The sequence below is a fragment of the Candidatus Dormiibacterota bacterium genome (assembly GCA_035532035.1).
Lineage (GTDB): Bacteria > Vulcanimicrobiota > Vulcanimicrobiia > Vulcanimicrobiales > Vulcanimicrobiaceae > Tyrphobacter.
The window spans coordinates 1-51,121 of record DATKRS010000021.1 but is presented as its reverse complement, the minus strand read 5'-3'; the positions used below and the strand labels follow the sequence as shown (position 1 = coordinate 51,121).

Below are 51,121 nucleotides of genomic sequence, written 5' to 3'. Positions count from 1 at the left end.
GTGTGTGCGCGAGCGCTGTTGCGTCTAACGGTACGGCGCTAGCTCGTGTTTGTCAATAGGCCACTAACGCTATGGCTTTTGCCTAACAGCCGATACGTTGTGCGTCACGCCAAGAAACGAAGAACGCCCGCGCTAAGACGGACGTTCTTCGTTGCGCGCGGCGAATCGCCGCCTAGACCTGTTGGCGATCGAGGATTGGTTTGACCAGCGGCTTCACTAAATCCGGCAACCTGCTGTAGATCGCGCTGTCGACGCGTTGATTCTGCTGCGCCAGCATCGCGACGAGATGCGACTTGTGAAGATCGGATCGCACCTGCGTCGAGAGTGGAAAGAGCAGCGCGACGAAGAGCACCACCCAGAGCAGGATCGCACCCTTTGCAAAGCCGACGATGCCGCCGCCGACCGCGTTGCCCGCGCCGAGGATGGGAAGGCTCGTATAACGCGAGACGATCCCAAGCAAGACGATGATCACGCCGTAGACTATTAGTCCGCTGACGACCATGCCGGTGATGTGCGCCGATCCGGCATTCATCTTGAGCGTCTGCTCGAAAATCGCATCGAGCATGCCGTTGTAGTACAGCGGGACGGCAAGTGCGAGGAGAACGGCCACCACGCCGCCGAGTTCGGAGAGCAAACCGCGCGCGAAACCTTTGATGGCCGCAATCGCCAGCACGGCGACGATGACGACGTCTGGCCAGCCGACATATCCATTCATACTCGTACCGTTGCCCCCAATCGCTTGTGGAGCGCTTCTATGGCCCGGGCGACGGCGGCGTCCGCCTCCTCGTCCGTGATCGTGCCGTCGAAGCGGCGCATCGTCGCCCGCACAGCCAAACTCTTCCGGCCTCGTTCAACCTGCGGGCCGCGATACTCATCAAAAACACGCACGGCCGTACAGATATCTCCTATGGCCTGCGCAGTGATTGCTTCGACGCCCTCGGCGCTTACCTCTGCCCCGAGCGAGAGGGCGAGATCCCGGTAGGTCGAGGGGAATCGTGAGGGAGCCCGGTATCGCGGCAGGAGGCGTTCCGGCAGGCGATCCAGGCGCACCGACCCCGCGTAGAGCGCGAAGGGGGCGGCGTACGCGCGTTCGTCGCGGGGGTCGACCCGTCCGAAGACCGCCACGGCAACGTCGTCGACGAGCAGCGCCGCGCACTTTCCGGGGTGCAGTCCGCGGCGCTCGGCCGGTTCGACGCGCGGCCGGCGTCCGGTAAGGGCGCGCACCAGCGCCTCGACGTCGCCCTTGCAGCGCAGGAACTCCGCGTCGCGCCACGGCGGATCTTCACCGCGCTCTGCGGCGACCGCGAAAGCGAGGACGGGCGTCTCTGCGACGAGACCGCCCTCGTCGGCGAAGACGTGACCGATCTCGAAGAGCCGGTAGGGGTGCGTGTTGCACGCGAGCTGCGCGAGGAGCGCTGGAGCGATCTCGGTGCGAAGGTAGCGGTGCTCTTCAGAGAGCGGGTTGCGCAGCTCGACCGCGCCGTCGCTGCGCCGGCCGAGCAACGAGTAGGTGATCGTTTCGTGGTATCCGAGCGCGCACATCGTACGCGCCGCGTCTGCCTCGAGCTCGTACTCGCGGCTCGAAATCTCGTGCGACGCAACCGCCGGCATCGCGGCCTCGATCGCGTCGTAGCCTTCCATGCGCGCGATCTCTTCGACGAAGTCCGCAGCGATGGCAAGATCGTTGCGCCACGGCGGAGCGGCGACCTCGAGGTGCCCGTCATGCGTTGCGACATTGCATCCGAGCGCGGTCAGATCGTCGGCAATGCGCGCGTCGTCGAGCGTGATGCCGAGCAGGCGCGTGACGTCGTCCCGCCGCAACGAGACACCCGGGCGTGGCGTCGTCTGCGCGCCGGCTACGACGGGAGCGTACGCACGGGCGCCTATATCGACGAGCATCTGCGCCGCACGCGAAGCGGCGACTCGCGCAAGCGCCGGTGCGATCGATTTCTCGTGCCGCGTCGACGCTTCGGTGCGCAAACCGAAGAGTTGCGCCGTGCGGCGCACGCGAGGGCCCGCGAATGTGGCGGCTTCGAGCAGGATCGCGGTCGTCTCCGCGCCGACTTCGCTCGCCGCTCCTCCCATCACGCCCGCCAAGCCGAGAGCGTTCTGCGCATCGGCGACGACCAGCGCCGCCGCGGTCAGCCGGCGTTCGACGCCGTCGAGCGTCAGCAGCGGTTCCCCCGGCCGCGCGTCACGTACGACGAGGCGTTGCTCGCAGACGTGGGCCGCGTCGTAGAAATGCAATGGCTGGGCCGTTTCAAGCATGACGTAGTTCGAAACGTCGACGACGTTGTTGATCGGTCGCACGCCGCACAATGCGAGGCGCACGCGCGTGCGCGCTGGGCCGAGCGTCACGCGCAGTCCGTCAAAGCGCTGGAGGACGAAGCGCGAGCAGTCCGGCGTTTCGATTGCGACGCGCGCCGGCGGCTGCGGCTCACCCGTGCCCGGGTTTTCGAACGACGGCAAGCGCAGCGCAGCGCGGTACGACGCAGCGAGCTCGCGCGCCAGCCCGATTGCCGACATCGCATCGACGCGATTGCCGGTGATTTCGACGTCGAGGACGTCGTCGGCGAGTCCGAGCATCGTAACGACGTTCTCGCCCGGCGTCGACTCCGCGTCGAGTTGCATGATGCCGTCGGCTTCGAACCACTCGGGCGGCAGTGCGAGCTCGTCAGGCGAGCAGAGCATCCCCTCCGACGCGACGCCGCGCATCGTGCGCCGCTCGATCGTCAGGTGCGGCAGGCGCGCGCCGATTTGCGCAACGGGGACGACCTGCCCGGCGACGACGTTCGTTGCCGCCGTTACGATCGTCAGCGGTGCGGCGCCGCCGGTGTCGACGCGGCAAAGGTTCAGGCGGTCTGCGTTCGGATGGCGCTCGATCGATGCGATGCGGCCGACGACGACGTTCTCGATCGCGGGGCGCCGCACGATCTCTGCGACCGGAAAGCCGAGCATGGCAAGGCGTTCGGCGATCGCTTCCGAGTCCGCGGGCAAGTCGACGTACTCGCGCAGCCAGGAAATGGGGATGCGCATCTATGCCAGCTGCTCGAGGAAATCGGGATCGCCGTCGACGAATCGGCGAACGTCGTCGACGTCGTATCGCACGAGCGCGAGTCGCTCCGCCCCGAAGCCGAACGCCCAACCGGAAACGACCCCGGGATCGTACCCGACCTCGCGCAGCACGTTCGGGTGCACCATGCCTGCGCCGCCAAGCTCGATCCATCCCGAGCCGCCGCACATGCCGCATGCGTTCGCGCGGCCCGCGCACTTCGGGCACGTCGTGTCGACTTCGGCGCTCGGCTCGGTGAACGGAAAGAACGACGGCCGGAAACGCACCTGCTGGTACGGCCCGAAGAGCGTGCGGCAGAGCCCCGTCAGCATGCCCTTGAGATGCCCGAAATGCACGCCCGTCGCTACGAGCAGCCCTTCGATTTGATGAAACTGAAAGAGGTGGCGCGCGTCGACCGCGTCGCGCCGGTAACATCGCCCGGGTGCAACGATCGCCACCGGCGGCGCGTGCAACTGCATCGTGCGAATCTGCATCGGCGACGTGTGTGGTCGCAACAGCAGCGAGTCGTTGATCCAGAACGAGTCGAACCCTTCGCGCGCCGGATGCTCCGGCGGAATGTTCAGCGCGTCGAAGTTGTAGTAGTCCGGCTCGACCTCGGGACCCAGCACGACAGCGAAGCCGTGACGCTCGAAGTATCCGCATGCGTCCTCGATGACGCGGCGCACCGGATGCACGGAGCCGAGCTGCGGCATCGTCGCCGGAAACGTCACGTCGACGTGCTGCTCGAGCGATGCCTCGACGTCTCTGGCTTCCAGCTGCTCGTGCCGCTCTCGCAGAAGCGCTTCCATTACGGCAACGGCGTCGTTGATCTCCTTACCGGCTCCCGGACGCTCGTCGGGCGGCAGTTTTCCAATGCTCCGCCTGATCGTCGTGACCTCGCCGTTGCGCCCGAGATACGCGATTCGTGCTTCGTCGAGCGCTCGCTCGTCGCCGGCGGCCTGGACGGCAGTCGCAAAGCGCTCTCGCAAGGCGCCTAACAGCGTCGCTAGCTCGGTCATCCTAATCGGTCATCCGAAAATGAAAAGGCCCGGCATCATGCCGGGCGCTTTCTTGAAGGTCCTCGAGACCTCTTCGTGGGTTCAGCTCGGGCTCGGCGCGGCGTGTGTCCGTCGATATGCCAGGTAGGCGTTGATCGACCCCGTTTGAGCGAAGAGTTTCCAGAAGAAATCGCAGGTTGCCATTGGGCGTCTGGTCTCCTTCTTGCACCGATTGCTCCGGCACGACGGTCCGGAATGGGGTGAGTATACCACGCGTTTCGGAGGCCCGGTAGTCTTGACAATCCGTGAACAATTGACCTCAGCGGAGGGGGCGTCGGCTCGCTTCGTAGAGCGCGATCGAGCCCGCCACGGCGGCGTTGAGGCTCTCGGCACGCCCCTCCATGGGAATCCGCACGCTGCCCGTGCAGAGCTCGGCCCAGGCCCCGAGCCCCCGGCGCTCCTGACCCACGACGAGCACCCTCGGAGCGACCGGCAACTCCCAGACCGGCAGAGCGCCCTCGGCCGTGAGGCCGAGTACCGGGAGCGAACCTATGGCCTTTGCGACGTCGTCAGGGCCCGCAACGGCGAAGGGGACGCGAAATAGCGCCCCGGCCGCTGCCCGGACCACCTTAGGATGGTACGGATCGACGCCGCGGCGGCCGAACACGACGCCGGTCGCTCCGAATGCCTCGGCCGCTCGCAGGAGGCTGCCGGCATTGCCGGGATCGGCGAGGTCGGCGAGCAGCAGCACCGTGCCGGCGGCATCGAGAATGGCTCGCAGGGTCCCGGGCGCCCGGCGCGCGAGAACGACGATGCCGGTCGGCGACTCGACGTCCGAGAGGCGCCCTGCGGCGCGCTCGCTGACCGACCAGAGGCGAACGCCCGAACGCTCCGCCTCCTGGAGGAGCGGCGTCGCGTCGTACGCGGCGGGGGTGACGTAGATCTCGTCGATCGCGATGCCGCTGCGCAGCGCCTCTCGTAGCAGCGTCGGACCCTCAAAGAGGAAATGGCGTGCGCCGGCGCGCCCCTTGGGGGAGAGGAGCGAACGCGCAGCGGCGAGGCGTGGCGCGCGCTCTCCGAGCCGCGGCGGCATCGTCATCGCGCGCGGCTGCGGGCCGCCGCGTAGGCGCGCGTTGCGATGAAGACGAGCGCGGCGAAGATGGCGGCAAGCGTGTCAGCGATCTTATCGTTGAAGTGGCGCGGGAAGAGGGCATTGGCGACGAGGTTCGCGCCGTAGACCGCGATCACGAGAAGGACCAAGAAGTAGCCGAGCCATCCCAGCTCCCCGAGGATTGACTGCTGTCGCACCGCATGAGGATAACATGGCGCAAGACCTTCCGCAGACCCTGTCGTCGCAGATCGCTTTCTCGGGGCCCGTCTTTCGCGTGCGGATCGACGAGCTGCGCTACGACGACGCGAGCGCGCACCGCTGCGACGTCGTCGAGCATGCAGGTTCGTTCGGCATCATCGCGCTTTCCGCGCCGGGCGAAATCGTGCTGGTGCGGCAGTACCGTCACCCGGTGCGACGTTTTCTCTGGGAGATTCCGGCGGGCACGGCCGACGGCGCAGAGGAGCCGATCGACGGCGCATTGCGCGAGCTCGCCGAGGAGACGGGCTATCGCGCGGGGCGTATACGCCCGCTCTGCACGGTCTTCATGACGCCCGGCTTCTGCGACGAGATCATGTATTTCTTCGTTGCGGAGGATCTGCGCTCGGGAACGCAATCGCTCGACGACGACGAGCGCATCGAGGTAGGCCGCTTTACGCTCGAACGAGCGCGCGATCTCCTGGCGGCTGGAGATATCGCCGATGTAAAGACTCTGCTAGCTTTGCAGTGGATGACGTGCGGAGAGGGTGAACTCGGCTGTGGAACGGTCGATAGAAGAGATTGACCGCACCCACCGGGGTGCAACCGGAGGAAGAGAAATCGTGGAAATCCCGGGTGACATCGACGCCGTTCTCAAGCGTATCCTGAACGGCACGCGCCCGGTCGCGAAGAGCGACCGCTCGGTTCTCGCGGCAGAAGACGAGGCGTATCTCGCCTCCCTCATCGACGCGGTTCGCACGGGCCGCAGAGCGGTGCTCATCGTCGAAGACGCCGACGAACGGCTGCGGTACATGTTCAGCAATGCATCGCCTGCGGAAGCCGTCGCGATGCTCGGGAAAGTCACCGAAGCCACCGGCCGCCGCATCGCGGAAAGCGACATCTAACGAACGTCTCGAGAACGAAGGGTGGCATATCTCTTTGGGCGCGTTGCCCTACGGCGTAAACGCGATGAAGTCGATCTTCCCGTCGGGGGTGAGCGTCAGGCGATAGTGGCGCTCGCCGTTTGCGAAGCGTACCAAGAACTCGTACGTCGTCGTACCGTGCTGTGCCGGAGCGCTCGAGATGGGAACCAGCGATTCGACGCGGCCAAGCCGATCGATCTGCGCCCGGCGCACGACGTCGTCTGACAGGTATGCGCTGAAGCCTGACGTGAGCTGCGTGCGATCGATGCGATCGCTCGCCAGGCGCGCGAGCCATTCGCGCGCGCGCTCCACGACGCCGTTTTCGATACGCTGCCTGCTCGGCGGAACCACGATGTCGAGGATGCGCCCGGCGATGCTCTCCGGCAATAGGGCCGCCTCGTGCATGGAATCCACGTTGGTCAGCACGATGACCGCGACGTGCTCGTCGGGCAGCACCGCGTTCATGGCATGAAACCCGGGGATCTCGCCGTTCTGCCAGACGAAACGCCTGCCGCTGCGACGGTCGATTGCCCAGCCCATGCCGCGCCGCTCGTACGAGCCGGCGATTCCCGGCGTGAACATCTCGCGCACCGCATCGACGCGCAAAAGAATCGGAAACGCGATGTCCCATTTTGCAAGATCGTACACGTCGCTGACGATGCCCGCGTTGCCGTCGAGACGCGTCGCGCTCCACGGCCGGGCGCGCTCGAACCGGCCGTTCTCGCGCGTGTATCCGACGGCGCGATTGGGGGAGAGACCGGTATCGCCTTCATAGAGCGTCGCGTCCATCACGAGCGGAACGAAGATGTGCTGCTGCACGTAATCCGAGAGCGGCTCGCCGGCGACGCGCTCGACGATCTTTCCGGCGAGGATGGCGTTCAGGGGATTGGGCGCGTAGGACGCGCCGGGCGTCGCCATGGGACGTGCGGCGTTTGCCGATGCCAGCAGATGTGCCCAGTTCGTGACGTTCGGAAGTCCCGACGTCTGATCGAGGAGCTCGCGAATCGTGACGTATCGCGCGATGGTGACCTCGGGAAGATACTGCGTCACCGTGTCGTCGAGTTTGAGCTTGCCGTCCTGGGCGAGCAGGAGGATCGCTGCGGCCGTGAACTGCACGCTGATCTGCCCAATGCCGAACTGGGTGCCGGGAGAGACGACGACGCGGCGGGAGAGGCTTGCGGTTCCGAAGCCTCGCGCGTAGACCAAACGCCCCGATTCGACGACGCCGACGGCAACGCCGGGAGCGCGGTGAGCCCGTAGCTCCGCGGCGACGATCGCGTCGATGCGGTGCGCCGTTGCGGGGGTGAAGCCGATCACCGCCGCGAGCGACAGGATCGCGATCAAGAGATTACTTTCCGACCGCCTGTTTCGCCATGCTCAGCAACGTCCCGAACGCCTTCGCGTCGCTCACCGCAAGATCGGCAAGAGCCTTGCGGTTCAGGTTGACGCCGGATTTCTTCAAGCCGTGCATGAGCAGCGAATACGAGAGACCCTCGCGGCGCGCAGCCGCGTTGATGCGGCTGATCCAGAGCGATCGAAAGTCCCGCTTGCGAACGCGGCGGTCGCGAAACGCGTATGCCAGCGATTTGAGCAGCGCCTCGTTTGCGACGCGGTAGTTGCGGCGGCGAGCCGCGCGAAAGCCCTTGACCAGCTTCATCACGCGCCGGCGGTGCTTGATACCGCCGACGCCGCGCTTGACGCGTGCCATGTCGAATCCTCCTTACACCAAGTACGGGATCATCGCACGGATGCGGCGCATGTCGCCCGGAGCCGTCGGTTGATCCTTACGAAAATGGCGCTTGCGCTTCTGCGACTTCTTGCTCAAGATGTGACCGCAGCCATCGAACTGATGGCGATGCAGCACTTTTCCATTCGCCGTCACTTTGACGCGCTTGGCGGTTCCTCGGTGCGTTCGAATCTTCGGCACTGGTCCTCTCCTTCTTAACGACGGCGCTTCACACCGTCAACTCCCCTACGCGCTTCCATCCGGCTCTGCGGCTGGAGCCCCCGGTTTCTTCGGGGGCAACGAATACTTCGGCGGGCCCGTCGGTGCCGAGCGCGGCGCCAAAATCATGAACATGTTCTTTCCTTCGAGTCGCGGCTCGCGCTCGACGATCGCAAGCGGCAGCATGTCCTCTGCCATGCGATCGAGTAGACGTCGCCCGAATACTGCGTACGTGATCTCGCGGCCGCGGAACATGATCGTGACTTTGATCTTGCTCCCGTCTTGCAGCAGGCGCTCCGCCATTCGCGCTTTCGTTTCGTAATCGTGCGTCTCGATTTTCGGACGGAGCTTTACTTCCTTGAGCTCGAAATGCCGCTGCTTCTTGCGCGCGTCCTTGTCCTTTTTCGACTGCTCGTACTTGAGCCGTCCGTAATCGCCGACCTTGCAGACCGGCGGCTGGGCGTTCGGCGAGATCTCGATCAGGTCGAGTCCGGCTGCGCGGGCGCGGGCCTGCGCGTCCTCGATCGGCATGATGCCGAGCTGGTCGCCGTTCTCGTCGATGACGCGCACCGTTCGGATGCGGATCTGATCGTTGACGCGAAGCGGTCGAGCTATGGCGCTCCTCCCGTGACGATCGTGATGTGACACCTCCCGTACAATAAAAAATGGCGCTGCCGCAGCAACCCCACCGTGCGGAACCGGCCGGCGGCTCCTCGCGCGTGAACCGGATCGCCCGCAGGCATCCGGTGAGCGCCCCCACGGGGAGGGTGCTGCTTCGGCTCCGAGAGCATAGCAGGCCCCTGAAGGGGTGTCAACCGGAGACGGCCCGGGCTTCGAGGCCGCGAATCGCTTCGCCGAGCCCGTCGACGAGAAAGTCGAGACTCTCGTCGTCGATAACGAGCGGCGGCGCGACCCGCAGGACGTTTTCATGCGTGTCTTTGGCGATGATCCCGCGCTCGAGAAGAGCCTCGGAGAGCAGACGCGCCGGACGATCGAGCTCGATCCCCACCAGGAGACCACGTCCACGCACGTCGCGTACGTGCGGGGAGGTGACGGCGCGGAGGCCGGCCAGAAGGCGATCGCCCGCGCGTCTGGAGCGTTCCGCGAGTCGTTCTTCGACGATCACGTCGAGGGCAGTGCAGGCGACCGCGGCTGCGAGCGGATTGCCGCCGAAGGTGCTGCCATGGTCGCCTGCTCCGAAGAGGTCCATGAGGGCGCGGCTTGCGACCACCGCGGAGACCGGGTAATACCCGCCGCCGAGCGCCTTCCCCAAGATGAGAATGTCCGGATGCACGCGCTCGCGATCGCACGCGAAGAGATCGCCCGTTCGTCCGAGCCCCGTCTGGATCTCGTCGGCCACGAAGAGGACGTCGCGCTCGCGGCAGAGTGTCGCTGCCGCAGCCAGGTACCCGTCGGGCGGAACGACGACGCCGCCCTCGCCTTGAATAGGCTCCATCATCACCGCGCATGTCAGCGGCGTGATCGCGCGCTCCAGCGCTGCGATGTCGGCGTACGGCACGAAGATGAAACCGGGAAGGAAGGGACCGAAATCGTTGCGGTACTGCGCCGTCGAGCTCGCCGAGATGGCGGCAATCGTGCGACCGTGAAAGTTGTTTGCAAAGACGACGATCTCCGCAGCGTTCGAGGGAATGCCTTTGACCTCGTATCCCCAGCGCCGCGCGAGCTTCATCGCCGTCTCGACCGCCTCCACGCCCGCGTTCATCGGCAGCGCCGCTTCGTATCCCGTGACGGCAGCGAGCTTCTCGAGGAAGAGCGGCAGTCGGTCGTTGTACACGACGCGCGACGAGAGCGATAGACGTTGCGACTGCTCTACCAGGGTCGCGCGAATGCGCGGATGAGCGTGTCCTTGGTTGAGCGCGGAGTACGCGCTCACGCAATCGAGATAGCGCCGGCCGTTTACGTCCCAAAGCCAGACGCCTTCGGCCCGCTCGACGACGACGTCGAGGGGGCGATAGTTGTGGGCGCCGTACTTCGTTTCGAGCGCGATCAGATCGCGGGCACGATCCTTCATGCCGTCGTATGATACCATCTTCTTCATGATTCCCCGTTCCGCAGCTTTGGAGCATCTGCTCGAGCGTGACGACGAGCGCATCTCCGAGGCCGGCAGAACGATCCTTCTTTCGCACGGCGCCGAGCGCCCTCGTGCGATCGTTCTCTTTCACGGACTCACGGCCACGCCCCAACAGTTTCGGCGCTACGCATCGGACTTGTTCGCCCGCGGGCACAACGTTCTCGTACCACGCCTTCCGCGGCACGGCTACCGAGACCGTCTCACGGAGGCGCTGGCAGGAATGACCGAGGAGCACCTGCGCGAGCTGGCGCGCGAGAGTCTCGTTGCGGCGCGCGCACTCGGCACGCGCGTGACGGTCGGCGGCTTCTCTGCAGGAGGAACGCTCGCGCTTTGGCTGGCGCAGCACGACGAGTTCGATCGCGCGGTGGCGATCGCGCCGTTTCTGGGCGCGGCAGCGGTGCCGGCACCACTCATGGCCGTGGGCGCGAACGTGCTGTTACGCCTCCCGAATCGGTTCGTCTGGTGGGATCCGATTCGGCGAGAGCGCCAGATGCCCGACGACGGCTATCCGCGATACGCGACGCACGCGTTGGCGCAGCTGTACCGTCTTTCGAGCGCCGTGATGCGCGATGCGTCGAAGATTCCTGCAGCGCGCGCCGTGATCGTGGTCCTCAACGGCGGCGAAGTCTCGGTGAGCAATGGCGCTATTCGCGCGACGCTGCGCCGCTGGCGCGCCGCAGGTGCACGGATCGAGCGCGTGGATTTACGTGGGATGCCGCCGTCACACGACATCATCGAGCCGGATCGCAACCCGAGGCTTGCCGCGCGCGTCTATCCTGCGATTCTCGAAGCCGTCGATCCGGTGCGCGATGCCGCCTAGAAGCCGTTGCGCGTGGGCCACGACGCCGGAGATGATCGAGTATCACGATCGCGAGTGGGGAAAGCCCCTGCACGACGACATGCGGCTCTTCGAGTTTCTGGTGCTCGAAGGCGCACAGGCCGGCTTGAGCTGGCTAACGATTCTGCGCAAACGCGAGGGATACCGTGCGCTCTTTGCCGGTTTCGATCCGGCACGCGTCGCGCGCTTTACGCCCGCGCGCATCACCCGTCTCCTCGAGGACCCGCGCATCGTGCGCAACCGCGCCAAGGTGGAGGCGGCGGTAAAGAATGCGCGCGCCTACGTGAAGATCCAGCGCGAGTTCGGCTCGTTCGATGCGTACGTGTGGCGGTTCGTCGGCGGAAAGCCGGTGCACGGCAAACGGCGCAGCGCTGCAGACGTCCCGGCGAGCTCGGCCCAGGCCGAGGCGATGAGCAAGGATCTGCGAGCGCGAGGGTTCACGTTCGTCGGCCCGACGATCTGCTACGCGTTCATGCAGGCCGTCGGCATGGTGAACGACCACGTTGCCGCGTGTGCCGCGGCTACGCCTGGACGCCGGAAGGACTATATGTAGTCTTTCAGACGCGGCCATAGCTGCGCGAGCGGCATGCGAATGCCGCGGCAGAGCATGATCGGAATGTTCTGCTCGTACGACATGATCCACGGCGCATCGAAGGTCGCGGCGCGGAGGCTCGAGCGGTAGAGATGCTCGCGCCTGCCGCAGTCGCCGTTGACGTCGATGACGACGTTGCCGCTGTAGCCGTGCGTTCCCCACAGCCAGTAGTTGTTGTGCCCTGAGAGCGCCGGCGGCAGATGGTACGCGCTACCGAAGACGTCGATCGCGGCGGCCTCACCGTAGTTGCTCGCGACGATCGCCGCCTGTGCGCGCTCTGACGGCGGCAGCGATCGATAGACGCGAGCGACGAGCGCCGCCAACTGCGGCCAGCCGTGCATGTCGGCGAAATCCTGCCCGATCGCGACCGGCCGGTGCTTCTCCGTCGCCGCACTCGTGTGCAGCACGCGCTCGAGCGTCGTCTCGTACGACGCGGCGCGCGCCTCGGAAAGAATCGGCTCGACTAGGGGCAGCATCCACAACGAGAAGACGGCAGCCGCGGTCGCAATCGTGAAGCGCGCCCACGTGAGGTGCCGCGTCCATTGCGCGAGCGTCAGCGCGCCGCTCGCGATGAGCAGCGGGTAGACGTTGGCCGGGTAGTAGTGCTTGCCGTGCAGCGCGATCATCATCGCGATGAGCAGCACGTACGTCCATCCGACCCAGCGCAGACGCGTGTCCGCGAAGGCGCGTATAACGCCGATGATCCAGATCGGCGCGAGGAGCGGGTTCGTGATGAGCAGTTCCTGCGCGACGTACGCCGGCGGCGAAAGCACGACGTTCTTCCCGGTAAGCTGCGCGTCGCGTAACAGCTCCCACATCGGAAATCCGTGCGCGGCTTGCCAGAGGAAGTTCGGCAACGCGACGACTGCGGCGAGTGCTATTCCCGCAGCGAACCACGGCGTGAGCAGAATGCGTCGCGACGGTGAGAGCGCGATGCCGGCGACGAGCGCGAGGCCGAAGAAAATGACGCTGTATTTTGCCTCGCACGAAACGCCGAGCGCCGCACCAACGGCGAGCCACCAGCGTGGATGCGCGCCGTTGACGAGCCGGGCGACGTAGAGTGCGGCGAGGGGCCAGAGCCACAGGCCGACCATGTCGGGGCCGACCTTCTCTCCGAACGCGCAGAGTACGGGTGTGACGGCAACGAGGAGCGCCGCGAACGCTTGGGCATAGCGTCTGCCGCCCCACTCTTCTACGAGCCTGCACGTGACGAAGACGCCGGCTGCGGCAAAGAGCGCTGCGGTCGCGCGCAGCGCGACGAGCGAGAGGCCGAAGAGTTGTGATCCCGCTGCGATGAGCGGAACGAGCGGCGGCTGGTCGACGTAGCCCCACGCGGGGTGACGTCCGCAGACGATAAAGTACAGCTCGTCGCGGAAGAAGCCGTAGTGCGGATTGGCGACGAGATGCGCGAGGAAGGTCAGTCCGGCCGCGATCCACGCGATGCGCTTCATCTTACGCGAGCGTGGGCAGCGGAAGCGACGGGCGCGTCGCGAGATCCGGACGAACGGGGACCGTACGCGCAAGCGCTTCGTCCATGAGCGTAAGCGCTGCGTCCAGCTGCGGATCGCGGCCTTCGCGGTAATCGTGCGGCGCGATGTCGACTTCGAGATCGGGCTCGGTACCGTAGTTCTCCACGCCCCAGCCGACGTCGACGAACCAGAACGAATACTCCGGCTGGGTCGTCACGGTGCCGTCCACGAGATGATGGTATGGAGCGATGCCGACGACGCCTCCCCACGTGCGCTTTCCGACGAGCGGCCCGAGTTTGTACAGCTTGAAGCAGTGGCTGAAAATATCGCCATCGGATCCGGCAAACTGATTCGTAACCGCCACCATCGGGCCGTCGACCGACTCCGGCGGATACGGCATCGGCGCTCCGTAACGTGGAATGTCGTACCCGACGCGTCTGCGCGCCAACTTCTCCAAGAGTAGCGGCGAGACGTGTCCGCCGCGATTGTAGCGCACGTCGACGATCAGTCCTTGCCGATTGAACTCGGTGAGGTACCCGCGATGGAACTCGGCAAAGCCCCACGGCCCCATGTCGGGGATGTGCACGTAGCCGACCCGGCCGCCGCTGCGCTCGTGCACGTATGCGCGCTTTGCTTCGACCCAGGCGCGGTATCGCAACGGCGCCTCGTTTGCGAGCGCTTTGACCAAGACGTTGCGCTCGGCGTTTCGCCCGCGGCGCACGGTGATCGCGACGTCTTTCCCCGCGCCGTTGACGAGTAGCCGCTCAGGGCTCACGTCGCGCGAGACGGCCCGCCCGCCGATTCCGACGATCACGTCGCCCGCATCGACGTCGAGACCCGGCTCGGCGAGCGGCGAATCGCTGTCGCGATTCCACGAATCGCCGCGGTAGATGCGCTCGATGCAATAGCCGTGCTCGGCGTCGTCCCACGCGAGGTCGGCACCGAGGAAGCCGCGCTGGTACTGCGGCGGCTCGCGAAAATCTCCGCCCCACTCGTACGCGTGCGAGGTTCCGAGCTCGCCATGCATCTCCCAAATCACATCGGAGAGATCGGTGCGCGTGCGCACGCGTTCGAGAACGGCGTGGTAACGGTCGTAGACGCGATCCCAGTCGATGTCGCTCATGTCCTCAACCCAGAACTGCTCCGTCTGCAGCCGCCACGCCTCACGGAACATCTGCGACCATTCGTCGCGTGGAACGATCTCGACCGACGCGCGATCGAGGTCGATCCAACCGCTCTTGCGGCCCGGCTCGTTTGGCGGTTTCTGCTCATCGCCGTCTTCGGGCAACTCGCACTGCGCGTCGATCGCGCGCAAGCGGTGTTGCGAACGGTAGACGAGCGTGCGAGCATCCGCACCCAGGCGGATCTCGTTGACGTCGTGAGCGATCGTTGCCGAACGCAACTGGTCGAAGTCATAGGCGAGCAGCGTTCCGCCTTCGTCGTTCTCCTCACTGGATTGCACGAACGGCTTGATCCCGCGTACGGGAAAGCGCGTGAAGAGGACGCGCTCCTTCGACGCGACGATCTGCTGGTAGTCGCCCTCCTCGACGGGAAATCCCAAGATGCGGCCGGCAATGCCGTCGAAGTCGATCGTCACGTCCTTGGGGTCGCGCTTGTCGTTGCGCTCGGCTTTGGCGGGTTCGTGGTCGCGATGAATCGGTCGCGGCTTCGGCACGAACGGCGAGGACACGTCGGCCCGAAGCGTGATGACGAACGGCCGGTGCGCCTGCGGGAAGCTCAGGTCGAACTGGAGCGCGTCGTACACCGGGTTGAAATCGCGCGTCGAGATGAAATACAGGTACCGCCCCTCGGGGTCCCACGCCGGCGAACGATCGTCGCGCAGCGGCGGCGTCACGTCGTGCACGCGCCCCGATTTGATCTTTGCGACACGCAGGATCGAGGTTCCGGCGACGGGCGACCACGAGTACGCGAGGAATCGCCCGTCGGGAGAGAATGCGAGATCGGTTATCCGCTGCGCGGGGCTCTTGTCGAGCGTGCGGGTGATGCCGTCGGCAACGTCAAGTACGCACAGTTCGTAGCGGTGGTTTGCGAACGCGACGATGTCGCGTGCCGGCGACGCGGCGAGCTCGGTGATTCGCCCGACGTCACCGACGGTGACCAGCGACACCGAGGGCGTCGTTGTGCCGAGATCGTGCATCTCCAGCTGCTCATAGCCGTTGCGATCGGTTACGCAGATAAAGCGCTTGCCATCGTGCATCCATTCCGCAAGGCGATAACGCGCGCGGCTGCCGGTTCCGTGGTGGATTGCCGCGCCTTCGAAGAACGGCATCGTGAACGGCTGCCCCCGAGAAATCAACGCGATGCTCGTGCCGTCCGGATGCGGAGCGAAGTGTTCCAGCCCCTCGGAGGCGGACTCGAAGCGACGCGCGGTTTGCGGCGCTGCGGAATGCGTCTCGATGGGGATTTCGCGCGTGTCGTCGGCAATGATGTCGTAGCGCATGATGCGCCCGCCGCTCGCGTAGACGATGCGTCCGCCGTCCGACGATGGGAAGCGTGCGTAGTATTCGTTCTCGTGCGTGTGCCGTTGGATGTCGCGCCCGTCCAGAGCGCACGAGTACACGTTGCCGATGCCGTCGTGATCGGCGAGGAAGAAGATGCGATCGGCAATCCACATCGGCCACGTGGGGTTTCCGTCGGGAAGGTCCAGGCGATCGAAGGTGCCGTCGCCGGAGGCGTCGATCCATATCTCGCCCGCGGTTCCTCCGCGATAGCGCTTCCACCGCGCGGGGTCGGTCGAGTTGCGACCGATCGCCAGTGCGTTTCGTCCGCCGTACGCAATCGTCTTGGCATGGCCCAGCGGAAGCTCGCTGGGCGTACCGCCCTCACGCGGCACAAGGAAGGCGCGCGTCTCGTTCGGATACCACGCGCCGGGATTGGCGACGAAGGCGATCTCTCGTCCGTCCTCGCTCCATCCGACCGTGGACGCGATCGTGCTGCCGAGAAAGGTAAGCCGTTGCGGCTTTCCACCTTCGGACGGCATCAGGTACACCTCGGGATGTCCCTCGTCGGTCGACGTAAAGGCGATCCACGCGCCGTCTGGAGAGAAGCGTGGAAACGAACAGCTTCCGAAGCTGACCGTCAGCCGAACTGCCGTGCCGCCATCGGCGCCGACGCTCCAGAGGTCGTCCTCGCAAACAAAGGCGATCCGGTTTCCCGCGATCGTCGGATATCGGTAGTAGCCCTGACTCATTCGTGCCGGGTGAGGTTGGCGAAGAATCCCGTTCCCCCCGCTCGTAACCGCTTGCGCCGAGCTTCACTTTGTAGTACAAAGTAAAGGATGTTGCAGCCTGCCGCCGTCGCCGAAGCGCCCGAACACGTCGCCGTCATCATGGACGGCAATCGCCGTTGGGCCCGGGATCGCGGCCTGCCGATCGCCGAGGGCTACCGGCGCGGCATCGTCGCCTTGCGCGAGGCGGTGAAGGGCGCGCTCGAAACAGGCGTGCGCCGCCTTACCGTCTACGGTTTCTCGACGGAGAACTGGACGCGCGACGCGCGCGAAGTCAACGTCGTCACGCAGCTGTGCGCTGCCTGCGCTCGAAGCGAGAAGCCCCTGCTCGTGGCGCAAGGAGTGCGCGTCGAGCTCATCGGCGATCTCGAGAGGTTCGCGTTTCCCGTCCGCGCCGCACTTCGCGACCTGGTCCGCAGCACGGCGCACAATACGCGCCTCACGCTCAGCCTCGCGCTCAACTACAGCGGTCGCGCGGAAATTCTACGAGCGGTCCGCGCCATCGCCGCGGATGTCGCGGCGGGGCGGCTCGAGCCGTCGCTGGTCGATGAAAATGCGCTGCGCGAGCGCATGTACGCGCCACACGCGCCCGACCCCGACCTCCTCGTGCGAACCGGCGGCGATCAACGGATCTCTAACTTCTTGCTCTACCAGCTCGCGTACACCGAGCTGCTTACGCTGCCGCACATGTGGCCCGATTTCACGGCCGCCGATTTTACGAGCGCCATTGAGGCGTTTGGGGAGCGCCGGCGCCGTTACGGCGCCTGATGCAGCAGCCGGCGTAGTGCGGTCAGGACGATCGCTTCGTTTTCTAGCTGCGTGACGAGCGGGACGAGCGTCGGCGTCTGCGTGCGGCGTTCGAACGGAAGCATCACCTCCGGCTGGACGAACGGGGTAGCGGTGTCGCCGGCGAGCGTCCGGAAGAGCAGCTCCGCGTAGAGCGCGTTGCCTAAGCCGAAGTCCGAGCGCGTGAAGCGCCAGTACCCGCCGTCGTAAAAACTCTCGTGAATGAGGCCGTCTTCACCGTCGGTCTCCGCGAGCGTCGTGATTGCGGTTGCAACCTCGAGCGACGACGTGGCCGTAAGCGCGCGGCCGATGATTCCAATCGGCCAGACGTTATCGAGCGGCGTGTGCGCGCTGCCGAGGCCGGCGGCGTACCGCCCTTCGTAATAGTACGGGTCCGCGCGGCTCAACACAAACGCCCGCGTGGTCAAATACGTAACGTCGTAGGCCGAGCACCACCCAATGTAGGGTAGCGTCACCAGGTTGGGGACGTTGGCGTCGTCCATCAGAGCGTCGTGGCCGAGACCGTCGGTCTCGTACGCGTAGATCCACCCGCCGTGCCGCGCGTCGTAGATGCGACCGTACCGCTCGATTCCCGTCTGCACGCGCTCTCCGAGCACGGTTGCCGCGCGGGCGAGCTGCCGGTCGCCGTATCCGATCTCTGCAAGCTCCGCAAGGTCGCGCAGCGCCACGGCTGCAAGCGCATTCTGCGGAATGTTGAAACGATACCGCACCGCGTCGTCGGACGGCCGGAACGCGCCCCAGATCATGCCGGTATTCGGATTGTATGCATCCTGCGTGGAGACGCGATACGGATAGCGATACGCGCTGCAGCGCGCGTGCCGCTCCTCGCATGTATACGTCGATACGACGACGCGGAGCGCCGCGTGCAGGCCGGCGGTGAAGATCGAGCGGTCGCCCGTCGTGCGCCAGTACACCCACGCCAGCAGGACGGGCCAGCCGAGAGAGTCGACTTCCCACTTGCGCTCCCAGACGTGGTAGTCCGCGGTAAAGGCCTCGGCGTAGGGGTCGACGAGGATGTTGCGCGCGTCTCGCTGGATTACGCCTGCGGTGCGCTCGCGCAGTACCGGAAAGAACGCTTCGAAGCGAATATACGGGATCGTCTGCGCCGACGAGTCGCGCAGCCACATCGCCGGAATATCGCCCGTCTGCACGTACGTCGTGTCGTCGTCTTCCAAAAAGAAGTCGTCGAACAGCGTGTGAAAGAGCGTCTGCGCTTCGATCATGCGATGGCGCCTGCCGGTCAGCGGGACGATGAGGGTTTGCGCCGGTGCAGGACACGCCGAAGCGAGCACGGCGAGCGCGAGCGCCGGTGCCAAGAGCATTCGTAGCAGGCTCACTCCTTGGCAGACCCTCGAAGCGCGTCCTCGACGACGCTCTGCGCGAGCGGTCCGAGGTCAACCGCGTCGGCGTTGGAGAGCAGGACCACGCCCAAACGCCGTGACGGAACGATCGCGACGTACGACGAGTATCCTTCGACGTACCCGCTGTGCCAAGCGCCGCGAAGCGTACCGATATTTCCGCTGAAGAAGCCCATGCCCGAGAACATGCGCGCGAGATCCGCTGCGTCGACGACGCGCAGCGCGAAGAGATCGTCGATCCAGCGCGCCATGTCGAGCGCGCTGGATTCCAAACCGGCGGCTGCGAAGGCGAGCGACGCCGATCCCGCGGCGACGCTTCCTTGCGCGCGGTTCGGCTCGTCGAGGAACGGATTCCAGCTCGCGGTTTCGTCGAGGCGAAGCGGCGCCAGGAGATCGCGCCGCAGCCACGCTGCCAGCGGTACGTGCGTCACGTCTTGCACGATGATGCCGAGCAGAACGTAATCGGTGTTGCTATAGCGCGTGCTCGTTCCCGGCGCGAACGCGAGCGGAAGCGAGGCGACGCGACGTACGAGCGACTCCGGCGAGACCGGCTGGCGCGCGCCTCGGTCGAAATCGGGCAGCTGCGCGTAATCTGGAATGCCGCTCGTGTGCTTCAGCAGCTCCGCGACGGTAACGTTGCGAGCGGCCGCATACCAGGGAACGTACGTCGCGAGCGTGTCGTCGAGGGAAAGGCGTCCGCGTTCGGCGAGCCGTAGGACGCTTGCCGCGACGAACGACTTTTCGAGCGAGGCGATAGCGAAGACCGTATGCGGCGTCGTCCGTACGGTTCGCCTGCGATCGGCGAAGCCGTAGCCGTGCGCGTAGACGATCTGCCCGTCGCGTACGACGGCCAGCGACAGGCCTAGGACGTGATGATCGCCCATGACGTACCGCACGATGGAATCGATGCTCGCCCGCTGCGGTGCGGTCAGTGCGAGAGCGAGTGCGATGCCGTGCATGCGTGCGCGTTTCGCCGTGCGCCCGAGCAGGTCCGCCGGCGCGGAAACCGCAATGCTGGAGTGCGTTGACGAAGCAGCCGATCGAGACGCTCGTACGCGATTTCCGAGCGGGCAAGCCGCGCGCGCTCGCGCGTGCGATAACGCTGTGCGAATCGGGTGCTGGCGCGCCGGTCATCGCCGCGCTCCACGCACTGGGCGGGCGAGCGACGATGGTCGGGCTCACCGGTCCTCCCGGCGTGGGTAAGTCGACGCTGTCGGCGGCGCTCGTCCGCAAGGCGCGCGGTTTGAACAAGCGCGTCGGTGTGATTTCCGTCGATCCGAGCTCGCCGTTTTCGCGCGGTGCACTGCTCGGGGATCGCATCCGTCTCGCGGAGCACTTCACCGATCCCGACGTCTTCATTCGCTCGATGGCGAGTCGCGGGCATCTCGGCGGCCTTGCCGGCGCGACCGCCGACGCAGCATTGCTCATGGACGCGTTCGGCTTTGATTTCGTCGTCGTGGAGACGGTGGGCGCGGGCCAAAACGAGGTCGAAATAGCGGAGCTGGCCGAGACGACGATCGTCGCTCTGCAGCCGGGAAGCGGGGACGCGATTCAGGTACTCAAAGCCGGCATTATGGAGATCGCCGACGTCTTCGTCGTCAACAAGGGCGACCACCCAATGGCGAATCAGCTGCGCCGCGAGATTCGCTCGATGATTGCGATCATGGAGTACACGGGTTGGATTCCCGAGGTCGTGACGACGCAAGCGTTGCACGGGGAAGGCATCGACGAGCTATGGTCGGCGATCGAGCGCCACGCCGCGTACTTGCACGAAAGCGGCGAGATTGCAGGGCGCCGGCGCGCCCGCTTCGTCCATCAGGTGCGGGCAATCGCAGCGGGGCGGATTCGCGAGCTCGTCGAGCGGCGGATCGCCGGCGAGCTCGCCGCGGACGGCGACCCGTACGCTGCCGCGGGGCGCGCGCTGGAGGCGCTCGGCATCCAGGAATGACCTGCGGGTTCCGTGCGTGAACCCCTACAGACCGTGGCAAAGATGATCGAGCGCGCCTCCTCCGAGCAGGCATGGAAAGAAGCATCCAAAGCAGGGAAGCGCCGCACCGGCCCCGGTTCGGGAGCCGTCGACCGCACGATCTCCGACGTGCCACTGCAGACGCTCTACGGTCCGGCGGACCTCGCGAACCTCGACGTCGAGCGCGATCTCGGATATCCCGGCTTCTATCCGTACACGCGCGGTCTCCACCCGAACGGATACCGCGATCGCCTGTGGACCATGCGACAGTTCGCCGGCTTCGGCACGGCGCGCCAGACGAACGAGCGCTACAAGTTCTTGCTCGCGCAGGGGCAGACGGGACTCTCCGTCGCCTTCGACATGCCGACGCTGATGGGGTATGACTCCGACGCGCCGCAAGCGCGCGGCGAAGTGGGCCGATGCGGCGTCGCGATCGACTCGCTCGCGGACATGGAGATGCTCTTTTCCGGCATCGACATGGGTGCGGTCACGACGTCCATGACGATCAACGGGCCGGCGGCCATCGCGCTCGCGCAATACGTCGCCGCCGCGGAGAAGCAAGGCGTCTCGCGACGCGTACTCGGTGGCACCGTCCAGGCAGACATTCTCAAAGAGTATATCGCGCAGAAGGAATGGATCTTTCCCCCGCGGCCACACATGCGGCTCATCGTCGATATGATCGCATTTTGCACGGACGAGATGCCGCGCTGGAACACGATTTCGATTTCGGGCTATCACATTCGCGAGGCCGGTTCGACCGCAGCGCAGGAACTCGCCTTTACCCTGGCCGACGGCTTCGCGTACGTCGAGGCGTGCGTCGCGCGAGGAATGGACGTCGATGCGTTCGCCCCGCGACTCTCGTTCTTCTTCAACTCGCACATCGATTTTTTCGAAGAGATCGCAAAGTTTCGCGCCGCGCGGCGGATCTATTCGCGTCGCATGCGCGAGCGGTACGGGGCAAAGGATCCGCGGTCGTGGCAGTTGCGTTTCCATACGCAAACGGCGGGGTGCAGCGCGACCGCGCAACAGCCGGAGAACAACATCGTTCGCGTTGCATACGAAGCGATGGCCGCGGTCCTCGGGGGGACGCAATCGCTGCATACGAACTCGATGGATGAAGTCCACGCTCTCCCGTCCGAGAAGTCGGCCGAGATCGCGCTGCGCACTCAACAGGTGCTGGCGTACGAAACGAACGTCGCGAACGTCGTCGATCCGCTCGGTGGATCGTACTTCGTCGAAGCGCTGACCGACGAGATCGAGCGAGAAGCCGAAGCATACTTCGCGCAAATCGCCGAGTACGGCGGAGTCGTCGAAGCGATCGAGGCGGGCTTCTTCCAGAGAGAGATCGCGGAGGCCAGCTACCGGTATCAGCGGTCGATCGAAGCGAAGGACCGCGTCGTCGTCGGAGTCAACGCGTTCGAGAAAAATGAGGAGCTTGCGGACATCGAGCTGCTGCGTATCACCGAAGAGACGGAGGCCGAGCAGGCGGAAGGCGTGCGGCGCGTGCGCGAGCATCGCGACGCGCGGCTCGCGCGAGCGGCGCTCGAGCGGCTGCAGGGCGCGTGCCGGGACCCGAAGGACAACGTCATGCCGCACCTCATCGCGTGCGTGAATGCGTATTGCACCGAGGGCGAGATCGTCGATGCGATGGTCGAGGTCTACGGGCGCTATGTCGAACGGAGCGTATTCTAGCACATGCAAGGATTGAACGAGATTCAGCGCCACCGCGCGCGCCGCACCCTATCGGAGGTGAAGCAGAAGTTGGAAGAAGCGTTGCGCTTGAGCCGCCGCCGCGACCGCTGCATGCTCGCCGTCCACGACCGTGAGAAGCACTCCACCTGATGCCGCGACCACTGCGGATCGTCGTCGCGAAGGCGGGTCTCGACGGCCACGACCGGGGAGCAAAGGTCATCGCGCGCGCGTTGCGCGACGCGGGCATGGAGGTGATCTACACCGGGCTCTTTCAGTCGCCGGAGCAGATCGTTCAAACCGCCATTCAAGAGGATGCGGACGGCATCGGGCTTTCGATCCTGTCGGGAGCGCACATGACGCTCTTTCCGCTGGTGTTGGAGCAGCTCAAGGCGCAAGACGCGCAGGACGTCGTCTTTTTCGGCGGCGGGACGATACCGCCCGACGACGCGAAGGCGCTCAAGCGCATGGGTGTCCGCGCCATTTTCACGCCAGGAACGCCGCTAGGGGAGATCGTGGAGTTCGTCAGACGCGAGTGCGGAAGGCGCGAGCTGGTTAATTGAAGGCTCGAACGCGCGTCGCGCCGTCGCCGACGGGCGACCCGCACGTCGCTACCGCGTACGTCGCGCTCATCAACGCGTGCTTTGCGCGCGCCTCCGGTAGCGACGGCCGATTCATCCTGCGCATCGAGGACACGGACAGGACGCGGAGCACGCAAGCGTCCGAAGAGGCGATCCTCGCGTCGCTGCATTGGCTTGGTTTATCGTGGGACGAAGGTCCGGACGTAGGCGGCCCGCACGGTCCGTACCGGCAGAGCGAGCGTTCCGCGATCTACGCCGAGTACGCGAACCGGCTGCTGCAAGGCGGCCACGCCTTCAGGTGCTTCTGCAGCGCGGAGCGGCTCGAAGAGATGCGCGTCGCGCAGCGCGCCGCGCACGAGCCGCCGCACTATGACGGGCATTGCTTGAACCTTGCGCAGCAGACGATCGCCGAGAACGAACGCGCGGGCGTTCCGTCGGTGCTTCGTTTGAAAGTGCCGCGCGACGGCGTCTGCGTATTCGAAGACGCGTTGCGCGGGCGGATCGAGATCGAGTGGAAGACCGTCGACATGCAGGTCCTTATGAAGTCCGACGGATTTCCTACATACCATCTTGCGAACGTCGTCGACGACCACCTCATGGGCGTGACGCACGTCATTCGTGGCGAGGAGTGGATCAGCTCGACGCCCAAGCACCTGCTGCTCTACGACTACTTCGGATGGAGCGGCAACGCTCCGGCGTTCTGCCACCTGCCGCTCTTGCGCAACCCAGACAAGAGCAAGCTCTCGAAGCGCAAGAACCCGACGAGCATTCTGTACTATCGCGCGCGTGGCTTTCTTCCCGAGGCGCTGCTCCACTTTCTCGGTGCGCTCGTCGACGGCCGCAACGACGAAGCGTTGCTGAACTGCAGCTCGACGAGCGACGTGCTTACGCGCATGTGCTCGGACTTCGATCTCACGCGCATCTCGCTCGGCGGCCCCGTCTTCGATCTGGAGAAGTTGACGTGGCTCAACGGACAGCACCTGCGGCGCCACACGACGTCGCAGATGCTCTTACTGCTGCAGGGCTGGGGCTACGCATGGCCTGAAGCAATCGCGCCCGCGTGGCGCGAGCGCGTCGCTCGGCTCGCGATGGAGCGGATCAGAACGTTGGAAGAGTTCGGCCCGCTCGTCGCGTTTCTCGCCGAGCGGCCGCAGCTCTCGAAGGCCGATCTCGAGCTTGCCAAGCTGCCGCCCTCCGCCGCGTCCGAGGCGCTGAAGCTCGCGCTCGCGCGGCTTTCGGAGCTTCCGGATGGCGATTGGCGCGAAGCCGAGATCGGTCGAGTACTGAAGAGTGCGGTCGCAGAGCATGCGTGGCCGTTCGCGCAGGGGCTGCGTTTTCGCGACGCCGTTCGCGTCTACTACGTCGCCGTCACGGGTAGCCCGACGTCGCTGCCGCTCTTCGACGCGATGGAGATTCTCGGAAAGAGCGAATCCTTGCGCAGACTGGAGACTGCCTTGGAGAGACTGCATTGAGCGGCGTTCGCGCAATCGTTCTCGCGGCCGGGAAGGGCACGCGCATGAAAAGCGCGGTGCCGAAGGTCTTCCACGAGCTATGCGGCCGCCCGATGCTGTGGTGGGTTCTGCGCGCGCTGCGCGAGGCCGGCGTCGAGGACGTCGTCGTCGTCATCTCGCCGGAGATGCGGCCTGGCTTCGCCGCGCTCGGCGGTGCGGAAGCGGTCGTGCAGAAGGAGCAGTTGGGCACGGGGCATGCGCTGCGTATCGCGCTCGAGTCGCTCGAGCCGCGCAGCGGCGGCCGTATCCTCGTGACCAACGGCGACATGCCTCTTGTGACGGGCGAGATCTTCGCGGCGGCAACCGACGCGCTGGGCACGGATGCCATGGCGCTCGTCACGCTGCATGCCGGACCCGAGTCGAGCTTCGGGCGGATCGTGCGGCGCGGCGAGTGCGTCGAACGCATCGTCGAGGCGCGCGACGCAACCGCGGACGAGCTGGCAATCGAGGAGACGAACGCCGGCATCTACGCCATGGACGAAGGAAAGGCGCGCGGCGCGCTCGCGGCGCTGCGCAACGAAAACGCGCAGCGCGAGTATTACCTCACCGACACGGTGGAGCTGCTGGCAAGCGGTGGAAACCGCGTCAACCCGATCTTGCTGCGAGAGGGGCGCAACCTGCTGGGCGTCAACGACCGGGCGGAGCTCGCCATCGCGCGCGCGCGAGTGAACGAGCGTCTCTGCATGCAGCACATGCGCGACGGCGTGACGATCGTCGATCCGGAGTGCACGTATTTGGAGCCCGAGCTTGCGATCGGCCGCGACACCGTTATCTACCCGAACACCGCGATCGGACGCCTCTCGCGAATCGGCCAAGGATGCACGATCGGCCCGAACGCGCGCCTCTCGAACGCGACGATCGGGGCGCGAACCGAAGTACGAGAGAGCGTGATTCTCGACAGCGTCATCGGAGACGACGCGCACGTCGGCCCGTTTGCCCATCTGCGGGGCGAGAGCGTTCTTGCAAACGATGTGCGCATCGGGAACTTCGTCGAGTTGAAGAACGCGCGCCTCGAGAGCGGTGCCAAGGCCAGCCATCTCTCGTACCTCGGCGATGTCACCGTCGGAGAGGACGCCAACGTCGGCGCTGGGACGATCACGTGCAACTTCGACGGCAAGCGGAAGAACAGGACGAAAATCGGGAAACGCGCCTCGATCGGCTCGAATTCGTCGCTCGTCGCTCCGGTCGAGATCGGCGATGACGCGCTCACGGGCGCTGGCTCCGTCGTCACGAAGGACGTGCCCGCCGGCGAACGCGTCGCGGGCAATCCCGCCCGTCCGCTTCCCAAAAAGCCGTCCTAGGACCCGGATCCCACGGCACTCTCCACCATGTGGAGGGTACCTTCGCGCAGTTCGTTGCCGCAGCACGCCGATCGAGCAGCGCGGTTTTGTCGGCGATCGACTGTGCGACGCGCGCGGCCGAGCCCGAGCTCGACGCCGCGCTGTTCTTCGCGAGCGACGAGAGCGTCCTGAGTTGCGTCTACGCGCGCGGCCCGCGCACCGAGCACTTTCGCAGCGTGCGGATGCGCCACGCCGCCGACGGACGGCTGCCCGCGCGCGCGGCGATCGTGGCGCAAGCGGTCGTTTCTTCACGGCGACTCGACGCGCTCATGCCCGGCGACCGAGCGGCGATCGCCGTGCCCATGATTTCGGAACGCGCCGTTCGCGGCGTCTGGTACGCCGCGACCGCGACGGCCGCCGGTTTACCGAATGCGCAGCGCGTGACGCGGATCGTCGCGAGCGCGACGGAGATCTATCTTCTCGCGCTGGAGCGTGAAGCGGATCGCGCGGATGCCACCTTCGACGGTTTGACCGGCGCGCTCTCACCGCGCGCATTTCGCCTGAGGCTGCACGACGTCATGCGCTCGACAAGCGGGGCCGTGCTCTCGCTCTGGTTCGTCGACACGGACCGCTTCAAGGAGATCAATGACGCGTACGGACACGAGGCGGGCGATCTCGTGCTGCAGCGCATGGCGGCGTTGCTCGGAGAGCACGCCGTGCCCGGGGTCGACGTTGTCGGCCGAAAAGGCGGCGACGAGTTCTGCATGCTCCTGCACGGCTCTCGAAAGCTGCGAGCGATCGAGCGTGCGCGTGCGTTCTGCGCGGCGGTGAGAACGCACGATTTCGGCGTGCCGATGCAGTTGACCGCGAGCATCGGGGTTGCCGCATTCCCGTTCGACGCCGGCGATGCGGCCGCTCTGCTGGAAACTGCGGACGCGGCCATGTACCACGCCAAACGCTGCGGGCGCGACCGCGTCGCATACGCGGTCGAAGGCGCCGGCTTCGCTTTGTATGAATAGGGCGGGAGATGAGCCTTCTGCTCGCCGTTGCGGTCGACGCGCTCGACCGGTACGTGAATGCGATTCCGTCTGCGCGGTTGCTTGCCGAGCCGATCGCCCGTCTCGTCGACGCCGACCGGCAAGCGGCGGGCGCCCGGCTCATCGCATTCGAGCTGCCGGGATGGTTCGCCGCCGTTTTTGCCCAAGCGCTCGCGCTGCTCTACTTCTGGCGAGCCGGTGGCGCCGCGCGATGGCGCGACGCGCTCCGTGCAGCGCTCGGCGGAGAAGCCGCGGTCCGCTTTGCATTCGGTGCTTCGCTGGCAGTCGTCGCTCGTACGGCGGCCGTTCTGCCGTCGTTCTACGTCTGGCGCGTCGAACGCGTCATGGGCCTCTCGCACGTGCTGACGCGAGTGTGGGCCTACGAGTACGTGCTCGGAACGCTCATCGGCATGCTCGTCGCGGGATGCATCGCGGTCGTCGTGCTGTGGCTCGTCGAGCGCACGCATCAGTGGTATCTCTATACGATCGCGGGCATCATCGTCATATCGCTCGTGGGAACGCTCGTCGACCCATATGTGATCGCACCGCTCTTCGAGCGCTACGCGCCCCTCGGCGGTGCGATCGGCGTGCGCGCCCGCGCGTTCGCGGCACGGGAAGGATACGCCGGCGTTCCGATAGTCGTCGAGCATCGCGTCGACCGCATTCCAGTGGATGCAGCGAAGACCGAAGGCATGGGGTCTACGCAGCGCATCGTTCTCGCCGACGCGGTCGTCGACACCTCGACGCCGCAAGAGATCGAGTTCTATATCGCCGCGGAGATCGCGCAGCTCGACAAGCACGACCCGTTGAATCTCGCGCTCGTCGATGCCGCGATCGCCATCATCGGCATCGCGATCGCGGTGTTCATCGCCGATCGCGTGCCGTTTCGGCGTGACGACGATCCCATCTCGCGCATCACGCTGGTCGGTGCGCTTCTCGCGATCGTGTATATCGTTGCCGTACCGATCGACCATGCCGCCGTGGTGTCGATGCGCCTGCGGGCCGAGCACGCGGCCGTCGCGATGACCGGAAATCGAGCGGCGGCGCTGCGCGCGCTCGTGCGCGCGGGCGACGAGCAGATCGAACAGGTCTGCCCGAGCACTGTCGGCCGCACGTTCTTGTATCGCGCGCCGACGCTCGGCGAGGACGCCCTCGCCGTCGGCAGCAGGACGACGGGCTGCCCTTAGGGTTCAATCGCCGCCGCGATTGACGGGGGAGCCGATACCCTGCCAGGTGTTCGCGAAGCGCATCGCGGCGTCGATCCCTTCGTTCAGCCACACCTGTACGGCGTCCGCTGCGGCCGCCACTATGGCGGAAAGTGCGGCGCGTTCGGATTCATCGAAGGGCGTGAGCACGTGATCGACGGTGTCGTACTTCGGGCGGCCGACGCCGATGCGTAGTCGCGGGAAGTTCTCGCCCATCGTCGCGATGATCGAGCGCAAACCGTTGTGTCCGCCGTGTCCTCCGAACGGACGCGCGCGCAGCTTCCCGAACGGCAAGTCGATGTCGTCCGCGACGACGAGCACGTCTTCGGCCGGCGTGCGGTACCAGGACGAGATCAGGCGCACCGGCGCACCGCTCAAGTTCATGAACGAGGTTGGTTCGACGAGTACGACGCCACGTGCCGAATCGTAGGCCTGGCGTGCGGAGTCTTTTCTCTTCCATCGCTCGACGCCCAAACGCCCGGCGAGCTCGTCGACGACCATGAAGCCGAGGTTGTGGCGCGTCCGTTCGTACTCGCGGCCAGGATTGCCGAGGCCAACGACGATGCGAGGCGCGACGCGGGGCCTCACGCCTTAGGCGCTTCCGCCTCGGTCTTCTCTTTCTCTCCGATGACCTCGGGTTGCGCCTCTTCGAGTATGGGCGCGGCCGCTTCTTCGAGTTGATGCGCCGTCTTCGATGCCTCGATCGCGATGATGACGGTATCGGCCGGCGTGACGAGCGCGAAGCCCTTCGGCAGCGCGATGTCTCCGGCGACCACGTGCTCGTGAATACCTAACTCCGAAACGTCCACCTCGAGCTGCGACGGAAGTGCGTCGACGGGACCCTCGATTTCGATTTCGTGGGCGAGTACGTCCATGACGCCGCCGAACTCGCGCACGCCTCGCGACGTTCCCGTCGGTACGATTCGCGCGCGCGTGCGCACGTTCTCGTGAGCCGAGACGCGCAGTAGGTCCGCATGCACGATCTTGCGCGATACGGGATCGCGCTGAATCTCGCGAACGAGCGCCGTATCCTTCGCCTTGCCGTCGTCGGTGAGCGTAATCATGCCGGTGCGCCCGCCCCGCACGAGCAGCTCTTCGAACGCCCGCAAATCGGCGGCAAGAGGCTCCGGAACGCTCCCGTGACCGTAGAGGACGAGGGGAACTTTCCCCGCCGCGCGCAGCCGGCGCACGCCGGTCGTGCCGATCGCGGCACGGTGCTCGACCGAAAGTTTCAAGTCTGTGTTCGCCATGATACTCCGAAAGGATTAGCCGACGGCTGCCGGTTTCGGCACCGAGGCTGCAATGTCAAAAGGGTCGATGTCTTCGCCGAAAAGCTCGGAAACGGAGCGGTTCGTAGTGATGCGAGCGATCGCGTCGGCGAAGGTTTGTGCGATCGAGAGCTGCACGAACTTCGGATGTTGATCCACGTTTACCAGCGGAATCGTGTTCGTGACGACGATGCGCTCGATCGCCGAGTTCTCGAGCACCGCAACCGCCTCGCCCGCAAAGATCCCGTGCGTCGCAACGGTGAGCACGCGGGTCGCGCCGCGTTGGCGAATCGCCTGGGCCGCCTTGTCGAGCGTTCCGCCCGTCGAGATCATGTCGTCGACGATGATCGCCGCTCGCCCCTCGACGTCGCCGACGATCTCCGCTACCTCGTTGACGTCCGGTTCGGGACGCCGCTTGAATACGATGGCGAGCGAGCTGTTGAGGCGCTTGGCGAACAGCTCCGCCCGGTGCACGCCGCCCGCGTCGGGAGAGACGACGACGATGTGGTCGTCGCACAGGCCTTCCTTCTTCAGGTAGTTGCAGAGCGTCGGCATCGCCATTAGGTTGTCGACCGGAATGTCGAAGAAGCCCTGGATCTGCGCCGCGTGCAGGTCCATCGTCACGATGCGTTTGGCGCCGGTGACCTTCAGGATGTTCGCCATGACCTTGGCGGAGATCGGCTCTCTGCCTTTTGTCTTCTTGTCTTGCTTGGCGTACCCGTAGTAGGGGATCACCGCAGTGATTCGCGACGCCGACGCGCGGCGCAGCGCATCGATCATCAGCAGCAGCTCCATGACGGCGTCGTTGACGCCGTTCCCGTTGGGCGCCTTGCAAATTGACTGGACGACGAAAACTTCCGAGCCTCGAACGTTTTCTTGGATTTCGATGCGCGTCTCTTCGTTCTTGAACTTCGCGACCAGCGCTTTGCCGACGTTCACCTTGAGGCGTTTGGCAATTTCCTCGGCGAGCGCCCGGTTCGAGCTCCCGCTGAAAACCAATGGACTACTGCTCAAGAGGCGTCTCCCGATACCATGCGACCTCCCAGGGTTCGTTTTCAAGGGCGATGCACCTTGCGCATTCGCCCCGCGCCGCGCGCCGCGCGCGCGGGCGGGACCCCGTTTCCACGGTGGCGTAGCCAGACCGTAACCATGCCCCGCTTTCAACTCATTGCTCCGTACGCGCTTGCCGGAGATCAGCCCAAGGCGACCGACGCGCTCGCGCTGGGGCTGCAGCGCAACGACCGTGCGCAGACGCTCCTGGGGGTCACGGGCAGCGGGAAGACGCTCGCCATGGCGCGGGTCGTGGAGCTCGTACAGAAGCCGACGCTCGTGCTCTGCCACAACAAGACGCTGGCAGCGCAGCTGTGCGCGGAGTTCCGCGAGTTCTTTCCCAAGAACTCGGTCGAGTACTTCGTCTCGTACTTCGACTACTACCAGCCCGAAGCGTACGTCCCGTCAACGGACACGTACATCGAGAAGGACAGCTCGATCAACGACGAGATCGAGCGCCTGCGCCATTCGGCAACCCAGGCGATTTTAACGCGCCCGGACACGCTCGTCGTGGCGTCGGTCTCGTGCATCTACGGTTTGGGATCGCCGTCGGATTACGTCGAGATGTCGGCTTCGGTGCACGTCGGCGAGGAGATCGATCGCGACGCGCTGCTGCACAAGCTCGTCGACATGCAGTATCGCCGCAACGATCTGAACCTCGTGCGCGGCACCTTCCGCGTTCGGGGTGACGTGTTGGAGTTCGTTGCCGTCGACGAGGAGCTCGTTCACCGCATCGAGTTCTTCGGCGATAGAATCGAGGCGATCAACGTCGTGAACTTGCTGACCGGCGAGTACCTCGAGAGCAAAGACGATCTGACGATCTTTCCCGCGAAGCACTTCATTACGCCGGACGAGAAGCTTCAACGCGCAATTGCCGCCATCGAAATCGAGCTCGACGAGCGTTTGCGCTGGTTTCGCGAGCGCGGCGGCCTGCTCGAAGCGCAGCGCCTGGAACAGCGCACGAGATACGATCTCACGATGCTGCGAGAAGTCGGGTACTGCAACGGAATCGAGAACTACTCGCGGCACTTGACGGGGCGCGAGGCTGGCTCGACGCCGTGGTGCCTGCTGGACTTCTTTGCGCGCGATTGGCTGCTGTTCGTCGACGAGTCGCACGTGACGCTGCCGCAAGTGCGCGGCATGTACGCGGGCGATCACGCTCGCAAGGCGGTCCTCGTTGAGCACGGATTCCGCCTCCCGAGCGCGCTCGACAACCGGCCGCTGACCTACGACGAGTTCGAGCGTCACGTCAATCAGGTCGTATACGTGTCCGCGACGCCCGGAGCGTACGAGGTAGCGCGTTCGTCGCAGGTCGTCGAGATGATCATCAGACCGACGGGTCTGGTCGATCCCGAGGTCGACGTTCGCCCGACGCGCAACCAGGTGGACGATCTGATGGAAGAGATCCGCGTGCGCGTGGAGCGCAAGGAGCGCGTCCTCGTCACCACGCTGACGAAGAAAATGGCCGAGGATCTCGCCGACTACCTCGTCGAGATGGGGCTGCGCGTGCGCTATCTGCACAGCGAGATCGACACGCTGGAGCGCGTTGCCATCCTGCGGGATTTGCGCGCCGGCGTTTTTGACGTGCTCGTCGGCATCAACTTGCTGCGCGAGGGCCTCGATCTGCCCGAGGTCTCGCTCGTCGGCATCTTGGACGCCGACAAAGAAGGCTATCTTCGCAGCGGGACGTCGCTCATTCAGACGATCGGGCGCGCCTCGCGCAACGTCGAGGGCAAAGTCATCATGTACGCCGACACCGTGACGGAGTCGATGGCGAAGGCCATCGGCGAGACGCGGCGCCGGCGCGAAATGCAGGTCGAGTACAATCGCGAGCACGGCATCGAGCCGCGCTCGATTCGCAAGGAGATCCGCGACATCCTGAGCATGGTCGGCGGAGGCACCCAGACGCGCGAGGGTAAGCGCGTCGAGCGCATGCCGCGGGAGCTCGCCCTGAAGACCATCGCGGAGCTCGAGCGCCGGATGCGCGAGCACGCGTCGAACCTCGAGTTCGAGCGTGCTGCGGCGCTGCGAGACGAGCTCGTCGAGCTGCGCAAACAGATCGGGGCGAGCGAGTCGCTGCTCTTCGGCGGAAAGGCGCCCAAGATCTTCGACCGTTCGCTGGAGGAGACCGCATGGTAGCACTCGGCGAGATACTCATCGTTGCACTGATCGTTGCGGCCGCCGTCGGCATCCACGCGGTCATCCAACGCCGCAGCGACTACCACCGGCTTCAGGATCATAACGACGTCGCGGGGTTTTTGCTGTCGGTCGTCGGCGTTACGTATGCCGTGCTGCTGGGCTTCGTCGTGGTGCTCGTCTGGCAGCGCTATGCCGCAGCGCAAGACTACGTGCAACAAGAAAGCGCCGCAGTGGCGGACGCCTACCGCGTCGCCGCCGGCTTTCCACAGCCGCTGCGCGGCGCGGTGCGTGCCGATCTGCGAGAGTACGTGCAGTCGGTCGTCCGGCGCGAGTGGCCGGCGATGCGCCGCGGCATCGTCATCGGCTCGTCGAGCTCGCTCGAGCGCGCGGCGTACGACGTCGACACGTTTCGTCCGGGCAACGCCGGCGAAGTAAACGTGCAACAGAGCGCGATGCGCGAGCTACACGCCGTCTTCGACGCTCGCCGCAGGCGCTTCGCGCAGGTCGCGCCGTCGGTTCCACCGATCCTTTGGATCGCGCTCGTTGCCGGCGGGATCGTGACGCTCTTCTTCACGTATCTCTTGGGCACCGCGAACCGAGCGGCGCAACTCGCGATGACCGCCGCCGTTGCCGGAATCGTGGCGGTGCTGTTCGTCGTGATCGGCGAGTTCGATACGCCGTACAGCGGCGCCGTCGCCGTGCAGCCGTCCAACTGGGCGATCGTCTCGCAGCAGCTTCCGACGCTGCGATAGCGCCGCGCGTCAGCCGTCGACGTAGATTGCGTTTGCGATTGCGCCGAGCAGCTGACCCAGAATCGCCACGCCGTCCACGTCGTGACCGAACGCTATGTCGTTCACGTAGATGCAGAACGCCACGTGCTTGCCGCTGCGCGTCGTTACGTATCCGACGAGGCCTCTGCTGTACACCGCACCGTGCGAGAGAAGGTTCGGCCATCCCCACGCACCCGTCTTGGCGTGCACCCTGCCCCGCGCGGGAGCGCCCGTCTGTACGTCCGCGAGCGTTCCGTCCACGCCGAGAATCGGAAGCGCCCGATAGAAATCACCGTACCACGGTTGGGAGTGCACCCAGGCGAGGTAATGCACCATGAACGCAGGCGCGAAGTAATCGTACGCGCCCTCGCCGTCGGATTGCGAGGCGCCGGAAAGGTCCATGCCGGCGTTGCGTAAGAACCGCGCTTCGACGTCGAACCCCGCCTGCAGCCGACCGTGCCGGGCGTGTCCGGCGTAGACGCCCAGAAGGTAGGGCATCTCTGCCGCGTGCAGATTGTCGCTTACTTTGAGCGTTACCCTGACGTCTTCGCGCAACGGCGGCGAAACGTGCTCGGCGACGAGATTTGCGGGCAGATAGGACGACGCGTACGCCGCTCGCACGAACGGCGCGTCCGGCGGCGGATTCTCGATTGCCACGCCGGCATCGCGCAGCGCGATGGTGAGCGCGTCTTCGGCGAAGCGCGGCGGATTCGCAACGCGATACGCGTAGAGCGTCGGTTTGTCGGTACTCTTGACGGTACCCGCGATCGTGACGATGCGTCCTCCGTGCCCGTCGTCGGCGTCGGTCATCGCGAGCGTATCGTCGGTGTGTGGCCCCGCAGTCCTCGCTGCGTTGACGAAGCGCGCGTATGGCGTCTGCGGTGAGATCGACACGACGCGCGCGGGGTCTGCGGCGCGCGCGCCCGGAGCGACGATCACGTCGATGATGTTGTCGTTGAGGATCATGGGATTGACGTCGGTCCCCGTACCCGCTTCCATGCCTGCGTCGGGGAAGAGCGTCGCGTCGACGAAGACGCGGCCGGTGATGGCGTGGATTCCACGCGCCGCGATCTGCTTGGCGAGATCGCGCAGCACCGCAAGCGGATCGCCGGGTACGGCTTTGGTTTCGGGCGAGCCGTCGTACGCATGGTCCTCGTTCTCGAATGCGAGCGTTCCGTTGCGCTGAATGCGCTGCGAGATATCGGGATCGCCCGACGCTACCAGCACGAGATCGCCGTGCAGCACGCCGCCTGCGACGGGGCCGGTGCGATAGACCGGCGTCCGAAAGCGGAAGTTCGGGCCGAGGACGCCGAGTGCCGTTCCTTCGGTCAGCGTCTTCGTCGTCGATGCGGGAACGAAGAGATGCTGCGCGTCGCGCGCGTAGAGCATGCGGCGATGGTCGATGTCGTAGACCGCGATGCCGAAGTAGCCGCGGGCGTACCGCGGATTGCTCGTCAGCCGGGCGATCGCCTGAGCGAGCGTCGGGCGCGCGGCCGCAGACGGAGGCGGCACGAGCAAGAGCGCGGCCGTTGCCAAGGCGGCGACGAGACGAAGGATACGCATCGTTGAGCCGAAGTTAGAGCGCATGCTCGCCGCCGTCCTGCTCGCCGTCTCGCTGGCCCACGCCCGGAGCGCTCGCGTCGCCCTCCCGAATGCGGCTCGGCGCTGAAGGGTAATCCCATCGAGGTCGTGCTCTTCGACCTCGACGACACGCTCCACGACGACACGGCTGCCTATCGGCGCGCCGCGCTGCGCGTCGCGCGCGACGTCGAGGCCGAGCGCGGGATAGACGCGACGCGGCTCGACGAAGCGTATGCGGCGGAGGTTCACGGATTTTGGGGCGGGCTTTCGGCCGACGATCTGACGACGCGGATCGGCGGAGTGCGAAAGCGGCTGTGGGCGCGAGCGCTTGCAGCGGTCGGCGTTGAGGACGACGCGCTCGCGGAGCGTTGCGCTCGCGATTACAACGCGTACCGGCGAGAGTATTTCGCCCTCTTTCCGGGAGCGCTCGAGCTGCTGCGATCGCTTCGCCGCACGGGCAAGCGCATCGGCTTGGTCACGAATGGCTTCGCGGAAACACATCACGAGAAGATCACGCTATTGAAGATCCGCGACGTTCTCGATGCGATCTTCATCGCGGATGAGGTCGGCATGCTCAAGCCCGACCCGCAGCTTTTCGCGCACGCATGCCGGGTGCTCGGCGTCGCGCCCCAAGCCGCTGCCATGGTCGGCGATCGTTACGACCGCGATATCCGGGGCGCGCTCGAAGCCGGGCTTTTCACCATCTGGGTAAACGTGCGCGGAGAAGAGCTGCCCCGCGGGGCTCGGCCGCCCGACGCAACGTGCGCCTCCATTCTGGACGTGGGGCCGATCATCGAAGCCGCATCCTTCCCGGCGACCCGCGGTTCATAGGGGACGGACACTTTTATGCCCCTTGATTCGATCGTTATCAAAGGCGCGCGCGAGCATAATCTCAAGAACGTCGATCTCGTTCTTCCGCGCAACAAGCTGATCGTCGTCACCGGCCTCTCCGGGTCGGGCAAGTCGTCGCTTGCCTTTGACACGATCTACGCCGAAGGACAGCGCCGGTACGTCGAGTCGCTCTCCTCGTACGCACGGCAGTTCCTAGGGCAGATGGAGAAGCCGGACGTCGAGTACATCGAGGGTCTCTCGCCGGCGATCTCGATCGATCAGAAGTCGACCTCGCACAACCCGCGCTCGACGGTCGGCACCGTGACCGAGATCTACGATTATCTTCGTCTTCTGTACGCGCGCGTCGGCACGCCGCACTGCCCGGCGTGCGGGCGCGAGATCAGCACGCAGACGAGCGAGCAGATCGTCGACGCGCTCCTCGCGCTGCCGGACCAGACGCGCGTTCAACTGCTCGCTCCGCTCGTGCGTGGGCGCAAGGGCGAGTACGCCAAGCTCTTCGAGGAGATTGCCAAAGAGGGGTTCGTACGGGTTCGCGTCGACGGCGAGATCCGCGAGCTCCGTTCGAAGATCGCTCTGGACAAGAAGCGAAAGCACACGATCGAAGTCGTCGTCGACAGGCTCGCGATCAAACCCGACGTGCGCAAGCGCCTGACCGACTCCGTCGAGACGACGCTGCGGCTTTCGAGCGGCATCCTCACCGCGTCCTTCGACTCTCCCGCTGCGCGGGCGGCTCAGGAAGACAACGTCAAGGACGTGACGTTCAGCGAGGCGTTCGCGTGCGTCGATTGCGGCGTCTCCTTTGAAGAGCTGGCGCCGCGTCTCTTCTCGTTCAACTCACCGTACGGCGCCTGCCCGGCCTGCACGGGCCTCGGCGTCAAGACCGAGATCGATCCCTGGAAGGTGATTCCCGACCGCTCGAAGTCGATCTCTCAAGGCGCGATCGCGCCGTGGAGCCGGACGCTCGGGACGGGGAAGTATCCCTCGATGAACCCGTACTACCTGCAGCAGCTCGAACGCGTCCTGCGGCGGCATCGCGTGAAGGCCTCGACGCCGATCGACGACATGAGCGACGACGTGGTCGACCTCATCCTGTACGGAACCGACCGCGAGCAGCAGTTTTCGTACACGTCGCGTTCCGGTACGACGTGGGAATACCGATCCTCGTTCGAGGGCGTCGTCAACAATCTGCAGCGCCGGTACAACGAGACGTCGAGCGAGTACGTCAAAGAAGACATCGAGAAGTACATGTCGTCGTCGGTCTGCCCGGTGTGCAAGGGTGCCCGCCTCAAGCCCGAGGCGCTCGCCGTCACCGTCGGCGGCACGAACATCGACGCGCTGACGCGCAACTCCATCGAGCAGTCGGAGACGTTCTTTCGAAATCTACCGCTCACCGAGCGCCAGGAGAAGATCGCGCACCAAATCGTCAAGGAGATCCGTGCGCGGCTGGGATTTCTCTCGAGCGTCGGTCTCGGCTATCTCACGCTCGCGCGCTCGGCCACAACGCTCGCGGGTGGGGAATCGCAACGCATCCGGCTTGCGACGCAGATCGGCAGCGCGCTCGTCGGCGTTCTCTACATTCTCGACGAGCCGTCGATCGGCTTGCATCCGCGCGACAACGACCGCCTGCTCGCGACGCTGCGAACGCTGCGCGACCTGGGCAACACGCTCATCGTCATCGAGCACGACGAAGATACGATGCGTACCGCCGACGTCATCGTCGACATCGGTCCGGGAGCGGGCGCCGAAGGCGGCGAGATCCTCACGGTGGGTACGCTCGATGAGGTTCTTCGCAACCCGCGATCCGAAACGGGGGCGTATCTGTCGGGCCGCAAGTTCATCCCGATTCCACGACGCCGGCGCGCGCCCCGCGGCTGGCTCGAGATCAAGAAAGCGACGGCGAACAACCTGCGCGGCATCGACGTACGCATTCCGGTTGGCGTCTTTTGCGCGGTGACCGGAGCGAGCGGGAGCGGCAAATCGACGCTCGTCAACGAGGTGCTCGTTCGCGCGCTCGAGGCGTACCTCCACGGCCAGCGCGGCGCGGCGGGAACGTACGCAAGCGTGAAGGGGACGGACCAGCTCGACAAGATCGTCGTGATCGACCAGTCGCCCATCGGTCGCACGCCGCGCAGCAATCCGGCGACGTATACGGGCGCGTTCGATGCCGTTCGCGAGCTCTTCTCGCTCGTCCCGGAATCGAAGGTACGCGGGTACACGCCGGGACGGTTTTCATTCAACGTGAAGGGCGGTCGCTGCGAGGCGTGCCAGGGCGACGGAATCATCAAGATCGAGATGCACTTCCTCCCCGATGTGTACGTGCCGTGCGAAGTGTGCAAGGGAAGACGCTACAACGCGCAGACGCTCGAGGTGAAGTACAAGGGCAAATCAATCGCCGACGTGCTCGAGATGCGCGTCGACGAGGCGAGCGGCTTCTTCGAGACGATTCCGCGCATCTACAACAAACTGCATACGATCTGCGACGTGGGCCTCGGGTACGTCAAGATGGGCCAGCCGGCGACGACGCTCTCGGGCGGTGAGGCACAGCGCGTGAAGCTCGCGACGGAGCTCTCGCGACGCTCGACCGGCCGAACGTTCTACGTGCTCGACGAACCGACGACGGGGCTGCACTTTGCCGACATCCACAAGCTCCTCGAGGTGCTCCAGCGCTTGGTCGAGACGGGAAACAGCGTACTCGTCATCGAGCACAATCTCGATGTCGTGAAGAGCGCGGACTATTTGGTCGATCTGGGGCCGGAGGGCGGCGACCGCGGCGGAACGGTGGTGGGAACCGGCACGCCGGAGGAGCTCTCGCGCAACCCTGCGTCGTACACCGGCGCGTATCTCGTTCCGGTTCTGCGCGACGAGCGCGCGGTCGGGCACCACGTCCCCGACGCGCAGCATCTCGCGAGTCTCGAGCGCGAGAACATGCGCGTCCTCGACGATCTGGCCAAGAGCGAACGCGTCGAAGTCGAAGCGTAGCTTCGATGAGCGTCCAAGAGCGGGCGGCGGACCTGCGCGCGCGCCTCGAAGAGGCCAACGTTCGGTACTACGTGCTCGACGCGCCGACCATCACCGACGCGGCGTACGACGCGATGCTGCGCGAGCTCGTGGAGCTCGAAGCGGCACACCCCGAGCTGCGGACTGCCGATTCCCCAACGCAGCGCGTCGGAGCTCCCGCGTCCGAGCATTTTGCGCCGTACGAGCACCGCGTTCCGATGCTGAGCTTGGCAAACGCCTTCGACGAATCTGAGCTGCGGGCGTTCGACGAACGCGTACGGAAGCTCGCGGAGGTTGCAGTCGCGTACGTCTGCGAGCTCAAGATCGACGGCTTGGCGGTTTCGCTCTCGTATCGTAACGGCGTCTTCGAGCGCGGCGCAACGCGAGGAGACGGACGCATCGGCGAGGACGTGACGCCGAACCTGCGCACGATCAAGACGATTCCGCTTCGGATGAAGGGACGCGTCGTGCCGGAGCTCGAGGTGCGCGGCGAGGCGTACTTGCGTAAGAGCGATTTCGCTCGGCTGAACGAGGAGCGCGAACGTGCCGGGCTGCCGGACTTTGCAAATCCCCGCAACGCCGCGTCCGGCGGGCTGCGCCAGCTCGATCCGGCCATGACGGCGCAGCGGCGTCTGTCGTTTTTCGCTTACGGCGCGATCCCGGGTCCGGCTATGCAGTGGCAAGCGCTGCAGGATCTCGCCGCAATGGGCTTTCACGTCAATCCCAACGTAGCGCGGCGCGAGACGGTCGACGAGGTGCTCGCGTACTGCCGTGAGTGGGAGGAGCGGCGCGACGAGCTCGATTACGAGATCGACGGAGTCGTCGTCAAGGTCGACGCCGTGGCGGTTCAGGAGCGTCTCGGCTCGGTCGGGCGCAACCCGCGTTGGGCCATCGCATTCAAGTTCAAACCGCGCGAAGCGCGCACGAAGCTCAACGAGATCGCGATCAACGTGGGGCGCACCGGGACGCTCAACCCGTACGCGATTCTCGAACCGGTGCACGTCGGGGGCGTGACGATTCAGAACGCCACGCTGCATAACGAGGACTACATCGCGCATAACGACATTCGCATCGGCGACACCGTCATCGTGACCCGCGCCGGCGATGTGATTCCGCGCGTCGTCGGGCCGGTCGTCCAAGAGCGAACGGGCAAAGAGCGGGTGTTTCACATGCCCGAACGCTGCCCCGTCTGCGGCGCGGACGCGTTTCGGCCCGAAGGCGAAGCGATGTGGCGTTGCACCAATGCAGCCTGTCCGGCGCAGGTTTACGAGCGCGTGCGGCACTTCGCTTCGCGCGGCGCGATGGATATCGAGGGACTCGGCGACGTGATGGCCGGCGAGCTCACCGCGCTCGGCATCGTGAAGAACATCGGCGACGTGTACGGGCTCGACCGCCGCAGGCTCGCGCGCGTGCCGCGCACCGGCGAGAAGTCCATTGCCAAACTCCTCGACGCCATCGAACGCTCGAAACCGCGCGGCCTCGCGCGCCTGCTCGTCGGGTTGGGAATCCGCTTCGTAGGCGAACAGACCGCGCAGGTCCTGGCCGGCGACTTCGGCTCGATCGACGCGCTGGAAAGCGCAAGCGAGGAGGAGCTGCAACGCAGCGCGGGCATCGGTCCCGAACTGGCGAAAAGCGTCGCGCTCTTTTTCAAGCAGAGGGCGAATCGTGCGATGATCGAGCGGCTTCGCGCGGCCGGTGTCGTGACGACGGCACCCAAGCGCGCGCGCGCGCCGGAAGGGCCGCTCGCCGGCAAGACGTTCGTGCTCACCGGCGCGCTGCCGAGCCTCACGCGAGAGGCAGCCACCGAGATGATCGAAGCCGCCGGTGGGCGCGTCACCGGCTCGGTGAGCAAGAAGACGGATTACGTCGTTGCCGGCGATGAGCCCGGGAGCAAGCTTGCGAAAGCGGAGCAGCTTGGTGTGGCAGTCGTCGACGAAGATGGATTGCGCGCCCTGCTCGCGTCGCGCTGATGGCCGCCTCTAGAACACGCGGCGCACCGCCCCGTGCTCGGCATTGCTCGGAAAAGCATCCGCCAGCGCGTCGATGACGTCGCGCGCGATGACGCCCGTGCGGCGGCGTTGCGCGGCAACCTTTGCGGCGAGACCGTGCCAGAACGCTCCCGCGCACGCAGCGTCGAACGGGGAAAGCCCTTGCGAGAGGAGCGTCGCGATGACGCCGGTCAGCACGTCGCCCGTTCCGGCCGTCGCGAGCGCGTTCGTGCCCGACGGGTTCACGAACGTCGTCGTTCCATCGTAGACGAGGGTGTCGAGCCCTTTGAGCAGCGTCGTGATGCGCGTGCGGTCCACGAACTCGTGCAGGCGCGCGACGCGCTCACCCGGACGAATCGTGCCCTTGCCGGAGAGCCGGGCGAACTCGCCGGCATGGGGCGTCAGCACGATGCGATCCGGTCCCGAGCCTTTCGAGGGACGCAAATCGCTCAAATGCTTGCCGAGATGGAAGAGCGCGCTTGCATCTGCGACGACGGGCAGCTCGGTGCCGGCGATGACGCCGCGCACGATCTCTCCGATGCGATCCTCCAGCCCGAGCCCCGGGCCGACGGCGATCGACGAGTTGCGTTGCGCGATCTCGCAGATGGATTCGACGATCTTACCCGGCGCGGCGGCCTCGTCGAGCTCGACGACGACTTGCTCGACGAGATGGGCGCGCAAGGCCTGCGCGGCGGAAGCCGGAGCGGCAACCGTCACGTATCCCGCGCCCGCGCGAGCGGCGGCGAGCGCGCAGAGAACGGCGGCTCCGGGAAACTGCGCGGACCCCGCGATCACGAGCGGCGCTCCCGCACTGCGCTTGTCGGATTCGATCGCGCGACGGGGAACCATATGAAGGAAGGCGTCGTCGTCGAGCGTCGCATACGTGTGCGCGTGCGCCGCGAGCGTCGCATCGTCGATACCGATCTGCGCGCACCACAGCGCGCCGACATTCTCGCGCGCGGGCATGAGGAGCAGGCCCGGCTTGAGCGCCGCGACCGTCAGCGTCTCGCTCGCGCGCACGGCGCCGTCGCCGACCGCTCCGGTGCCGGCATCGGTGCCGCTCGGGATGTCGATTGCCAGCACGCGCAGACGCCGGGCGTCGAGCGCGCGCGCGGCGGCTAGGAACCGCTCGCCGAGCGGCAGCCGCGAGCCCGTTCCGAAGAGCCCGTCGAGCGCGAGCGCGGCACCCTCCAACGCGGCTGCGGCGCCGTCCTCGCGATCGGGTAGCGGCTCGACGACGACCCCCGCCTCGGCGGCGCGCTTCTCCGCCGCCACCCGCGCGGCCGACGGCTTGCGCGATTCCGCCGCGTAGAGTATGCGCTCGTACGAGGCATCGAGCGACGCGAGGGCAGCAAAGGCGTCGCCGCCGTTGTCTCCGGGGCCGGCGAACGCGACGATGCGGCAGGCTCGCGGCACGAGGGTGCGGATGCGCTCGGCAACGCGATCGCCGGCGTTGCGCATGAGCGCTTCGTGCCCGACGCGCGCGCCTGCGGCGGCGTCGGCCTCGCGCATCTCCTGCGGGGTTAAGAGGTAGAGCATGGCTTGGGCGGCCCTTCGAGCACGACGACGGCAGCCGCCGTCACCGGCGTGTGCGTGATGGTGAGGTGTATCCTGTCGATGCCGCGCGCGGCAACGAGAGACTCCGCCCCACCGGTAAGGCGTATGCTAGGTTTTCCGCTTCGCTCGTGCGTGACGCCGATGCGCCGCCAGGGGATTGCATGACCGAACGCTTTGCGCGTGGCTTCCTTCGCCGCGAAGAAGCCCGCGAGTCGTTCCGCGACGTTACGCTTGCGCAGCGCGTAGGCCATCTCTTCGTCGGTATAGATCTTTCGGCCGAACCACGCGAGGGCGCGATCGTCGAAGCGGTAGCGCGCCACCTCCGCGAGGTCTAGGCCGATGCCGAGGATCATGCGCCGCCCTTCGCAGAGGTTGCCGGGTTTTCCGGCTGAGGACGGAGAAACCATCAGTCCGGGATGGAATCGAAGATTCGCATCGTTCCGGTCAATGCCGTCGACGGCGCCTTTCTCGATCGTCTCGCGCTCTGCCTCGAAGAACGCTTCCTGGCGCGCGCGCAGGTGGAGAGGACCCTCGCTCTCTCGCGCAGCGCGCTGAACGCTACTCGCGGCCAGCTCTTCCTCACGACGCTGACGGCGAAAGTCTTGGGCGCGTACCCCGAGCAGGACGGCGCGCTCCTCGTCCTCACCGAGTTCGACCTCTATAAGACGTCGCATCGCTTCATCTTCGGCGACGCAGACGAGGCGCAGTCGCTCGCGGTCGTGTCGCTCCACCGGCTTCGGCCGGAGTTCTATGGTGAAGAGCGAGACCCGAACGTTCTGTTCCAGCGAACGCTCAAGGAGTGCGTGCACGAGCTGGGGCATCTCTTCGGCTTGAAGCATTGTTTCAACGCGCGATGCGGCATGTATTACGCGAACTCGATTTTCGAGACGGATAACATGACGTCGTACTTCTGCGAAACCTGCGACCGGCGCGTCGGGCGCGCCCACAGGTAATGGTCCGCGCGAGCACGGCGCCGTCCGTCCGGGGCGGCCTTGGCGCGCTCGCTGCTCTCACCGCCGCCGCACTCGGCTGGTTCTGGACCGGCGAGCCGGGAGCGGCACTCGTCCCAGCGGTTGCCGGCCTGGCGGCGGCGTTTCTCGGCTCGCCGTACGGCTTGCTCGCGACGCTCGCGGCGGCGATCGCTGGCCTGGCTGCCGGGTTGCTGCGCGGCAGCGCGAGCGCGGAGCTCGCGGTGCTGCCGGTTCTCGTCGCTGGGAGCGTCGTGAGCCTGCTGTTTCGCGACGCCGCGCAGCCGGAGAAGGAACTCGCTGCGCTTCCAACTCCTCGCACGCCCGGGCTGATTGCGGTCGTGGACGGTCTGCACGACGTGTACCAGGGCGACTTCACGACGAGCATTGCGGCCGCCGAGCCTGCGCTGCAGGACCTGGTGCAGACGCTGAACCGGTTGATCGGCGGCATGCGTGATTTTCTCGCGCAGCTTTCCGGGCACGCCGCCGAGCTCGCCGGCGCGGGCTCCGAGCTGCGCGGCACCGCCTCGACGACGCTCGCCGTGCTCGGAGGCGCGACGGTCGCCCACGAGCAGCTCGACGAGGGCATCGCCGAGCAGCAGCGCATCGTCGAAGAGGCGACGCGCAAAGTGCTCGCGCTCGGCGAGGCGATCTCCTCGATCGCCGCCGCAGCCGAAGAACAAACCCGCAGCCTCGACGAGACGGCGATGGCGGTGGAGAACATGGCGAGCTCGATCGAGCAGGTCACCGTGCAGGTCGACGCACTATCGACGATTTCGAAGGCGACCTCACGCACGGCGGAGCGTGGGGGAACGGCGATCGAAACGATCAACGCCGGTATGGGCACGATCGCCTCGACGATCCAGGATCTCGCCGGCGACATCCGTCAGCTCGGCACGAACTCAGAGCAGATCGGCGACATCGTCAAAGTCATCGATCGGATTGCGGAGCAGACGAATCTGCTCGCGCTCAACGCCGCAATCGAGGCGGCGCGCGCCGGAGAGCACGGGCGCGGCTTCGCCGTCGTCGCAAACGAAATTCGCAAGCTTGCCGACGGGAGCGTCACGGCGACGAAGGAGATCGCACAACACATCGCGGGAACGCAGAGTGTCATCGGGGACGTCGTCGAGGCGATGCAACGCCTGATGGAGCGAGTCGAAGCGGGCGTCACCGGCACCAACTCGGCGTCCGGGGCGCTCGGAGAGATCGTCAACGCGGTGATCGCCGCCAACGAGCAAATCGGTCAGATCAGCGCGGTCGCCCGCGCCATGAGCGCGAACTCGCAGCTCGTGATCCATTCGATCGGAGAGATCGCGAAGTCCGTGACGCTGAATCTCAATGCGACGCAGTCGATGACGCGTCAATCCGACGGCGTCAATCAGGCATTTTCAGACATCTCATCGATCTCGCAGAAGAACGCATCCTCGGTGGAAGTGCTGACGTACGTCAGCCGCGAGGTGACGGACGCATCGCAGCGGATGCTCGGATCGATCGAACAGATGCACGCGTTAGCCGACCGGATCGACGAGCATCTGCACCGCTTCAAGGTCAGCGAGAACGGAAAGGGAGAACACGCATGAAGTTCAGCCTGCGCACGCGCCTGCTGGGGGCGATCGTCGGTGCGGTCGTGCTCATCTTCGTCAGCAGCTTGATCGCCGCTCGCTCGGTGCTGGCTCACGACCTCTTCTCGCTCGGGCGCACGGAGGTAACGAGCGAAGCGAGCGCCTTCGGCGGGTACGTGGCGTCGCGCAAGAAGCAAATCCAGCTGCTCGTCGCGCAGGAAGCCGCGAGCGATGCCGTGCGCATCGCGGTGCAAGGCCACAACGGAGCGCAGCTCGCCGGCGATCTTTCGAACACCGTAGAGAACTCGGGCCTCTCGTTTCTCACTGCGGTCGATCTCCAAGGCCACGTCCTCGCGCGCGTGCACGCGCGCAGTGGCGGATCCCTTGCGAACGATCCGCTCGTACAACGGGCGCTCAACGGCGAGACGTTCAGCACGCTCGCACGCCTTTCACCCGGCTTCCTGCAGAGCGAAGGATTGGCACTGCAGGCGGGGGTGCAGCACGACGGATTGGCGATCGTTTCGGCGACGCCGATCAGCGACGCGCAAGAGCGCACGATCGGCGTGCTCTACGGCGGCCTCGTGCTCAACCACTCGTACGATCTGGTCGACGAAGCGACGCGCGCGATCGGCGGCGCGATCGCATTGATCGACGATGGCACGATCGTCTCGAGCTCGATCGTAACCCCGGACGGCACGCGCTACCTCGACGCCCAAGTTCCGGCTACGGCGGCCGTCATTCGCACGGGGCGACCGTACGTGGGAAGCGACACCGAGGGCGGCGTGACGTACCTCGCTCGCATCGACCCGTTGATGACCGATCAGAACCAGATCGTCGGGGCGTCGTGGTACGGCATTCCGATGGTACGGATCACGAACATCATCGGTCATACGACGTGGACGCTCGTGCTGTGGGGCCTGCTCGCGGTAATACTCGTGCTCGCGCTCGCCGTTCCCATCGTGCAGGCGCTGTCGAAGACGCTCGTGCAAAACAGCCGGCGCGTTCGCGAGACCGCGAAGGAGCTGGGCGTGACGGTCGTCGGAAGTGAGGTATCCGGAGATCACGTGACTGCGACGCGGCGAGCGGTGGAGCGAAGCGGCGAGTTGATTGCGGAGCTGGCCAAGGGCGACGAGGCTCCGGCAAGCGTTGCCGAGCTGCAAAAGCTGAACGCAGAGCTGCACGGCGACGTGATCGTGATCGAAACGCTGGCGCAAGAGATGTCCAACCGCATGCACGATGCCGTCGAACGCGTCGCAGAGCTCAACGAGGTGGCGTCGACGCTAAACGAGCTCGTGACGGGCGAGTCGAGCCCATAAGGATGTCGATGCCCGAGATCATCTTCGTTTTCGCTAGCAACACCGACGCAATGATCGCCACGAAGGCGCTCAAGGACGCCGGCGTTGCTGCGAAGATGATCCCGAAGCCCGCCAACGTCGACTCGACAGCGAATCTTTGCCTTGCCATCGACGGCGCGGTGGAGAGCGAAGCGGCGTCGGCGCTCAGCACGGCCGGTATCGTGCTCGGCGGCGTCGTGAAATGACGCGCTAGCGCAGCGAGCGCGCGTCGGCAAGCGCGATGGTCTCCTGCCGCCCGTCGCGCTCCACGACGAGTCCGCCGCCGGCGGCGAGCGCCACGGCCGTCGCCTCGAACGGCACGCGTTCTCCGTCGAGCAGCAGCCGGTACCGCTGGCCTGGCACGTTCGCGGCGGCCTCCCATCGGCGCGCGACCGCGCCCGTATCCGCGAGCCGTCGCAACTCGTCACCGAATCGCTCCAAGATACGCGCGAGCAATACCGGGCGTTCGACGTTGGCCACGTCGTCGCAGTACGCGGGCGGCGGATCGAGCGCGGCGCCTGCCGCGCGAAAGACGTTGATGCCGACGCCGCATGCGACGCGCGCGCGCTTGCCAAGGATGCGCGAGGCGCAGAGAATGCCGGCGAGCTTCTTGTCGTTCAAGAGCAGATCGTTCGGCCAGTGCAGCGCCGCGTCGACGCCGGCGCCTGCGAGTGCGTCGCGGATACAGAGTGCCGCCCAGAACGGCACGATCCAGAGATCGTCGGTCGGGATCTCGCGCGGCAGGATCGTGGTGAAGAGCAACGCGCTCCCCGCCGGCGCCGTCCACGAGCGTCCTTTCCGCCCGACGCCGCGGGTCTGCTCTTCGGCAACGATCGTCATCCCGAGTGCCGCGTCGTCGCCGAGCAGCTCGGCTGCATCCTCGTTCGTGCTTCCCGTGCGCGCGACGTAGACGACGCGCGCGAACGCTCCCCCCATGCGGCAGGCTTATCCGCGCCGCGCGCCGCACCTTCGCAAGGCTATGGCAGTCGAAAGTTCGCTCGTTCTCTGTAAGCCCGATGCGGTTTCCCGCGGTCTCGTCGGCGAGATCGTCGCGCGCATTGAACGCCGCGGATACATCATCACGGCGATGCGCATGCTGCAGCTCGACGGCGATCGCGCGCGCAAGCATTACAGCGAGCACGCAGGCAAGCCGTTCTTCGACGACTTGGTCAGCTTCATCACGAGCGGTCCGCTAGTTGCGCTCGCCGTCGAAGGCGAGGGCGCGATCGAGGCATGCCGACAGCTGATCGGCGCGACGAATCCGCTGCAGGCTGCGCCCGGCAGCGTCCGTGCCGATCTCGCGCAGAGCATCGGGCGTAATCTCGTTCACGCGAGCGATTCGAGCGAGAGCGCGCGGCGCGAGCTGCCGCTATTTTTCGAAGATGCGGACTACGTGTGGCGCCACGATCTCGAGCGCTGGATCAAGGGCTGATGCTGGAGTCGCTGCGCGGCGGCGGGCGGCCGCTCATCGAAGGCGTCGAAGCGCGCGAAATTCTCGACTCCCGCGGCAATCCGACGGTCGCCGCAAGCGTGGCAACGAGCTTCGGCGCCGTTGAGGAGGCGATGGTTCCCTCCGGCGCTTCGACGGGTTCGCGCGAGGCGGTCGAGTTGCGCGACGGCGACGCGTCGCGCTACGGCGGGAAAGGCGTGCGCACGGCCGTTGCGACCGTGAACGACGTGCTCGGGCCCGCGCTCGAAGGGCTCGACGCGACGGCGCAACGCGAGATCGACGTGCGTTTGTGCGAGATCGACGGAACCCCGAACAAATCGCGCCTCGGTGCGAACGCATTGCTCGCCGTCTCGCTTGCGACCGCGAAAGCCGCTGCGGCAAGCCTGTCGCTTCCGCTCTTTCGTTACCTCGGCGGCCCGTCGGCGGCGACGTTGCCGGTGCCGCAGATGAACGTGATCAACGGAGGCAAGCACGCCGAGGGCGCGCTCCAGTTCCAAGAGTGCATGATCGTCCCCCTCGGAGCGCCGACGTTCTCCGAGGCGGTGCGATACGGCGCCGAGGTCTTTCACGCCCTCGGAAAACTGCTGCACGAGCGTGGTCTTTCCACGCTCGTCGGCGACGAAGGCGGCTACGCGCCACGGCTCGACACGCCTCAGCAGGCGCTCGATCTCATCGTCGCCGCCATCGAGCGCGCCGGCTATCGTCCCGGTGAGGACGTCGCGATCGCGCTCGATCCTGCGGCGAGTGAGTTTCATGCGGACGGAAAGTACTTCGCCCTCGACAAACAGCACGGGCTCTCGTCGAAGGAGACCATTGCGCTCTATCGCGATCTGCTCGATCGCTATCCCATCGTCTCGCTCGAAGATGGTTTGGCCGAAGATGACTGGGACGGATGGAGCGCGCTGACTCGCGAGCTCGGCAAGCGCGTGCAACTCGTCGGCGACGACATCTTCGTGACGAACGTGGAGATGCTCGCGCGCGGCATTCGAGAAGGAGTCGGCAACGCGATCCTCATCAAGGTGAACCAAATCGGAACGCTGACGCAGACGCGCGAGTGCATCGAGATGGCGCAGAAGGCCGGGTACGGTACCGTCATCTCGCATCGCTCGGGCGAAACCGAAGACACGTTCATCGCGGACTTGGCGGTGGCCGTCGGCGCGGGGCAGATCAAGACCGGGTCGCTCTCGCGCAGCGAGCGCATCGCGAAGTACAACCGGCTGATGGCGATCGAAGCGCAGCTCGGCGAAGCGGCGGTCTATGCCGGTGCGGGAGTCTATTCGCGGCGCGCGTGATCGACGAGCAGCGTAGGAGATTCGAGGAAGACGGATATCTCGTCTTCCCGGCGTTCGCGTCCAAGACGGAGATCGCGCGCGTACGGGCGCGCGCCGGGGAGATCGTCGACGCGTTCGACCCGTCTGAGGGAAGCGCGGTATTTTCGACGCGCGATCAGGCGGAGCGCAGCAACGCGTACTTCCTCGAATCGGCGACGACGATTCGCTGCTTTTTCGAAGAGGAAGCATTCGACGAAACCGGTGCGCTGCGGCGCGATACGGCACACGCGATCAACAAGATAGGCCACGCACTGCACGACCTCGACCCGGTGTTCGCGGCGTTCTCACGCGATCCGCGTCTTGCCGGCATCGCGCGGACGGTGGGCCTCGAGCAGCCGCTGCTCTACCAATCGATGTACATCTTCAAGCAACCCGAGATCGGCGGAGAAGTGAAGTGGCATCAAGACGCGTCGTTCTTCGTGACGGATCCGCCGAGCGTCGTGGCATTCTGGTTCGCGCTCGAGCGCGCCGATCGCGCGAACGGCTGCCTGTGGGTCGAGCCCGGCGGACATCGCGGCCCATTGCGCGAGCGCTTCGTCGTGCGGGAGGGGCGGACGCTGCTGGAGCGGCTCGACCCGGCGCCGTGGCCGACGATCGAAAGCGCAACGCCGCTCGAGGTCGACGCCGGGACGCTCGTCGTCTTCAGCGGCATGCTTCCGCATTACAGCGGGCCGAATCGCTCGGCGAAATCGCGCCACGCGTATACGCTGCACGCCGTCGACGGGCGCGCGAGGTACGCGCCGGAAAACTGGTTGCAGCGAGACAGCCTTCCGGCACGCGGGTTCGCGTAACCTTGAGGGCGGAACCGCGGTCCCTTGTAAGGAAGCGTGCGTAGCGGCGGCTGCGGGCCTGTAGCTCAGCGGTAGAGCGGCCGGCTCATAACTGGTTGCGCGTAGGTTCGAATCCTACCGGGCCCACTGCCGTCACTTACGGTGGTGGAGTACGATCTGGTTCCCTTCCGTGTCCTCGCCGAATGACATATGGCAGACGGGGGACTCTCCGGGATCGCCTGCCTTGCCGCCGTGCGAGCGGACGAACTCTACTGCAGATTTGACGTCCGGAACGGCAAAGGCGATGGCGTATCCCGGTTGCCACGGGTGGTTCTCGTGCTTTCCGATCGCGAACGCCGAGCCATCGGGCAGCGCGAACTCCGCCCACGAACCCTCCATCAGCGTCTCGGGCTGCGTGCCGAGTAACTCGGTGTAGAAGCGTAGCGCGCGCTCGAAGTCTTTGACGTTGTAGATGTGGACGTCGATGCCGGTGACCATGGTTGCTCCTTGCGATTATTCGCCGCTAGCGATGATGCCCGCGAGCTCGCGCGGCGGCGCAAAGACGATTGTCGGCTCGCGCTTGCCGAACTCTTCCACGTCGGCATCGCCGACGATCGCGCGCACGTGTTCGACCACGCGCGCGACGAGATGCTCCGGCGTCGATGCACCGGCGGTAACGCCGATCGTCGTTGCGTGCGCGATCCACGCGCGCTCGATCTCGTTCGGGCCGTCGATCAGATAGGCCGGCGTCCCGGCTTCCGCCGAGCAATCGCGCAGTCGCTGCGCATTCGAGCTGTTCTGCGATCCAACGACGAGGACGACGTCGCAGGCGACGGCGAGCTCCTTGACGGCGTTCTGGCGATTCTGCGTCGCGTAACAGATGTCGCTGCTCGGCGGCTCCTTGAGCGCGGGGAAGCGGCGCTTGAGCGCGGCGAGTATTCCGTGGGTGTCGTCGAGACTCAGCGTCGTCTGCGTGACGACGGCGACGCGCTGCGGATCGGGAACTGCGACCGTTGCAGCGTCCACTTCGTTCTCGACGAGTGCGATCGATCCGGGAATCTGCCCGAGCGTACCCGTGACTTCGTCATGCCCAGCGTGGCCGATGAGCAGCACGAAGTAGCCGTCGCGCGCGAAACGCAACGCCTCAACGTGAACCTTCGTGACGAGCGGGCATGTCGCGTCGACCACGCGCAGGTTGCGTTCGGCCGCCTGACGGCGAACGTCGGGCGCGACGCCGTGCGCGCTGAAGACGGCAAGCGAGTCGTTGGGTACCTCGGCGAGCTCGTCGACGAAGACCACGCCGCGGCCGCGCAGCCGTTCGACGACGTCGCGATTGTGGACGATCTCCTTACGCACGTAGAGCGTTCCCGGGTGCACGTCGAGCAGATCCTCGATGATTTGGATCGCCCGATCGACCCCAGCGCAAAAGCCGCGGGGATTGGCCAGCAGAATACGGCGGCTCTCGGTGCCCATCTGTCGTATACTACCACCCGGGGAGGCTGCACGCCCCCTGGGGGCCAAGCTCTTGCCCGCGGCGCCATCGTCTATCGGTTAGGACATCGCCCTTTCAAGGCGGAAAGACGGGTTCGATTCCCGTTGGCGCTACCA

At 65.9% G+C, this 51,121-nt stretch carries 49 protein-coding genes and 2 tRNA genes; 27 read left to right on the top strand and 24 right to left on the bottom strand.

Annotated features, from left to right (window positions below; genetic code table 11):
• Positions 1-172 precede the first annotated feature (172 nt).
• The 6 genes from VMV82_07290 to VMV82_07265 form a co-directional block, all read right to left on the bottom strand.
• Positions 173-715 carry a CvpA family protein gene (locus tag VMV82_07290; GenBank protein HUY41355.1) on the bottom strand — a complete coding sequence of 181 codons (543 nt, stop codon included), beginning with the start codon at positions 713-715 and terminating at the stop codon, positions 173-175.
• Positions 712-3,036, bottom strand: a complete 2,325-nt coding sequence (pheT, locus tag VMV82_07285) for a phenylalanine--tRNA ligase subunit beta (GenBank protein ID HUY41354.1) — start codon at positions 3,034-3,036, stop codon at positions 712-714. Before pheT ends, VMV82_07290 begins: the two co-directional genes overlap by 4 nt.
• The gene (gene pheS / locus VMV82_07280; protein ID HUY41353.1) at positions 3,037-4,071 is read right to left on the bottom strand and encodes a phenylalanine--tRNA ligase subunit alpha; all 1,035 of its coding nucleotides are present in this window, start codon (positions 4,069-4,071) and stop codon (positions 3,037-3,039) included. It lies immediately after the preceding gene.
• Between the two features lie 81 nt (positions 4,072-4,152).
• Positions 4,153-4,254 carry a YqzL family protein gene (locus VMV82_07275; GenBank protein HUY41352.1) on the bottom strand — a complete coding sequence of 34 codons (102 nt, stop codon included), beginning with the start codon at positions 4,252-4,254 and terminating at the stop codon, positions 4,153-4,155.
• Positions 4,255-4,369: 115 nt separating this feature from the next.
• Positions 4,370-5,149: an RNA methyltransferase gene (locus VMV82_07270; protein HUY41351.1), complete on the bottom strand. Its 780-nt coding sequence runs from the start codon at positions 5,147-5,149 to the stop codon at positions 4,370-4,372.
• The gene (locus VMV82_07265) at positions 5,146-5,358 is read right to left on the bottom strand and encodes a hypothetical protein (protein HUY41350.1); all 213 of its coding nucleotides are present in this window, start codon (positions 5,356-5,358) and stop codon (positions 5,146-5,148) included. The genes VMV82_07270 and VMV82_07265 overlap by 4 nt, the downstream gene beginning before the upstream one ends.
• 14 nt (positions 5,359-5,372) lie before the next feature.
• Here VMV82_07265 and VMV82_07260 point away from each other — a divergent pair, with 14 nt between their 5' ends.
• Positions 5,373-5,942 (top strand): NUDIX hydrolase, encoded by a 570-nt coding sequence (locus tag VMV82_07260; protein HUY41349.1) that lies wholly within the window; start codon positions 5,373-5,375, stop codon positions 5,940-5,942.
• A 37-nt stretch (positions 5,943-5,979) separates the two neighbouring features.
• Positions 5,980-6,261, top strand: a complete 282-nt coding sequence (locus VMV82_07255) for a hypothetical protein (protein HUY41348.1) — start codon at positions 5,980-5,982, stop codon at positions 6,259-6,261.
• 48 nt (positions 6,262-6,309) lie between these two features.
• Here VMV82_07255 and VMV82_07250 read toward each other — a convergent pair whose 3' ends face one another.
• From VMV82_07250 to rocD, 5 genes are all read right to left on the bottom strand, one after another.
• Positions 6,310-7,623 (bottom strand): serine hydrolase domain-containing protein, encoded by a 1,314-nt coding sequence (locus VMV82_07250; protein ID HUY41347.1) that lies wholly within the window; start codon positions 7,621-7,623, stop codon positions 6,310-6,312.
• 4 nt (positions 7,624-7,627) lie between these two features.
• Positions 7,628-7,987 carry a 50S ribosomal protein L20 gene (rplT, locus tag VMV82_07245; GenBank protein HUY41346.1) on the bottom strand — a complete coding sequence of 120 codons (360 nt, stop codon included), beginning with the start codon at positions 7,985-7,987 and terminating at the stop codon, positions 7,628-7,630.
• 12 nt (positions 7,988-7,999) lie between these two features.
• Positions 8,000-8,206, bottom strand: a complete 207-nt coding sequence (rpmI, locus tag VMV82_07240; protein HUY41345.1) for a 50S ribosomal protein L35 — start codon at positions 8,204-8,206, stop codon at positions 8,000-8,002.
• Between the two features lie 45 nt (positions 8,207-8,251).
• Positions 8,252-8,872 (bottom strand): translation initiation factor IF-3, encoded by a 621-nt coding sequence (infC, locus tag VMV82_07235; protein ID HUY41344.1) that lies wholly within the window; start codon positions 8,870-8,872, stop codon positions 8,252-8,254.
• A 163-nt stretch (positions 8,873-9,035) separates the two neighbouring features.
• The gene (rocD, locus tag VMV82_07230; GenBank protein ID HUY41343.1) at positions 9,036-10,274 is read right to left on the bottom strand and encodes an ornithine--oxo-acid transaminase; all 1,239 of its coding nucleotides are present in this window, start codon (positions 10,272-10,274) and stop codon (positions 9,036-9,038) included.
• Positions 10,275-10,281: 7 nt separating this feature from the next.
• Between rocD and VMV82_07225 the strand changes: the two genes are divergently transcribed.
• Together VMV82_07225 and VMV82_07220 are read left to right on the top strand one after the other, a co-directional pair.
• Positions 10,282-11,136, top strand: coding sequence for an alpha/beta fold hydrolase (locus VMV82_07225; GenBank protein HUY41342.1), 855 nt, complete (start codon positions 10,282-10,284; stop codon positions 11,134-11,136).
• Positions 11,126-11,707 carry a DNA-3-methyladenine glycosylase I gene (locus tag VMV82_07220; GenBank protein ID HUY41341.1) on the top strand — a complete coding sequence of 194 codons (582 nt, stop codon included), beginning with the start codon at positions 11,126-11,128 and terminating at the stop codon, positions 11,705-11,707. The genes VMV82_07225 and VMV82_07220 overlap by 11 nt, the downstream gene beginning before the upstream one ends.
• Here VMV82_07220 and VMV82_07215 read toward each other — a convergent pair.
• A complete protein-coding gene (locus tag VMV82_07215; protein ID HUY41340.1) occupies positions 11,698-13,197 on the bottom strand; it encodes a glycosyltransferase family 39 protein in 1,500 nt (499 codons plus the stop codon). The genes VMV82_07220 and VMV82_07215 overlap by 10 nt on opposite strands.
• 1 nt (position 13,198) lies before the next feature.
• Complete coding sequence (locus tag VMV82_07210; protein ID HUY41339.1) at positions 13,199-16,426, bottom strand: PDZ domain-containing protein; 3,228 nt, start codon at positions 16,424-16,426, stop codon at positions 13,199-13,201.
• A gap of 87 nt (positions 16,427-16,513) precedes the next feature.
• Here VMV82_07210 and uppS point away from each other — a divergent pair, with 87 nt between their 5' ends.
• Positions 16,514-17,230 carry a polyprenyl diphosphate synthase gene (uppS, locus tag VMV82_07205; GenBank protein ID HUY41338.1) on the top strand — a complete coding sequence of 239 codons (717 nt, stop codon included), beginning with the start codon at positions 16,514-16,516 and terminating at the stop codon, positions 17,228-17,230.
• Here the strand turns inward: uppS and VMV82_07200 are convergent.
• Positions 17,218-18,606 (bottom strand): glycoside hydrolase family 125 protein, encoded by a 1,389-nt coding sequence (locus VMV82_07200; GenBank protein ID HUY41337.1) that lies wholly within the window; start codon positions 18,604-18,606, stop codon positions 17,218-17,220. The two genes, uppS and VMV82_07200, sit on opposite strands and share 13 nt — an antisense overlap.
• Positions 18,603-19,586 carry a serine hydrolase domain-containing protein gene (locus VMV82_07195; protein HUY41336.1) on the bottom strand — a complete coding sequence of 328 codons (984 nt, stop codon included), beginning with the start codon at positions 19,584-19,586 and terminating at the stop codon, positions 18,603-18,605. The genes VMV82_07200 and VMV82_07195 overlap by 4 nt, the downstream gene beginning before the upstream one ends.
• 65 nt (positions 19,587-19,651) lie before the next feature.
• Here VMV82_07195 and meaB point away from each other — a divergent pair, with 65 nt between their 5' ends.
• The 8 genes from meaB to VMV82_07155 are packed head-to-tail and all read left to right on the top strand — an operon-like array spanning position 19,652 to position 27,878.
• Positions 19,652-20,575 (top strand): methylmalonyl Co-A mutase-associated GTPase MeaB, encoded by a 924-nt coding sequence (gene meaB, locus VMV82_07190; protein ID HUY41335.1) that lies wholly within the window; start codon positions 19,652-19,654, stop codon positions 20,573-20,575.
• Between the two features lie 42 nt (positions 20,576-20,617).
• Complete coding sequence (locus VMV82_07185) at positions 20,618-22,285, top strand: methylmalonyl-CoA mutase family protein (GenBank protein HUY41334.1); 1,668 nt, start codon at positions 20,618-20,620, stop codon at positions 22,283-22,285.
• Between the two features lie 3 nt (positions 22,286-22,288).
• Positions 22,289-22,435: a hypothetical protein gene (locus VMV82_07180; GenBank protein HUY41333.1), complete on the top strand. Its 147-nt coding sequence runs from the start codon at positions 22,289-22,291 to the stop codon at positions 22,433-22,435.
• Positions 22,435-22,845, top strand: a complete 411-nt coding sequence (locus VMV82_07175; GenBank protein ID HUY41332.1) for a cobalamin B12-binding domain-containing protein — start codon at positions 22,435-22,437, stop codon at positions 22,843-22,845. Before VMV82_07180 ends, VMV82_07175 begins: the two co-directional genes overlap by 1 nt.
• Entirely contained in the window at positions 22,842-24,335 is a 1,494-nt protein-coding gene (gene gltX / locus VMV82_07170) for a glutamate--tRNA ligase (protein ID HUY41331.1), read from the top strand. Before VMV82_07175 ends, gltX begins: the two co-directional genes overlap by 4 nt.
• Positions 24,332-25,675, top strand: a complete 1,344-nt coding sequence (gene glmU, locus VMV82_07165) for a bifunctional UDP-N-acetylglucosamine diphosphorylase/glucosamine-1-phosphate N-acetyltransferase GlmU (protein ID HUY41330.1) — start codon at positions 24,332-24,334, stop codon at positions 25,673-25,675. Before gltX ends, glmU begins: the two co-directional genes overlap by 4 nt.
• A gap of 29 nt (positions 25,676-25,704) precedes the next feature.
• Positions 25,705-26,673 (top strand): GGDEF domain-containing protein, encoded by a 969-nt coding sequence (locus VMV82_07160; protein HUY41329.1) that lies wholly within the window; start codon positions 25,705-25,707, stop codon positions 26,671-26,673.
• An 8-nt stretch (positions 26,674-26,681) separates the two neighbouring features.
• The gene (locus VMV82_07155) at positions 26,682-27,878 is read left to right on the top strand and encodes a hypothetical protein (GenBank protein HUY41328.1); all 1,197 of its coding nucleotides are present in this window, start codon (positions 26,682-26,684) and stop codon (positions 27,876-27,878) included.
• A 3-nt stretch (positions 27,879-27,881) separates the two neighbouring features.
• Here the strand turns inward: VMV82_07155 and pth are convergent, their stop codons facing one another.
• From pth to VMV82_07140, 3 genes are read right to left on the bottom strand one after another with little or no spacing between them, the layout of a single operon-like run.
• Complete coding sequence (gene pth / locus VMV82_07150; GenBank protein ID HUY41327.1) at positions 27,882-28,484, bottom strand: aminoacyl-tRNA hydrolase; 603 nt, start codon at positions 28,482-28,484, stop codon at positions 27,882-27,884.
• Positions 28,481-29,131: a 50S ribosomal protein L25 gene (locus VMV82_07145; protein ID HUY41326.1), complete on the bottom strand. Its 651-nt coding sequence runs from the start codon at positions 29,129-29,131 to the stop codon at positions 28,481-28,483. The genes pth and VMV82_07145 overlap by 4 nt, the downstream gene beginning before the upstream one ends.
• 30 nt (positions 29,132-29,161) lie before the next feature.
• Entirely contained in the window at positions 29,162-30,178 is a 1,017-nt protein-coding gene (locus tag VMV82_07140) for a ribose-phosphate pyrophosphokinase (protein HUY41325.1), read from the bottom strand.
• 135 nt (positions 30,179-30,313) lie between these two features.
• Between VMV82_07140 and uvrB the strand changes: the two genes are divergently transcribed.
• Together uvrB and VMV82_07130 are read left to right on the top strand one after the other, a co-directional pair.
• Positions 30,314-32,353: an excinuclease ABC subunit UvrB gene (gene uvrB / locus VMV82_07135; GenBank protein HUY41324.1), complete on the top strand. Its 2,040-nt coding sequence runs from the start codon at positions 30,314-30,316 to the stop codon at positions 32,351-32,353.
• Entirely contained in the window at positions 32,347-33,105 is a 759-nt protein-coding gene (locus tag VMV82_07130) for a DUF4239 domain-containing protein (GenBank protein ID HUY41323.1), read from the top strand. Before uvrB ends, VMV82_07130 begins: the two co-directional genes overlap by 7 nt.
• A 9-nt stretch (positions 33,106-33,114) precedes the next feature.
• On the opposite strand, the gene dacB is transcribed toward VMV82_07130, so the two are convergent.
• Positions 33,115-34,686 carry a D-alanyl-D-alanine carboxypeptidase/D-alanyl-D-alanine-endopeptidase gene (gene dacB, locus VMV82_07125; GenBank protein ID HUY41322.1) on the bottom strand — a complete coding sequence of 524 codons (1,572 nt, stop codon included), beginning with the start codon at positions 34,684-34,686 and terminating at the stop codon, positions 33,115-33,117.
• Positions 34,687-34,812: 126 nt separating this feature from the next.
• On the opposite strand from dacB, the gene VMV82_07120 reads away from it, so the two are divergent.
• Genes VMV82_07120 through ligA form a run of 3 tightly spaced genes read left to right on the top strand, consistent with a single transcriptional unit; the run spans position 34,813 to position 40,523 of the window.
• Positions 34,813-35,535, top strand: a complete 723-nt coding sequence (locus VMV82_07120) for an HAD family hydrolase (GenBank protein ID HUY41321.1) — start codon at positions 34,813-34,815, stop codon at positions 35,533-35,535.
• A 15-nt stretch (positions 35,536-35,550) separates the two neighbouring features.
• Entirely contained in the window at positions 35,551-38,535 is a 2,985-nt protein-coding gene (uvrA, locus tag VMV82_07115; protein HUY41320.1) for an excinuclease ABC subunit UvrA, read from the top strand.
• Positions 38,536-38,540: 5 nt separating this feature from the next.
• Positions 38,541-40,523: an NAD-dependent DNA ligase LigA gene (gene ligA, locus VMV82_07110; protein HUY41319.1), complete on the top strand. Its 1,983-nt coding sequence runs from the start codon at positions 38,541-38,543 to the stop codon at positions 40,521-40,523.
• 9 nt (positions 40,524-40,532) lie between these two features.
• Here ligA and VMV82_07105 read toward each other — a convergent pair whose 3' ends face one another.
• Positions 40,533-42,080, bottom strand: coding sequence for an NAD(P)H-hydrate dehydratase (locus VMV82_07105; GenBank protein HUY41318.1), 1,548 nt, complete (start codon positions 42,078-42,080; stop codon positions 40,533-40,535).
• A complete protein-coding gene (gene acpS, locus VMV82_07100) occupies positions 42,065-42,451 on the bottom strand; it encodes a holo-ACP synthase (GenBank protein HUY41317.1) in 387 nt (128 codons plus the stop codon). The genes VMV82_07105 and acpS overlap by 16 nt, the downstream gene beginning before the upstream one ends.
• Before the next feature lie 63 nt (positions 42,452-42,514).
• On the opposite strand from acpS, the gene VMV82_07095 reads away from it, so the two are divergent.
• The 4 genes from VMV82_07095 to VMV82_07080 are packed head-to-tail and all read left to right on the top strand — an operon-like array spanning position 42,515 to position 46,168.
• Complete coding sequence (locus VMV82_07095; protein HUY41316.1) at positions 42,515-43,051, top strand: archaemetzincin family Zn-dependent metalloprotease; 537 nt, start codon at positions 42,515-42,517, stop codon at positions 43,049-43,051.
• A complete protein-coding gene (locus VMV82_07090) occupies positions 43,051-44,646 on the top strand; it encodes a methyl-accepting chemotaxis protein (protein HUY41315.1) in 1,596 nt (531 codons plus the stop codon). The genes VMV82_07095 and VMV82_07090 overlap by 1 nt, the downstream gene beginning before the upstream one ends.
• On the top strand, positions 44,643-45,944 hold the full coding sequence (locus VMV82_07085) for a cache domain-containing protein (protein ID HUY41314.1): 1,302 nt from the start codon (positions 44,643-44,645) through the stop codon (positions 45,942-45,944). Before VMV82_07090 ends, VMV82_07085 begins: the two co-directional genes overlap by 4 nt.
• A gap of 8 nt (positions 45,945-45,952) precedes the next feature.
• Positions 45,953-46,168 (top strand): DUF3343 domain-containing protein, encoded by a 216-nt coding sequence (locus tag VMV82_07080; GenBank protein HUY41313.1) that lies wholly within the window; start codon positions 45,953-45,955, stop codon positions 46,166-46,168.
• 4 nt (positions 46,169-46,172) lie between these two features.
• Here VMV82_07080 and VMV82_07075 read toward each other — a convergent pair whose 3' ends face one another.
• Complete coding sequence (locus VMV82_07075; GenBank protein ID HUY41312.1) at positions 46,173-46,898, bottom strand: biotin--[acetyl-CoA-carboxylase] ligase; 726 nt, start codon at positions 46,896-46,898, stop codon at positions 46,173-46,175.
• 43 nt (positions 46,899-46,941) lie between these two features.
• On the opposite strand from VMV82_07075, the gene ndk reads away from it, so the two are divergent.
• The 4 genes from ndk (at position 46,942) to VMV82_07055 (ending at position 49,660) form a co-directional block, all read left to right on the top strand.
• Positions 46,942-47,394, top strand: coding sequence for a nucleoside-diphosphate kinase (gene ndk, locus VMV82_07070; GenBank protein ID HUY41311.1), 453 nt, complete (start codon positions 46,942-46,944; stop codon positions 47,392-47,394).
• Positions 47,394-48,704: a phosphopyruvate hydratase gene (gene eno, locus VMV82_07065; protein ID HUY41310.1), complete on the top strand. Its 1,311-nt coding sequence runs from the start codon at positions 47,394-47,396 to the stop codon at positions 48,702-48,704. Before ndk ends, eno begins: the two co-directional genes overlap by 1 nt.
• Complete coding sequence (locus VMV82_07060; protein ID HUY41309.1) at positions 48,701-49,534, top strand: phytanoyl-CoA dioxygenase family protein; 834 nt, start codon at positions 48,701-48,703, stop codon at positions 49,532-49,534. The genes eno and VMV82_07060 overlap by 4 nt, the downstream gene beginning before the upstream one ends.
• A 54-nt stretch (positions 49,535-49,588) precedes the next feature.
• A tRNA-Ile gene (locus tag VMV82_07055) sits at positions 49,589-49,660 on the top strand.
• Between the two features lie 6 nt (positions 49,661-49,666).
• Here the strand turns inward: VMV82_07055 and VMV82_07050 are convergent.
• Both VMV82_07050 and ispH read right to left on the bottom strand, forming a co-directional pair.
• Positions 49,667-50,011, bottom strand: a complete 345-nt coding sequence (locus VMV82_07050; protein ID HUY41308.1) for a VOC family protein — start codon at positions 50,009-50,011, stop codon at positions 49,667-49,669.
• A 15-nt stretch (positions 50,012-50,026) separates the two neighbouring features.
• Positions 50,027-50,986, bottom strand: coding sequence for a 4-hydroxy-3-methylbut-2-enyl diphosphate reductase (ispH, locus tag VMV82_07045; protein ID HUY41307.1), 960 nt, complete (start codon positions 50,984-50,986; stop codon positions 50,027-50,029).
• A 60-nt stretch (positions 50,987-51,046) separates the two neighbouring features.
• On the opposite strand from ispH, the gene VMV82_07040 reads away from it, so the two are divergent.
• Positions 51,047-51,121: transfer RNA gene (locus VMV82_07040), tRNA-Glu, on the top strand.

Bases quoted from the DNA above. Each gene is read 5' to 3' on its own strand.
- ligA (HUY41319.1), top strand. From the start codon at position 38,541: ATGAGCGTCCAAGAGCGGGCGGCGGACCTGCGCGCGCGCCTCGAAGAG.
- pheT (HUY41354.1), bottom strand. From the start codon at position 3,036: ATGCGCATCCCCATTTCCTGGCTGCGCGAGTACGTCGACTTGCCCGCG.
- VMV82_07275 (HUY41352.1), bottom strand. From the start codon at position 4,254: ATGGCAACCTGCGATTTCTTCTGGAAACTCTTCGCTCAAACGGGGTCG.
- VMV82_07290 (HUY41355.1), bottom strand. From the start codon at position 715: ATGAATGGATATGTCGGCTGGCCAGACGTCGTCATCGTCGCCGTGCTG.
- VMV82_07085 (HUY41314.1), top strand. From the start codon at position 44,643: ATGAAGTTCAGCCTGCGCACGCGCCTGCTGGGGGCGATCGTCGGTGCG.
- acpS (HUY41317.1), bottom strand. From the start codon at position 42,451: ATGATCCTCGGCATCGGCCTAGACCTCGCGGAGGTGGCGCGCTACCGC.
- VMV82_07090 (HUY41315.1), top strand. From the start codon at position 43,051: ATGGTCCGCGCGAGCACGGCGCCGTCCGTCCGGGGCGGCCTTGGCGCG.
- VMV82_07270 (HUY41351.1), bottom strand. From the start codon at position 5,149: ATGACGATGCCGCCGCGGCTCGGAGAGCGCGCGCCACGCCTCGCCGCT.
- VMV82_07175 (HUY41332.1), top strand. From the start codon at position 22,435: ATGCCGCGACCACTGCGGATCGTCGTCGCGAAGGCGGGTCTCGACGGC.
- VMV82_07260 (HUY41349.1), top strand. From the start codon at position 5,373: ATGGCGCAAGACCTTCCGCAGACCCTGTCGTCGCAGATCGCTTTCTCG.
- VMV82_07225 (HUY41342.1), top strand. From the start codon at position 10,282: ATGATTCCCCGTTCCGCAGCTTTGGAGCATCTGCTCGAGCGTGACGAC.
- VMV82_07220 (HUY41341.1), top strand. From the start codon at position 11,126: ATGCCGCCTAGAAGCCGTTGCGCGTGGGCCACGACGCCGGAGATGATC.
- uppS (HUY41338.1), top strand. From the start codon at position 16,514: ATGTTGCAGCCTGCCGCCGTCGCCGAAGCGCCCGAACACGTCGCCGTC.
- dacB (HUY41322.1), bottom strand. From the start codon at position 34,686: ATGCGTATCCTTCGTCTCGTCGCCGCCTTGGCAACGGCCGCGCTCTTG.
- VMV82_07095 (HUY41316.1), top strand. From the start codon at position 42,515: ATGGAATCGAAGATTCGCATCGTTCCGGTCAATGCCGTCGACGGCGCC.
- VMV82_07155 (HUY41328.1), top strand. From the start codon at position 26,682: ATGAGCCTTCTGCTCGCCGTTGCGGTCGACGCGCTCGACCGGTACGTG.
- VMV82_07080 (HUY41313.1), top strand. From the start codon at position 45,953: ATGCCCGAGATCATCTTCGTTTTCGCTAGCAACACCGACGCAATGATC.
- pheS (HUY41353.1), bottom strand. From the start codon at position 4,071: ATGACCGAGCTAGCGACGCTGTTAGGCGCCTTGCGAGAGCGCTTTGCG.
- VMV82_07210 (HUY41339.1), bottom strand. From the start codon at position 16,426: ATGAGTCAGGGCTACTACCGATATCCGACGATCGCGGGAAACCGGATC.
- uvrA (HUY41320.1), top strand. From the start codon at position 35,551: ATGCCCCTTGATTCGATCGTTATCAAAGGCGCGCGCGAGCATAATCTC.
- VMV82_07105 (HUY41318.1), bottom strand. From the start codon at position 42,080: ATGCTCTACCTCTTAACCCCGCAGGAGATGCGCGAGGCCGACGCCGCC.
- ispH (HUY41307.1), bottom strand. From the start codon at position 50,986: ATGGGCACCGAGAGCCGCCGTATTCTGCTGGCCAATCCCCGCGGCTTT.
- VMV82_07075 (HUY41312.1), bottom strand. From the start codon at position 46,898: ATGGGGGGAGCGTTCGCGCGCGTCGTCTACGTCGCGCGCACGGGAAGC.
- VMV82_07195 (HUY41336.1), bottom strand. From the start codon at position 19,586: ATGCACGGCATCGCACTCGCTCTCGCACTGACCGCACCGCAGCGGGCG.
- ndk (HUY41311.1), top strand. From the start codon at position 46,942: ATGGCAGTCGAAAGTTCGCTCGTTCTCTGTAAGCCCGATGCGGTTTCC.
- uvrB (HUY41324.1), top strand. From the start codon at position 30,314: ATGCCCCGCTTTCAACTCATTGCTCCGTACGCGCTTGCCGGAGATCAG.
- VMV82_07130 (HUY41323.1), top strand. From the start codon at position 32,347: ATGGTAGCACTCGGCGAGATACTCATCGTTGCACTGATCGTTGCGGCC.
- VMV82_07180 (HUY41333.1), top strand. From the start codon at position 22,289: ATGCAAGGATTGAACGAGATTCAGCGCCACCGCGCGCGCCGCACCCTA.
- rplT (HUY41346.1), bottom strand. From the start codon at position 7,987: ATGGCACGCGTCAAGCGCGGCGTCGGCGGTATCAAGCACCGCCGGCGC.
- VMV82_07185 (HUY41334.1), top strand. From the start codon at position 20,618: ATGATCGAGCGCGCCTCCTCCGAGCAGGCATGGAAAGAAGCATCCAAA.
- VMV82_07215 (HUY41340.1), bottom strand. From the start codon at position 13,197: ATGAAGCGCATCGCGTGGATCGCGGCCGGACTGACCTTCCTCGCGCAT.
- rocD (HUY41343.1), bottom strand. From the start codon at position 10,274: ATGGTATCATACGACGGCATGAAGGATCGTGCCCGCGATCTGATCGCG.
- eno (HUY41310.1), top strand. From the start codon at position 47,394: ATGCTGGAGTCGCTGCGCGGCGGCGGGCGGCCGCTCATCGAAGGCGTC.
- VMV82_07050 (HUY41308.1), bottom strand. From the start codon at position 50,011: ATGGTCACCGGCATCGACGTCCACATCTACAACGTCAAAGACTTCGAG.